At 46.9% G+C, this 56147-nt stretch carries 59 protein-coding genes and 3 tRNA genes (2 of these 62 cut by a window edge); 25 read left to right on the top strand and 37 right to left on the bottom strand.

From position 1 onward, the window contains the following. On the top strand, nucleotides 1-1516 hold the 3' portion of the coding sequence (locus A1s21148_RS06970) for an amino acid permease (protein WP_223298681.1). The gene continues 860 nt to the left of window position 1, outside the view; only the last 1516 of its 2376 coding nucleotides appear in the window; its start codon lies beyond the left edge, outside the window; the stop codon is at nucleotides 1514-1516. Here the strand turns inward: A1s21148_RS06970 and tadA are convergent. Next, nucleotides 1513-1947 carry a tRNA adenosine(34) deaminase TadA gene (tadA, locus tag A1s21148_RS06975; protein WP_257789611.1) on the bottom strand — a complete coding sequence of 145 codons (435 nt, stop codon included), beginning with the start codon at nucleotides 1945-1947 and terminating at the stop codon, nucleotides 1513-1515. The two genes, A1s21148_RS06970 and tadA, sit on opposite strands and share 4 nt — an antisense overlap. A 26-nt stretch (nucleotides 1948-1973) precedes the next feature. Then, entirely contained in the window at nucleotides 1974-2486 is a 513-nt protein-coding gene (locus tag A1s21148_RS06980; RefSeq protein WP_223298682.1) for a tRNA adenosine deaminase-associated protein, read from the bottom strand. 46 nt (nucleotides 2487-2532) lie between these two features. Between A1s21148_RS06980 and upp the strand changes: the two genes are divergently transcribed. From upp to A1s21148_RS06995, 3 genes are read left to right on the top strand one after another with little or no spacing between them, the layout of a single operon-like run. Further along, nucleotides 2533-3171, top strand: a complete 639-nt coding sequence (gene upp / locus A1s21148_RS06985; protein ID WP_095671687.1) for a uracil phosphoribosyltransferase — start codon at nucleotides 2533-2535, stop codon at nucleotides 3169-3171. Continuing rightward, on the top strand, nucleotides 3172-4491 hold the full coding sequence (locus A1s21148_RS06990; RefSeq protein ID WP_095671688.1) for an NAD-dependent malic enzyme: 1320 nt from the start codon (nucleotides 3172-3174) through the stop codon (nucleotides 4489-4491). It abuts the gene before it with no gap. Next, nucleotides 4492-5112, top strand: coding sequence for a DedA family protein (locus A1s21148_RS06995; protein WP_095671689.1), 621 nt, complete (start codon nucleotides 4492-4494; stop codon nucleotides 5110-5112). On the opposite strand, the gene A1s21148_RS07000 is transcribed toward A1s21148_RS06995, so the two are convergent. From A1s21148_RS07000 to A1s21148_RS07010, 3 genes are read right to left on the bottom strand one after another with little or no spacing between them, the layout of a single operon-like run. Next, on the bottom strand, nucleotides 5039-5959 hold the full coding sequence (locus A1s21148_RS07000) for a DMT family transporter (protein WP_420022012.1): 921 nt from the start codon (nucleotides 5957-5959) through the stop codon (nucleotides 5039-5041). The genes A1s21148_RS06995 and A1s21148_RS07000 overlap by 74 nt on opposite strands. 38 nt (nucleotides 5960-5997) lie before the next feature. Beyond that, nucleotides 5998-6528 carry a TIGR00645 family protein gene (locus A1s21148_RS07005; protein WP_095671691.1) on the bottom strand — a complete coding sequence of 177 codons (531 nt, stop codon included), beginning with the start codon at nucleotides 6526-6528 and terminating at the stop codon, nucleotides 5998-6000. Between the two features lie 14 nt (nucleotides 6529-6542). Then, nucleotides 6543-8312, bottom strand: a complete 1770-nt coding sequence (locus A1s21148_RS07010; protein ID WP_095671692.1) for an ABC-F family ATP-binding cassette domain-containing protein — start codon at nucleotides 8310-8312, stop codon at nucleotides 6543-6545. A 24-nt stretch (nucleotides 8313-8336) separates the two neighbouring features. On the opposite strand from A1s21148_RS07010, the gene A1s21148_RS07015 reads away from it, so the two are divergent. Further along, nucleotides 8337-9611, top strand: a complete 1275-nt coding sequence (locus A1s21148_RS07015; RefSeq protein ID WP_095671693.1) for a kynureninase — start codon at nucleotides 8337-8339, stop codon at nucleotides 9609-9611. Then, nucleotides 9608-10420: a tryptophan 2,3-dioxygenase gene (locus A1s21148_RS07020; RefSeq protein ID WP_095671694.1), complete on the top strand. Its 813-nt coding sequence runs from the start codon at nucleotides 9608-9610 to the stop codon at nucleotides 10418-10420. The genes A1s21148_RS07015 and A1s21148_RS07020 overlap by 4 nt, the downstream gene beginning before the upstream one ends. A gap of 7 nt (nucleotides 10421-10427) precedes the next feature. Here A1s21148_RS07020 and A1s21148_RS07025 read toward each other — a convergent pair whose 3' ends face one another. Next, a complete protein-coding gene (locus A1s21148_RS07025; protein WP_095671695.1) occupies nucleotides 10428-10757 on the bottom strand; it encodes a PGPGW domain-containing protein in 330 nt (109 codons plus the stop codon). Further along, entirely contained in the window at nucleotides 10754-12169 is a 1416-nt protein-coding gene (locus A1s21148_RS07030) for a glycosyltransferase (RefSeq protein WP_095671696.1), read from the bottom strand. Before A1s21148_RS07030 ends, A1s21148_RS07025 begins: the two co-directional genes overlap by 4 nt. Before the next feature lie 172 nt (nucleotides 12170-12341). On the opposite strand from A1s21148_RS07030, the gene A1s21148_RS07035 reads away from it, so the two are divergent. Continuing rightward, nucleotides 12342-13736 carry an aspartate aminotransferase family protein gene (locus tag A1s21148_RS07035; RefSeq protein ID WP_095671870.1) on the top strand — a complete coding sequence of 465 codons (1395 nt, stop codon included), beginning with the start codon at nucleotides 12342-12344 and terminating at the stop codon, nucleotides 13734-13736. 11 nt (nucleotides 13737-13747) lie between these two features. Here A1s21148_RS07035 and A1s21148_RS07040 read toward each other — a convergent pair whose 3' ends face one another. Further along, on the bottom strand, nucleotides 13748-14383 hold the full coding sequence (locus A1s21148_RS07040; protein ID WP_095671697.1) for a nucleoside/nucleotide kinase family protein: 636 nt from the start codon (nucleotides 14381-14383) through the stop codon (nucleotides 13748-13750). 51 nt (nucleotides 14384-14434) lie between these two features. On the opposite strand from A1s21148_RS07040, the gene A1s21148_RS07045 reads away from it, so the two are divergent. After that, a complete protein-coding gene (locus A1s21148_RS07045; RefSeq protein WP_095671698.1) occupies nucleotides 14435-14824 on the top strand; it encodes an RbsD/FucU domain-containing protein in 390 nt (129 codons plus the stop codon). Here the strand turns inward: A1s21148_RS07045 and rbsK are convergent. From rbsK to A1s21148_RS07060, 3 genes are read right to left on the bottom strand one after another with little or no spacing between them, the layout of a single operon-like run. Then, nucleotides 14805-15725 (bottom strand): ribokinase, encoded by a 921-nt coding sequence (rbsK, locus tag A1s21148_RS07050; protein ID WP_095671699.1) that lies wholly within the window; start codon nucleotides 15723-15725, stop codon nucleotides 14805-14807. The two genes, A1s21148_RS07045 and rbsK, sit on opposite strands and share 20 nt — an antisense overlap. 2 nt (nucleotides 15726-15727) lie before the next feature. Next, nucleotides 15728-16864, bottom strand: a complete 1137-nt coding sequence (locus A1s21148_RS07055) for a Gfo/Idh/MocA family protein (protein WP_095671700.1) — start codon at nucleotides 16862-16864, stop codon at nucleotides 15728-15730. Between the two features lies 1 nt (nucleotide 16865). Further along, nucleotides 16866-17696, bottom strand: coding sequence for a class I fructose-bisphosphate aldolase (locus A1s21148_RS07060; protein ID WP_095671701.1), 831 nt, complete (start codon nucleotides 17694-17696; stop codon nucleotides 16866-16868). Between the two features lie 55 nt (nucleotides 17697-17751). Between A1s21148_RS07060 and A1s21148_RS07065 the strand changes: the two genes are divergently transcribed. Together A1s21148_RS07065 and A1s21148_RS07070 are read left to right on the top strand one after the other, a co-directional pair. Beyond that, nucleotides 17752-18786: a phosphoheptose isomerase gene (locus tag A1s21148_RS07065; protein ID WP_095671702.1), complete on the top strand. Its 1035-nt coding sequence runs from the start codon at nucleotides 17752-17754 to the stop codon at nucleotides 18784-18786. A 14-nt stretch (nucleotides 18787-18800) separates the two neighbouring features. Continuing rightward, entirely contained in the window at nucleotides 18801-20114 is a 1314-nt protein-coding gene (locus A1s21148_RS07070; protein WP_095671703.1) for an FGGY-family carbohydrate kinase, read from the top strand. On the opposite strand, the gene A1s21148_RS07075 is transcribed toward A1s21148_RS07070, so the two are convergent. The 3 genes from A1s21148_RS07075 to araB are packed head-to-tail and all read right to left on the bottom strand — an operon-like array spanning nucleotide 20115 to nucleotide 23283. After that, entirely contained in the window at nucleotides 20115-20882 is a 768-nt protein-coding gene (locus tag A1s21148_RS07075) for an ROK family protein (protein ID WP_095671704.1), read from the bottom strand. Nucleotides 20883-20935: 53 nt separating this feature from the next. Beyond that, nucleotides 20936-21598 (bottom strand): L-ribulose-5-phosphate 4-epimerase, encoded by a 663-nt coding sequence (locus A1s21148_RS07080; RefSeq protein WP_095671705.1) that lies wholly within the window; start codon nucleotides 21596-21598, stop codon nucleotides 20936-20938. After that, entirely contained in the window at nucleotides 21598-23283 is a 1686-nt protein-coding gene (gene araB, locus A1s21148_RS07085) for a ribulokinase (protein ID WP_095671706.1), read from the bottom strand. Before araB ends, A1s21148_RS07080 begins: the two co-directional genes overlap by 1 nt. 78 nt (nucleotides 23284-23361) lie before the next feature. On the opposite strand from araB, the gene A1s21148_RS07090 reads away from it, so the two are divergent. From A1s21148_RS07090 to A1s21148_RS07125, 8 genes are all read left to right on the top strand, one after another. Further along, a complete protein-coding gene (locus tag A1s21148_RS07090; RefSeq protein WP_095671707.1) occupies nucleotides 23362-24207 on the top strand; it encodes a phosphogluconate dehydrogenase C-terminal domain-containing protein in 846 nt (281 codons plus the stop codon). A 4-nt stretch (nucleotides 24208-24211) separates the two neighbouring features. Continuing rightward, on the top strand, nucleotides 24212-25024 hold the full coding sequence (locus tag A1s21148_RS07095; protein WP_095671708.1) for a sugar phosphate isomerase/epimerase family protein: 813 nt from the start codon (nucleotides 24212-24214) through the stop codon (nucleotides 25022-25024). Nucleotides 25025-25026: 2 nt separating this feature from the next. Further along, nucleotides 25027-25743: an SDR family NAD(P)-dependent oxidoreductase gene (locus A1s21148_RS07100; RefSeq protein ID WP_095671709.1), complete on the top strand. Its 717-nt coding sequence runs from the start codon at nucleotides 25027-25029 to the stop codon at nucleotides 25741-25743. Next, on the top strand, nucleotides 25740-27521 hold the full coding sequence (locus A1s21148_RS07105; protein ID WP_095671710.1) for a D-apionate lactonase family protein: 1782 nt from the start codon (nucleotides 25740-25742) through the stop codon (nucleotides 27519-27521). The genes A1s21148_RS07100 and A1s21148_RS07105 overlap by 4 nt, the downstream gene beginning before the upstream one ends. Nucleotides 27522-27658: 137 nt before the next feature. After that, nucleotides 27659-28726 carry a substrate-binding domain-containing protein gene (locus tag A1s21148_RS07110; protein WP_095671711.1) on the top strand — a complete coding sequence of 356 codons (1068 nt, stop codon included), beginning with the start codon at nucleotides 27659-27661 and terminating at the stop codon, nucleotides 28724-28726. Nucleotides 28727-28937: 211 nt separating this feature from the next. Next, a complete protein-coding gene (locus A1s21148_RS07115; RefSeq protein ID WP_095671712.1) occupies nucleotides 28938-29909 on the top strand; it encodes an ABC transporter permease in 972 nt (323 codons plus the stop codon). Continuing rightward, complete coding sequence (locus A1s21148_RS07120) at nucleotides 29906-30700, top strand: ATP-binding cassette domain-containing protein (protein ID WP_095671713.1); 795 nt, start codon at nucleotides 29906-29908, stop codon at nucleotides 30698-30700. The genes A1s21148_RS07115 and A1s21148_RS07120 overlap by 4 nt, the downstream gene beginning before the upstream one ends. Before the next feature lie 32 nt (nucleotides 30701-30732). Beyond that, nucleotides 30733-32226, top strand: a complete 1494-nt coding sequence (locus A1s21148_RS07125) for an FAD-dependent oxidoreductase (protein ID WP_095671714.1) — start codon at nucleotides 30733-30735, stop codon at nucleotides 32224-32226. Here A1s21148_RS07125 and aroE read toward each other — a convergent pair. Continuing rightward, a complete protein-coding gene (gene aroE, locus A1s21148_RS07130; protein WP_223299389.1) occupies nucleotides 32223-33086 on the bottom strand; it encodes a shikimate dehydrogenase in 864 nt (287 codons plus the stop codon). The two genes, A1s21148_RS07125 and aroE, sit on opposite strands and share 4 nt — an antisense overlap. Nucleotides 33087-33120: 34 nt before the next feature. On the opposite strand from aroE, the gene A1s21148_RS07135 reads away from it, so the two are divergent. Together A1s21148_RS07135 and A1s21148_RS07140 are read left to right on the top strand one after the other, a co-directional pair. Continuing rightward, nucleotides 33121-34032: a TIM barrel protein gene (locus A1s21148_RS07135; protein ID WP_190276880.1), complete on the top strand. Its 912-nt coding sequence runs from the start codon at nucleotides 33121-33123 to the stop codon at nucleotides 34030-34032. A 4-nt stretch (nucleotides 34033-34036) separates the two neighbouring features. Then, nucleotides 34037-34828 (top strand): 6-phosphogluconolactonase, encoded by a 792-nt coding sequence (locus A1s21148_RS07140; RefSeq protein ID WP_095671715.1) that lies wholly within the window; start codon nucleotides 34037-34039, stop codon nucleotides 34826-34828. Here A1s21148_RS07140 and A1s21148_RS07145 read toward each other — a convergent pair. Then, nucleotides 34825-35706 (bottom strand): ROK family protein, encoded by an 882-nt coding sequence (locus A1s21148_RS07145; protein WP_095671716.1) that lies wholly within the window; start codon nucleotides 35704-35706, stop codon nucleotides 34825-34827. The genes A1s21148_RS07140 and A1s21148_RS07145 overlap by 4 nt on opposite strands. Nucleotides 35707-35795: 89 nt before the next feature. On the opposite strand from A1s21148_RS07145, the gene A1s21148_RS07150 reads away from it, so the two are divergent. Then, nucleotides 35796-36779, top strand: coding sequence for a Gfo/Idh/MocA family oxidoreductase (locus A1s21148_RS07150; protein WP_095671717.1), 984 nt, complete (start codon nucleotides 35796-35798; stop codon nucleotides 36777-36779). 20 nt (nucleotides 36780-36799) lie between these two features. Here A1s21148_RS07150 and A1s21148_RS07155 read toward each other — a convergent pair whose 3' ends face one another. From A1s21148_RS07155 to A1s21148_RS07170, 4 genes are all read right to left on the bottom strand, one after another. Beyond that, nucleotides 36800-37534, bottom strand: a complete 735-nt coding sequence (locus A1s21148_RS07155) for an SDR family NAD(P)-dependent oxidoreductase (RefSeq protein WP_095671718.1) — start codon at nucleotides 37532-37534, stop codon at nucleotides 36800-36802. Nucleotides 37535-37566: 32 nt separating this feature from the next. Further along, nucleotides 37567-37854 carry a putative quinol monooxygenase gene (locus tag A1s21148_RS07160; RefSeq protein WP_095671719.1) on the bottom strand — a complete coding sequence of 96 codons (288 nt, stop codon included), beginning with the start codon at nucleotides 37852-37854 and terminating at the stop codon, nucleotides 37567-37569. A gap of 77 nt (nucleotides 37855-37931) precedes the next feature. Beyond that, nucleotides 37932-38004, bottom strand: a tRNA-Arg gene (locus A1s21148_RS07165). 24 nt (nucleotides 38005-38028) lie between these two features. After that, entirely contained in the window at nucleotides 38029-39303 is a 1275-nt protein-coding gene (locus tag A1s21148_RS07170; RefSeq protein WP_095671720.1) for an FAD-dependent oxidoreductase, read from the bottom strand. Between the two features lie 67 nt (nucleotides 39304-39370). Here A1s21148_RS07170 and A1s21148_RS07175 point away from each other — a divergent pair, with 67 nt between their 5' ends. Next, nucleotides 39371-39619: a type II toxin-antitoxin system Phd/YefM family antitoxin gene (locus tag A1s21148_RS07175; protein ID WP_190276881.1), complete on the top strand. Its 249-nt coding sequence runs from the start codon at nucleotides 39371-39373 to the stop codon at nucleotides 39617-39619. Further along, nucleotides 39616-39876, top strand: a complete 261-nt coding sequence (locus tag A1s21148_RS07625; RefSeq protein WP_095671722.1) for a type II toxin-antitoxin system RelE family toxin — start codon at nucleotides 39616-39618, stop codon at nucleotides 39874-39876. Before A1s21148_RS07175 ends, A1s21148_RS07625 begins: the two co-directional genes overlap by 4 nt. A gap of 61 nt (nucleotides 39877-39937) precedes the next feature. Here the strand turns inward: A1s21148_RS07625 and A1s21148_RS07185 are convergent, their stop codons facing one another. From A1s21148_RS07185 to A1s21148_RS07215, 7 genes are all read right to left on the bottom strand, one after another. Next, nucleotides 39938-40615 (bottom strand): LmeA family phospholipid-binding protein, encoded by a 678-nt coding sequence (locus A1s21148_RS07185; protein ID WP_095671723.1) that lies wholly within the window; start codon nucleotides 40613-40615, stop codon nucleotides 39938-39940. A 41-nt stretch (nucleotides 40616-40656) separates the two neighbouring features. Next, nucleotides 40657-40745, bottom strand: a tRNA-Ser gene (locus A1s21148_RS07190). A gap of 30 nt (nucleotides 40746-40775) precedes the next feature. Continuing rightward, entirely contained in the window at nucleotides 40776-41876 is a 1101-nt protein-coding gene (locus A1s21148_RS07195) for a sugar phosphate isomerase/epimerase family protein (protein WP_095671724.1), read from the bottom strand. Further along, a complete protein-coding gene (locus A1s21148_RS07200; protein WP_095671725.1) occupies nucleotides 41834-43252 on the bottom strand; it encodes an FGGY family carbohydrate kinase in 1419 nt (472 codons plus the stop codon). Before A1s21148_RS07200 ends, A1s21148_RS07195 begins: the two co-directional genes overlap by 43 nt. Further along, complete coding sequence (locus A1s21148_RS07205; protein WP_095671726.1) at nucleotides 43242-44192, bottom strand: transketolase family protein; 951 nt, start codon at nucleotides 44190-44192, stop codon at nucleotides 43242-43244. Before A1s21148_RS07205 ends, A1s21148_RS07200 begins: the two co-directional genes overlap by 11 nt. After that, nucleotides 44189-44995 carry a transketolase gene (locus tag A1s21148_RS07210; RefSeq protein ID WP_095671873.1) on the bottom strand — a complete coding sequence of 269 codons (807 nt, stop codon included), beginning with the start codon at nucleotides 44993-44995 and terminating at the stop codon, nucleotides 44189-44191. Before A1s21148_RS07210 ends, A1s21148_RS07205 begins: the two co-directional genes overlap by 4 nt. A gap of 28 nt (nucleotides 44996-45023) precedes the next feature. Next, nucleotides 45024-46328 carry an endonuclease/exonuclease/phosphatase family protein gene (locus tag A1s21148_RS07215; protein WP_095671727.1) on the bottom strand — a complete coding sequence of 435 codons (1305 nt, stop codon included), beginning with the start codon at nucleotides 46326-46328 and terminating at the stop codon, nucleotides 45024-45026. Nucleotides 46329-46353: 25 nt separating this feature from the next. Between A1s21148_RS07215 and A1s21148_RS07220 the strand changes: the two genes are divergently transcribed. Beyond that, entirely contained in the window at nucleotides 46354-47805 is a 1452-nt protein-coding gene (locus tag A1s21148_RS07220; protein ID WP_095671728.1) for an aminopeptidase P family protein, read from the top strand. Here A1s21148_RS07220 and A1s21148_RS07225 read toward each other — a convergent pair whose 3' ends face one another. The 10 genes from A1s21148_RS07225 to A1s21148_RS07270 all read right to left on the bottom strand — a co-directional run bounded on the left by A1s21148_RS07225 (nucleotide 47806) and on the right by A1s21148_RS07270 (nucleotide 55903). After that, the gene (locus A1s21148_RS07225; protein WP_095671729.1) at nucleotides 47806-48144 is read right to left on the bottom strand and encodes a fluoride efflux transporter FluC; all 339 of its coding nucleotides are present in this window, start codon (nucleotides 48142-48144) and stop codon (nucleotides 47806-47808) included. It lies immediately after the preceding gene. Beyond that, entirely contained in the window at nucleotides 48141-48494 is a 354-nt protein-coding gene (locus A1s21148_RS07230; protein WP_095671730.1) for a fluoride efflux transporter FluC, read from the bottom strand. Before A1s21148_RS07230 ends, A1s21148_RS07225 begins: the two co-directional genes overlap by 4 nt. Nucleotides 48495-48496: 2 nt before the next feature. Beyond that, the gene (locus A1s21148_RS07235) at nucleotides 48497-49255 is read right to left on the bottom strand and encodes a succinate dehydrogenase/fumarate reductase iron-sulfur subunit (protein WP_095671731.1); all 759 of its coding nucleotides are present in this window, start codon (nucleotides 49253-49255) and stop codon (nucleotides 48497-48499) included. After that, nucleotides 49255-51141: a fumarate reductase/succinate dehydrogenase flavoprotein subunit gene (locus A1s21148_RS07240; RefSeq protein ID WP_095671874.1), complete on the bottom strand. Its 1887-nt coding sequence runs from the start codon at nucleotides 51139-51141 to the stop codon at nucleotides 49255-49257. The genes A1s21148_RS07235 and A1s21148_RS07240 overlap by 1 nt, the downstream gene beginning before the upstream one ends. A 15-nt stretch (nucleotides 51142-51156) precedes the next feature. Beyond that, the gene (locus A1s21148_RS07245) at nucleotides 51157-51957 is read right to left on the bottom strand and encodes a hypothetical protein (protein WP_095671732.1); all 801 of its coding nucleotides are present in this window, start codon (nucleotides 51955-51957) and stop codon (nucleotides 51157-51159) included. A gap of 143 nt (nucleotides 51958-52100) precedes the next feature. Next, nucleotides 52101-52186, bottom strand: a tRNA-Ser gene (locus tag A1s21148_RS07250). Between the two features lie 47 nt (nucleotides 52187-52233). Then, nucleotides 52234-53049, bottom strand: a complete 816-nt coding sequence (locus tag A1s21148_RS07255; RefSeq protein ID WP_095671733.1) for an HAD family hydrolase — start codon at nucleotides 53047-53049, stop codon at nucleotides 52234-52236. Beyond that, nucleotides 53046-54314: a serine--tRNA ligase gene (gene serS, locus A1s21148_RS07260; protein WP_095671734.1), complete on the bottom strand. Its 1269-nt coding sequence runs from the start codon at nucleotides 54312-54314 to the stop codon at nucleotides 53046-53048. The genes A1s21148_RS07255 and serS overlap by 4 nt, the downstream gene beginning before the upstream one ends. Before the next feature lie 3 nt (nucleotides 54315-54317). Beyond that, on the bottom strand, nucleotides 54318-55157 hold the full coding sequence (pheA, locus tag A1s21148_RS07265; RefSeq protein ID WP_095671735.1) for a prephenate dehydratase: 840 nt from the start codon (nucleotides 55155-55157) through the stop codon (nucleotides 54318-54320). Between the two features lie 41 nt (nucleotides 55158-55198). Further along, nucleotides 55199-55903: a glycerophosphodiester phosphodiesterase gene (locus A1s21148_RS07270; protein WP_095671736.1), complete on the bottom strand. Its 705-nt coding sequence runs from the start codon at nucleotides 55901-55903 to the stop codon at nucleotides 55199-55201. A 56-nt stretch (nucleotides 55904-55959) separates the two neighbouring features. Between A1s21148_RS07270 and A1s21148_RS07275 the strand changes: the two genes are divergently transcribed. Continuing rightward, nucleotides 55960-56147, top strand: partial view of a PP2C family protein-serine/threonine phosphatase gene (locus A1s21148_RS07275; RefSeq protein ID WP_095671737.1) — the beginning only. It continues 589 nt past the right edge of the window; 188 of the gene's 777 nt are visible here — the first part of the coding sequence; it begins with the start codon at nucleotides 55960-55962; the stop codon falls past the right edge of the window.

Raw genomic sequence — 56147 nt, forward strand, 5'->3', positions numbered from 1 at the left:
GACACCAGAACATGTAAACGCAAAACGCACACTCGTGATCATGAGCTGCATCCTTGGAACTCTCGTACTTGGAGTTTCTTACTTTGCTCATCACATTCAAGCAATGCCTTATGAATCAGGAACTCCTACAGTTATTTCGCAGATCGCCAAGGCTGCAATCGGTGGTGGTGCTTTCGGCAGCTTTATGTTCGTAATGGTTCAGCTTGCAACGATGCTTATTCTCTTTGCTGGCGCTAACACCACATACAGTGCTTTCCCACTGCTCTGTAACTTTGTTGCAACTGATGGCTACCTTCCACGCCAATTAACTAAGCGCGGCCACCGCCTGGCTTTCTCAAATGGCATCTTGCTACTTGCCGGTGGTGGAATTGTCTTGGTTTTGATTACCGCAGGTTCGGTTGAGCATCTAGTCGCTTTCTATGCACTCGGCGTATTTACTGGTTTTGCACTGGCCGGTTTCGGTATGACCAAGCATTCAATTCGAGTAAAACCCGACGGCTGGAGAGTACGAGTTGTAATTAATTTCCTTGCGGGATCTGTCTCACTCGTAATTGTGATCATCTTCTCTGTTGTGAAATTTACACAAGGCGCTTGGTTGGTTCTTGTGGTTGCTCCGATCATGGTTGTTTCATTCTTACGCTTACGTCGCCAATACACTCGCGAACAAGATGCTTTATTAGTCCGACGTGAACAAGAGCGTGCTACAACGATCGTTCGCCACAACGTGACAGTTCTTGTCGATAACGTGGATTTGGCAACAGTTGGAGCCATTCGGTATGCGCGTAGTTTGAAACCAAGAAATCTCAGCGCTGTTCACTTTGTAATCGATGATCGTCGAGCAGAAGCAATTAAAGAGGCCTGGGCCAAGTCAGATGCGCTAGATGATGTCACTCTCGAGTTAATCGACTGCCCTGATAGACGACTTGCAAATTCAGCGCTCGACTATGCAATCCGCATGACGGAAAAGAATGATGTCGAGTTGACGCTTCTGCTTCCTCGTCGTGCATATTCTGGTTTCCTTGGCCGCTTGTTGCATGATCAAACAGCGGAAGAAATTGCCGCACCTATTTCTCAATTGCAGCGCGTTGTTGCAACTATCGTTCCTTTCGACGTGGATCGCATTACATCTGCAACACAATTAACAGTTGCGCCTCAAGGTGAAGCAAAACCAGCGGCAACTCCAGTTGCAAAATTTAAGCCTGTTGAAGATGTAATAAAGAACGTCGAACCAATTAGCCATTACGCAGAAAATATGACGCCAATTGGTGAAATCCAGTGGCGCAAGCGGGCTCATGTTCAGGGTCGCGTAACTGCAATTAAAAGCGCGCCGCGAGGATCTGCGCCAATTCTTCAGGTAGAAGTTTGGGATCAGACCGGTGGGGTTACTCTGCAATTCTTGGGACGTCGCGAGATTGCTGGCTTAGAAGTCGGTTCGCAACTACGCGCCGAAGGAATGGTCGGAGAAGAAGAAGGCGCTTTGACTATCTTGAACCCTTCTTACGAACTTCTTGTTTAGCGCTGACCTTCAAAGAAATCTCGCAGTAAATCAGCGCATTCACTTTCGCAGATTCCTGCTGTTACATCTAGCTTGTAAAGCGAACGTGGATCACGAATAACATCCCAAACTGAGCCAACTGCGCCACCTTTGGCATCCCAAGCGCCAAATATCAAATGGGAAATTCTAGATTGGGCAATTGCCCCGGCACACATTGGACAAGGTTCCAAGGTCACAACAAGTGTGCAGCCATCTAAACGTGAATTTTGTAATCGTGCTGCAGCGTTTCGAATAGCAACAATTTCAGCGTGTGCAGTTGGATCATTATTTGCTTCTCTTTCATTAGATCCAGTGCCGATAACTACGCCATCTTTATTGATTACTAAAGCACCGACAGGAACATCTCCAGTAGCGGTTGCTTGACGTGCAATTGCGATCGCTTCTTGCATCAGCGATTCAGGCGTGTGGGTAGAAATTCTTATAGCTCCAATAACTCCGCAAATTGATCTGCGAATCCTAAGCGACTAGCAATTGCTTCGAGTTGTTCATCAGGGAAAAGTTCTGCATCATCACAGAGAGCAGAGATCTCCATTGAGTTAACGCCAAGGTCTGCCAAAATTTCTAGATGTCCAACCGGAAGTGGTTCATCATCTTCTTCTGGTGAATCTAAATCACAAAGCTCTAAGAATTCTGCAGCAACTTCATAATCAAGTGCACAGGTTACATCGCTTAAAAACATACTTATATGTGAACCTAAAACACGAATCAACATAAAAAATTCTTCATCAATTGCTAGAAGTGCTATCGCGCCGCCATTTGTTTGTTGTGATTTAAGTCGATCAATAATGTGCGGCAGATCATGTGCGTCAGGTAACAACGCTAGGTTCCAGCGCCCCTCCTCGTGCCAGGCAGCAACGGCGATATCAACCTCGTTAGCCGCGACAGCCCCGTCGGAACTTGCTTCGTAATTTGCATCACTCACATCAGACATATTGGCACTCATTGGGCTAGATGAAAACCCCTGTAAGGTAAGCGCTATGAAAGTTCACGTCGCCGACCACCCGCTTATCACTCATAAGTTGACCGTCCTGCGCGATGAAAGAACTGATTCACCAACTTTCCGTCACTTGGTAGAAGAACTTGTGACCCTGCTTGCCTACGAGGCTACGCGTGAAGTCAGAACTGAAAAAGTTTCTATAAAGACTCCAGTCACGCAGACGACTGGCTTAAAACTCTCTGATCCCCGTCCGGTTGTTGTTCCAATCTTGCGCGCTGGCCTTGGAATGCTTGAAGGCATGACGCGTTTGATTCCAACTGCAGAAGTCGGATTCTTAGGCATGGTTCGCGATGAAAAAACTTTAAAGGCAAGCACCTATGCAAATCGTCTCCCTGAAAATTTAGCTGGGCGTCAATGCTTTGTTTTAGATCCGATGTTGGCAACTGGTGGAACTTTAGTTGCTGCAATTAACTTCCTAATCGAGCGCGGTGCAGATGACATAACTGCAATCTGTATTCTCTCAGCGCCTGAAGGAATTAAAGTTTTGGAAGATGCCTTTGCAAAATCTGGCGTTCCAATTACTTTAGTTACTGGCGCACTTGATGAAAAGCTAAACGAACACGGGTACATCGTTCCCGGTCTTGGCGATGCCGGCGATCGTCTTTATGGTGTTGTTTAAGTGGCCTCAACTTCCCCAGGATACGGAATCACAATCCGCGTTGAAGGTTCACCTGATTTACAACCTGTTGCGCTAATTACCGCAACGATTACAGGTGCCGGCGCAACAATTACTGCACTTGACGTTGTTGAGTCACTTCTTGAAAGAGTTGTCATCGACGTAACTTGCGACACCATTGATGCTGATCATGCACAAGAAATCAATCTGGCTTTAACCGCACATAAAGGGCTAACGGTTCGCAAGGTTAGCGATCGAACATTTCTACTCCACCTTGGTGGGAAACTCGAAGTTCAATCAAAGGTCCCACTAAAGACTCGTGACGACCTTTCGCGCGCGTACACACCTGGTGTTGCGCGAATCTGTCAGGCGATTGTTGATGATCCAGCAGATGTGCGTCGCCTAACCATGAAGCGAAATACCGTCGCTGTTGTCACTGATGGTTCTGCAGTTCTCGGGCTTGGAAACATAGGACCAGCAGCTGCCTTGCCGGTTATGGAAGGAAAGGCTGCGCTCTTTAAACGCTTTGCAGATGTGGATGCTTGGCCAGTCTGCCTTGATACCCAAGATGTTGATGAGATTGTCCGTACGGTTCAATTGATTGCACCTGTATACGGTGGAATTAACTTGGAAGATATCTCCGCTCCACGTTGTTTTGAAATCGAAGAACGTTTGCGCGAATTGTTAGATATTCCAGTTTTTCATGATGATCAACATGGCACTGCGATTGTTGTTCTTGCGGCACTCACTAACTCACTCAAACTGGTCAATAAGAAGATGAATGAGATCACTATCGTCATGAGCGGCGCTGGCGCTGCCGGAACTGCAATTGCGCGGCTATTATCAAAGAGTGGCGCCTCAAAGATAATTGCTTTCGATAAAGATGGTTGCGTTACCGCTGGATTTTCGGGGAAAATTTCAGATGCCATGAAGGGCGCTGATGTCTTTATTGGCGTTAGCGCTCCAAATGTATTAACTGAAGAAGATGTCGCTGGAATGGCTAAGGGCTCTATTGTTTTTGCACTCGCTAACCCAGATCCAGAGATTGATCCCGTTATTGCTCGCAAGTATGCAACCGTTGTTGCAACCGGTCGCAGCGATCAACCAAATCAAATTAACAATGTTCTCGCCTTCCCCGGAATTTTCCGTGGTCTTTTAGATGCTCAGGCTCACAAGATCACAGATGAGTTACTGATTGCAGCAGCTGAGGCGATCGCATCTTGTGTCTCCGAATCTCAGTTAAATGCTTCTTTTATCGTTCCTAGCGTCTTCGATTCTCAGGTCGTCGCAAAGGTGGCGGCAGCAGTTAAAAAGAGCGTTTAAATGGAGTTTGCAGCCTCTTTTGATGCACAACTCTCTACGCTCGCACCATTTATCTTCTATGTAGTAGTTGCCGGGATTGTCTTTATTGAAACGGGCCTGCTATTCGGGTTCTTCTTGCCGGGTGATTCGATTCTCTTTAGCGCCGGACTTGTGGCGGCTATCCATGGAAATATAAATATCGTAATTCTGGTAACTGCGATCTTTCTCGCCGCATTCTTCGGTGATCAAGTTGGGTTCGTAATTGGTCGAGTTGTAGGTCGTCCTTATTTAGATAAGCGCGAATCTCTGCGCGTACAGAAAATGATTAAAAACGCCGAAGATTTCTATGAAAGAACTGGTTGGTGGGCTGTTGTCGCCGCTCGATTCTTCCCCTGGATTCGCACTTTCGTTCCACCAATCGCCGGTGCAGCGAAGATGAATTACTACCGTTTCTTATCCGCAAACGTTCTTGGCGCACTTTTATGGGGCGTGGGAATAACTCTCGCCGGGTACTACGCAGCATCCATTCCTTGGGTTAAGAGTTTTTCCTACGCAATCGCCGCTTTCTTTATTGGCGCTTCAGCAATCTCCGCTTTTGTGAATTACCGACGCCACCGACAACCACGCCCAGATAAGTCATAAGAATTCCAGTTACTAAGTAAGCGCTAATCTGCACACCTTGAGTTGGTGAGTAAAGGTCAATAAGTAAAGAACCAACGAGCTGCCCACCCACGCTAATTAAAGTAAATGTCAGAACACCTAAATGTTGAACAATTGTTGAAGTAAATGCGATGTAAATAACTCCGATAGTTCCGCCGGTATACATCCACCAAGGACCAGATGGAAGTGCGACTATTTCAACCTGAGTCAGTAGCGCCACAACGATTAGGAATACAAGTAGAAATGTTGTACCCATGATGAAGTTGAGCAAAGAAGTTGTGAAACTTTGTTGGGTGCTCTCGTTAATCTGACCATTTAACGCTCTTTGAACGCCAACAATCGCTCCTGCAAAAACACCGAAAAAGACTGCAAATAGCGAGAGATTTCGCGCATCAATTCGATCAATTACCGAAACCAAGACGGCAAATACAGTTACAAACGCTGCCAAAACTCGACGCTTGGTGATCGCTTTCTTGCCACCGCCAGTTAACCCGATCCGGTCAACAAATAGCGATGATGCAGTCTGCCCTGCAATAGATGCCACTGAATAGATGGCAACGCCAACTATTGGAACTACCTGCGTTTGAAAAGCGACAAAACTGCCACCGAGCATTCCTGCAAAGAGAGTCCAGACTGGAATCTCTTTCTTTGTTACAGCGCTCTTTAGATTGCGGATACCTTGCTTGATTGCAGGATTGAAGGCGGCGATTAACGAAATCACAATTAATCCAGAGCCAAATGAAACTAGCGCTGCTTCAATTGGGTTTCCCATGCGATGTGAAAGTTCGCCATTGGCGCGCGCTTGGAGCGCGATCATTACACCGGAGATGGCCGCTAAAAAATTTAGGCGGGGATTACTTTTATTCACTACTTATGAGTGCCAACAAATTCACGCTTATCTGCGATCCAATCCATCAAAGCGAAGAGAACGCCAGAAATAACAAATGTCAGGTGGATTGCGATTCGCCAGATGGTGCCTTCACCGACTTCAGCTTCACCAGCTAGTTCGATGAAATCTTTGAGAAGTTCGATTACCGAGATAGCAACTAGCGATCCAATTAACTTGATCTTAAGCCCACTAAAATCAATGGTTCCCATCCAATGTGGACGATCTTTCGATTCAGTTGCAATATCAATTCGAGAGACAAAGTTTTCATAACCGGCGAAGATAACCATCAAAATCAAGTTAGCTAGTAGCGTTAAATCGAGAAGTGCAAGAAGCGCCAAGGTGAATTCGCTGGCGTTCATTGAAGCTGTCTTCTCCGCCAAATGCCAAAATTCAATTACGAAGCGGTAGGCAAGTAGTCCGAGCGCCCCGACTAAACCTAAGTAAAGAGGCGCCAGTAAGAAACGGCTGCGAAAGAGAATGGCTTCAACGGCATGGGATATACGACTCATAACTTTATTTTAACTCAAAGGCCAAGTTGAAGGGTAATTTCTAACCATTCTTCTTCGCGAGAGTTGATTTCTGCGCGTTGTGTTTCTAGTTCTGCGCTGATCCGAATCAACTCTGTCGGGTCGAATGCGGCTTTCTCTTGCGCGCTTTCAAGCTCTACGATCTTTTCCTTAGCCTTCTGAATCTGTCTTTCGACGCGAACTAAATCTTTTTTCAATTGTCGCTGCTCCGCCGCAGAAGATTGAGATTTTCCTTTTACTGCTTCAGCTGGTTTTTGCAGAGACTGCGCTCGTTGTTCCAGGTATTGATCAACACCGCGTGGCAGATCGCGTAATTCTTTATCTCCTAGCAGCCCAACGAAACGATCACAGACGCGTTCCAAGAAATATCGATCGTGTGAGATGACTATTAGTGTTCCACCGTAGCTATCCAAAAGATCTTCAAGTTCAGTTAGCGTCTCAATATCAAAATCATTTGTTGGTTCATCAAGTAATAAAACATTTGGGGAATCCATTAACAAGCGCGTTAGTTGTAAGCGACGTTTCTCTCCCCCAGATAGATCTCCTACAGGAGTCCATTGCGAGTCTTTATCAAAGCCAAGACGTTCGCAGAGTTGTGATGCAGAAAGTGACTTACCATTTCCAAGTTCGATATGTGAAGCAACCTTTTCAACCGCCTCTAAAACTCGCCAAGTTGGATTTAACTCATCAAGATGCTGCGTTAGGAATGCCGCTTTAACAGTGACACCGGTTACGAGTTTTCCAGCATATGGTGGAATTTCCCCCGCCAGCGTGCGCATTAAGGTGGTTTTTCCAGCTCCGTTTACGCCGACAATTCCGATGCGGTCGCCAGGACCAACGTTCCAGTAGAGATCGTCGATCAACTCTTTCTCACCGGCGCGAATTTGCGCATGGTGAGCTTCATAAACAGTGTTACCTAATCGGTTACGTGCAAATTTCAAGAGCTCACCTTGATCGCGCGGCGCAGGTTCTTCAGCAATCAATACATTTGCGGCATCTACTCTAAATTTCGGTTTTGTTGTTCGCGCAGGAGCACCGCGGCGCAGCCACGCCAATTCTTTACGAATCAAGTTATTTCGGCGCGCATCCATCGCACTTGCTTGTCGGGAACGTTCAGCCTTAGCCAAGACGAATGCAGAATAGCCACCGTCATACTCTTCTACTTTGCCGCCAACAACTTCCCACGTTCTATCAGTGACCGCATCAAGAAACCAACGATCGTGAGTAATAACTAGGACCGCTAAATTCTTTCGTTGGTTTAAATGCTCTGCCAACCAAGCAACGCCTTCCACATCTAAATGGTTTGTCGGCTCGTCCAACAGAATTAGATCAAGGTCATCGATCAGAAGTTTGGCTAATCCAACACGACGTTTTTCACCGCCAGAGAGTGTGGCAAATTTTCTTTCAAATAAGTGGTCATCAAAGCCACCGAATAACCCGGTAAACACCTCGCGGATTCCAGAATCACTAGCCCATTCATGTTTTGCTCTATCGCCAATTACAACATCACCCACTGTTGAATTGGGATCTGCTTTATCAACTTGGGAAAGCAGCCCGATCTTCACGCTATTTGCTTTAGTTACGCGGCCTTGATCTGGTTGTTCAACAGCAGCAATAATCTTCATTAGCGTGCTTTTTCCAGAACCGTTACGGCCAACGATTCCGATGCGATCGCCTTCAGAAACGCCAAGTGAAACTCTTTCAAGCAGCGCTCTAATATCAAAGGCCTTTGAGACCTCTTCGATATTGACAAGATTGCGCGCCACGATGGGAGAGCGTACCTTTCAACTATGAAAGCCACTGACCGACAATTTGCCATCGATCTTGATGAACGCGATCCATTAGCGCGCTTCCGTTCGCAATTTGTGATCAGCGATCCAAATATCTGTTATCTGGATGGCAATTCGCTAGGTCGTTTGCCTCTTTCAACGATTGAGGCAGTCAACTCCTTTATGCGAGATGAATGGGGTCCCGAAGTAGTTACCGGTTGGGGACACTGGGTTGATGAAGCGCAACCAACTGGCGATCTAATCGGTCGTTCTACTCTTGGAGCTGCGGCCGGACAAGTCTTGGCTTGCGATACAACATCCGTAAATTTCTATCAGTTAGCACTGGCTGCAATTAACGCCCGCCCAGGACGCAAAACAATAATTACCGATGCTGCAAATTTTCCGACAGATCGCTACATACTTGAAGGAATTGCAAAACAGTTAGGGCTTGAATTAATAATTATTGATAACGAAACGCCAGGCAAAGCAGAGTATGAGCGAATAACTCCTGAAATCTTGGAACCTTACTTAAGTGACGATGTAGCACTAGTTACCCTCGAAGTTATTCAGTATCGCTCAGGTGCGCGCAATGACATCAAGCCCTTAACTGACTTAGTCCGCAAATACGGGGCGCTCATGCTCTGGGATGCCAGTCATGCAGTTGGTGCGATTGAGATGGACTTTGATAAGAATGGCGTTGATATCGCGGTCGGTTGTACATATAAATATGGAAATTCAGGACCTGGTTCCCCCGCTTGGTTATATGTAAATAAGAAGTTACAGGCCGAACTTCAGGTTCCAATTCAAGGTTGGTTCTCTCAAGGTGATCAATTTGCAATGGGTCCAGTATTTGAAAAGGCGGAAGGGATTCGTGGTTTCCAAATCGCTAGCCCTTCGCTAATTGGGCTTCGCTGTATAAAGAGCGCGTTTACGATGATCGAAGAAGCAGGTATCGGCGCTATCTCTGAAAAAGCAGCGATCGGAACCGAGATGATGATTCAGCTTTACGATGCGTGGCTGGCAGAACTTGGATTCACTTTACTTACTTCACGAAATCCCCAAGAACGTGGTGGGCACATTTCACTTGGCCATCCAGATGCTGCGCGTATTTGTGTTGCGCTACGCGAGTTCGCAGATGTAATCCCTGACTACCGCACTCCAGATTCAATACGTCTAGCGATAGCGCCACTGCCAACTTCTTATGTTGAAGTTTGGGATGGTTTTGCGCGCATTAGAGATCTAGTTTCATCACGGCAATACGAAAAGATTGAAAAAACAGATTCGCGTGTGACATGAGCGATCAAGATTTCGATTCTGCACTTACTTACACCTCGTATCTGGCAGTCGATGAACTTTTAAAGTTACAAAAGCCACTATCTAAAAGTACAGATTCAGAAGGTCCAGAGCACGATGAGATGTTATTCATCATCATCCATCAAAGTTACGAACTCTGGTTTAAACAGTTAATTCATGAATTTGAGGCGGCTGCAAAATCTCTTGAAGCCGGAGATACCCACCGCTCTCTCGCAATTCTGGGGCGTATTCGCACGATCTTAAAAGTCTGCGTAACGCAGGTAGATATTTTAGAAACTATGACTCCCCTTCAGTTCAACGCTTTCCGCGGTTATCTTTCATCATCAAGTGGTTTTCAATCTGCACAATTTAGAAAAGTTGAGGCGCTCTTAGGTCGCAGAGATTCCAAGATGGCTTCGCACCTTCCTATAGATGTTCAGGAAGAAATCCACGAAATCACTTCACGAAATTCGATCTGGGATTCAACTCTCGCTTACCTTTCAAATCGCGGACATAAGATTCCTAGCGATGTCTTGGAACGCGATAAAAGCACTCATTACCAATCCGATCCACGAGTACTCGAGGCGCTCCTTGAAGTACACCGTAGCGATCCTGAATCTGCAATGGTTTGTGAGCGATTAGTAGATATCGATGAGGGCTTACAAGAATGGCGCTATCGCCACGTGAAAATGGTGGAGCGAACTATTGGCCATAAAGTGGGCACGGGTGGTTCAGATGGCGTTAAATACTTAGCAAGTACTTTATTTAATCCGGTCTTTAGAGATCTCTGGGAAATCCGATCTCAATTTTAATAAGTAGTTAAATTCTTCCCGTTGAGACAAGGAAGATAATCACAATTATAGAAAGAACAGCACCTACGGCGATCAGCGCTAATTGAGCCCACTTTGGTATGCCGGCTTTATCTGCAGCTTTTTGGGCGTAAGTTCTTGTGTGAACCATTACTCGCGCCGCCCATGCAAATTCTGTCGCCAAGATTCCTAGTCCAGCTAAAACGATCAGAATTCCAGGTCCTGGTCCAACTAAAGCGATCGCACCAAAGACTGTAATTAAGCCGCCGATCAAGCCGATTATTACTCGCCAAACTAGACGACCAATTGGTGTTTTCTTAAACCAAGTTCTGATTCTCATTTTTTTCTTATTCCTTCAGTTAGTTCTCCGTAAGCGGCATCTGCAATCTCTTTACGTCGCATTTTATAACTTTCAGAGGCACCAGTTATCAAATGTTCAAAACGTCTATTGCCCTTAATTAGCGGGTGAAGACCTTTTGCGGTGTTCTCTTCTCCCCAAATTGGAGGTTCTTCACGAGTTGTTTCAACGTTAGCGTGTGGGCGCAGTTTGCGATAAACAAGTGCAAGTCTGCGCAAACCAAGATATGCAACATGGCGCAAGCCACGGTTTAAGTGTTCTTGGATATTTAAACGAATAAAGGTCGATCGCGATGGACGTACCGGTTCTTTTGCAGTTGCTAACTCATAAAGAATCCTTGCAATCTCTGTGCCCCCAGTTGTTTCAGGAAGTTCTGCACATTTAGCGCTTAACGCAGCCCTTACTTGTGGGTTCTGAAGTTGGCGCACCTTTGCAGAAATATCTGTTAAATCTGCTTGGTCTGCACGGAGTGCAAAGCCAAAGTCATGGCACCACTTGGCGCGGGCATCTTGATCATCTGTCCCACGAATATTTGAGACAAAGACCGTTGGCACCAACGCTGGCAACAATTCATGGACACCGTTGTAGCCAGTGGCGCAAACACTGGCATCGAATGCGTGTAGAACTTTGGCTAGCGGGAAGTAGCGAACCACCCGGATATCTAGCCCTTCTGGAGCCAGAGATTTTCCATCTTTATCTAAAGGTTGTTTGGTAAGGATTACTTGCAGATCTTTCCAACCTAAGAGACCTGAAAGCGCTGCGGTCATCTTCTCGTTGACATCGCTATCGCCAGTTCCGAGCTGAACCAATACAGCAGGGCGGTTTAAATCTAGCCCCAGAATCTGGCGGGCCTCATCGCGGCTAAATGCTGTGCTCTTTTCAAAGAGTGAAACCGGCGAAGTTAGCGTTGCATCTTTGCGAGTTGCAGTTGGCCCAAAATCATATGCGCGCGCAATATCTCCTGGTTCAACGATGTGATCCATCATCTTTGATTGCAAACCTAAGACAAATCTCTGCGGTTTCTTCTGCCAGAGACCGCGACGTACCCATACTAAAGAAAGTTTTGGATGGCTAAATTTTGCAGCAATAACACCTGGGTACGGAACTACTCCATCAAAAGATAGAACTCGTGCACCAGTTTCATCAACTAACGCTAGTAAACGATCGCGCAAGTAAATATCCCAGTTATCGCGCGTCATCCACATTCGATCTTTACCAGGAATGTATTCGCAACGTATTCCCATAAAGTCCGGAACTTCTGCTATTCCGCCAGCCATAGAAACAATAATTGGATTTGCAATCTCTTTTAGAGAATATGCAATTGCAGATGCACGAGCTAAATGGCCCATTCCTACGCCATTGCTTGTTGCAAGAATTATTGTTGGTTTTTCCATAACGCCCTAAAGTTTATGAGAAACGCCCGAACTTCTCGCATAAAATGGCCTAGGGGTTGCAACTTTTTTTGACTTCAGAGATACTTAACCCACATTCGAAAGAATGAAAGGATCGGGAGAGTACTTCTCAAACGAGTTTCTAAATCAGAAACCTTTGCCGTACAGCTTTAAAATGATTACACAATCGCATCATGCGGAAAGTTTTAGATTAGTACCAGCAACATCAACGCCTGTCTCGCCTGAAAAAGTAGCCTCTTTACTTGCCTCAGAGTGGGAGTTATTTACTAAGAACACTAAGGGATCGCTCGCTGAGAGCGCACGCTCCATGAAATCCCTTCCTTTAGGCGTTACCTCAAGTTTCCAACACTGGGATCCATATCCAATTTCAATTGTCTCTGCGCAAGGCGCATGGATGACCGATGTTGATGGTCGTCAGCTGCTCGATCTTTCAATGGGCTTCGGAGCAATGCTCGCTGGCCACTTAAACCCAGTCGTCGTTGAAGAAGTTAAGGCATCGCTCGATACCGGGATGCTCTTTGTCACCCCTTCACCTATCTCAACCGATGCTGCTGAACGTATCTGCCGTCGCTTCGGTATTGATCAGGTTCGCTTTACTAACTCTGGCACCGAATCAACTATGTATGCCGTTCGCGTGGCTCGGTCTGCAACTGGTAAACGCGATATCGTAAAAGTTGAGGGCGGTTATCACGGAAGTTACGACCCATTTGTAGTTTCAGCAAAACCAAAACTTGATACTGCTGGCGATTCTGATTTCCCAACCGCTGTGGTTGATGAGAATTTAGTTGCTGGAAATGTTCACGTTGTTCCTTATAACAATCCTGAATCGCTAGAACAAATTTTCGCTAAGCACGCATCTACCATCGCTTGCTTCATCGTTGAACCAGTTCTCGAAAATATCGGAATTGTTCTTCCAGATGCCGGTTACCTAGAACGTATTCGCGAACTCTGCGATCAATACGGAATTGTCTTAATCTTTGATGAGGTAAAGACTGGTTTAACTGCTGGCCATCAAGGTGCAGCGCAACGTCTTGGCGTTAAGCCAGATTTGATTACTCTTGCAAAATCAATTGGTGGCGGATTAACTCTCGCTGCATTTGGTGGCAAGCAGAAATATATGGATTTCGTTGTAAATGGAAAGATGGCTCACTTCGGAACATTTAACGGCAACCCGCTTGCCATGGCCGGAATTCGCGCTGTCGATAAAATTTGTACCGCCGAAACTTTGGCTGCTGCTGAAGCGCTTAATCAACAAGCACTTGAGCGCATCTCAGAGATTATCGAGGAGTATCAACTTCCTGCACACACCGTTGGATTCGGTGTTAAGGGCTGTATTACTTGGTCGACAACTCCAGTGCGCAACTACCGCGATTACAAAGCAACCGACTTTGGCGTAGCCGAACTCTCTTGGCTCTGGTCACTTAACCGCGGAATCATTACGCCTCCGGGACTTGATGAGCAATGGTTGATCAGTTTGGCTCACGGACAGAAAGAGATCGACATCTTGGTCGAAGATTTCCGTTCACTTGCCGCAGCGCTTCGTAGCTAATTACTTTTTAGCTAATCGATCCGAACTACGAAATCTGCTCGCGCACGCCCGCGTTCGATTAATTGGGCATTTGCTTCATCAGTTCCCTTTGCCCACGCTTTGGCAGCTTCTGGTTCTTTTCCGTAAGCGATATGGCGCGAGATTAAGCGAGCAATTCTCTTATCGTCATCTACATCAACCATCCAACTCTCATCCAATAAGTCTTTTACCGCTTCCCAACCGCCAGCATCGTGTAATAAGTAATTACCTTCAATAATTACAACCTTGGTATCTGATGTAACTACGCCCTGAGCCGCGATTGATTCTTCAATAGCACGATCAAATATTGGATAGTAAATATTCTGTGTTTGCTCAGATCTAATTCGCTTTACAAGGGATGCAAAACCTGCAACATCAAAGGTATCTGGAGCGCCTTTTCGATCAGCGCGCTTTAGATCCTTTAAAACCTTATTACTTAAGTGATAACCATCCATCGGGACAACAGTTACAAACTCTTTGGGAAGTTTGCTCATTAAGAACTTTGAGAGCGTGGATTTTCCGGCGCCAGGTTTGCCAATTATTCCGATAAGCACGCGCTCAGTTGAGTCAGAGAGAAAGCTTTGAATCCTTGCTAAAGCCGCCTGTTGGTTTGCTAATTGTTCGGGCACTTTTCAAGTTTAGCGCTTGAACTTAACGCAATACTAGGGAATCATAATTTCATGATAAAAAACGGAATCATCAACGGAGATCTCGCCTCACTTCTAGCCAGATTTCGCCATGTAAACACCATTGCGATTGTTGATGGCCCATTTCCGACTTATCCGAACGTTGAAACCATCGACCTCGCACTAGTCATGGGAACTCCAACGGTTTCACAGGTACTCGACGCGATTTTGCCGCACCTAGATTTAACTGGAATGTATTTGGCGGCAGAGTTTGAGGCGAAGGTTGATGCCGCAACAGTTGCTGAGTACAAAACTCATCATCGCGGATTAGCAACTACGGTAATTCCTCATGAAGAATTTAAAGTTAAAGTTGGCCAAGCGCTAGGAATTATTCATACCGGCGATGCTGTTCCGTACAGCAGCGTTATTTTGCGATCAGGCTGAAATCTATCTCTTCAATTTTTGGATAAGAAGATTGCGCTCCCTTTCGGGTAACGCTCTTGGTTGCACAATCGATTCCAAATTGAACTGCTGATTCTTCGCTTGCACCCGATGCTAACGCAGCGGCAAATGCGCCAATAAAGCAATCGCCTGCACCAGTTGTATCCGTCGCCGTTACTTTCTTAGCTGCGAATCGCTTAACAGAACCGTCTGCAGTTACTAGCGCTGCCCCATCGCTTCCCAAAGTTACGATCATGCGGCCAGTTTTGCGAAGCGATGCAATAACTGCATCTGAATCCGGTGCACGATGGGTCTTATCGAGTTCAGCAAATTCAATCTCGTTAGGTATTAACCAATCTGTTAACTCGAGCAGGTCATCTGTAAGTGGTTGATAAGGCGCAGGATTAAGGATTGTTGTGATCCCAAGTTCCTGAGCGGTACGAAAAGCAGCCAGTGTTACTTCTTGTGGAATTTCACATTGTGCAATTAATACGCTGACTGCTTTTAACTTGGAGACTTCATCAATTGCATTCTGTGGTGTCAGCGCAAAATTTGCGCCTGGAACAATTGAAATTCGATTCTGGCCTTGGCCATCCACCCAGATATGTGCCACGCCAGTGTGTGTTGGCAATTGCAGAACTGAAGTTGTATCCATTCCACAGTTCTTAAAGTTAACCAAGCTTTCGCTACCAAATCCATCGTTTCCGATGCCGGTGATCATTGTGACTTTAGCGCCAGTACGGGCTGCCATTACCGCTTGATTGGCGCCTTTTCCACCGAATCCAGTTGTAAAACTTTCTCCAAAGCGGGTTTCACCGGCGGCCGGAAGAATGTCTGCATAGACAGTTAAATCCATCATGGTGCTGCCAATTACTGCGATCTTGGTATTTGAAAAATTCTGCATTTCTACAACGCAACCTCTGTATGGGTTTCATGTGATTTCATCGCTGCTGCAAATGTGCGATGTGAATCAACAACTTCAGGAACGGAGGCGCAAGCAAATTTATCGCCAAGTTTCCCTTCGCGTTCTGCGAAGTATGCAGCCCACATCTGCAATAGCGCATCAGGAAAACCAAACTCAAAGATATGTCCGGTGATTACTGGCCAATTTGAAACGTGGCCTGGTTGGATCTCTGACCAGACTTGTTCTCCGTTACGCAGCGCAAAGGTGTGATAAACCGCAGGGTTCTTTGTACTAAAGCGAACTCCCCCAGTCATTCCTATTGCGCTAAAGAAGAAGGTGTTGCTTTCGCCGGGTGCGATTCGCTTCATCTCCCAGAACATTGGAAATTCGCGGCTATTGCCGGGGTTGGCAGCGCGCATCGCTAACACAGCGTTATCGAAGGTATCGCAGGCGACGTTTTCTCCCGCAGCGTTTTCGCGATTGGTAACGATGTCATCGAGAATTGCAAAGACTTTAGTTGGTTTATATCCCAAGCGAAGTGGGATATGCGCCGCGTGCATTCCGAGATCACCAAGTACGCCGATATCCCCGCAGAATTTACGTTGACGCTTCCAGTTTATTTTCTTCTTGCGATCGATATCCGATGAGTGAAGTAGCCCAGAACGAACTTCTACTATTTCTCCAAGATTGCCACTGCGCGCTTCGCGAATAGCAGCCTGTGCACCCGGAAAGAATGGCAGTTCGCTAGATACGCGTACGAAATTTTTCTTACCAACTAGCGCTGCCTCAATCTTTTCTGCAGCTGCTAGATCGATTCCGAAGGGCTTTTCACCTAGAAAATCTTTACCAGCGTTTATCGCGGCAATATAAATTTCTTCATGCAGGTTATGCGGAACGGCGATGTAAACCACATCAACGTTAGGGCTAGCCAATAACTCTTTGTAATCACTGTATGACTCAGAAATTCCGGCGTTGGTAAAGAATTCGCGCACTGCATCGGAAGTATCTGCGATTGCGGTTATTACTGGGCGAACTGGGTGATCTAAGAGCGCATCCCAGCGCCCAACTAGAGCAAGGAGTTCACGGCCCATAAGACCGCCGCCGATAATTCCGACCTTTACCTTCTTCTGTGCAGACATATCAAGCAGAGACAATCTTTAGCGCATCTTGTGCTGAAGTGCCTTTATGTAGCATCGCCATCAACGCTTGTGTCATCTTCGCTGGTTTTGGATGAGCGATGATATTTCGACCATAAACAATTCCGGCAGCACCCTGCTTTAGAACTTCGGCGGTGCGATTTAGCAGTTCCTCATCAGAGACACGTCCGCCACCGCGAACTAGAACTGGTACTGATCCAGCGGTTTGAATAACGTGGTGATAATCCGCTGCGATATCTGTTGGATCTGCCTTAATTACATCTGCACCTAATTCAATTGCCTGGCGCACAAGTGGGACAACTTTTTCAAGCTCACCATCTGATGTGTATCCGCCGGTTGTGGCATCCTTCATAACTAGAGGCTCAACCATTAGCGGCATTCCGTAATGCTCGCACTGCGCCTTAAGAGTCATGATGTTGCGAATACAAGAATCGCGAAGTTCGGGGCGGCCCGGCAGATCAAGTAGGTTCACAACCACAATCGCGGCATCAAGACGCACTGCCTGCAGCACCGCATCTTCAAGCAAAATACTAAAGAGATGATCCGGAATCACCTTGCCATAAACGTTTGCAACATCTGTGCGCAACACCAGCGCCGGTTTATTTGGTTTCGGATTGTTTTGTAGGTGCTTGGCTTGCCCTAGGGTCAATTGAATCGCATCAGGTGCAGCATCGATCAAGGTATTAACTGCAGCGCCCATATCTTCAATGCCTGCAAGGAATGTTCCTTCACCAAAGAAGCCATGGTCAACTGCGATATCGAAGCAGCGGCCATTGTTAAATAAGCGCTTTAGGCGAATTGATACATCAGACATTAAGTGGCTCCATTTTCGCTGGTAATTTCATTAACTCTGCAAGTAGTCTAGAACCATGTCACAGAGTTCAACCACCCCTTCCAAGCTACCTTCTAATCAATTTGATCACTTTTATCGCGGTGGCAATCGAATCGGCGCCTTACGTCACGGCCCCGGAGGACCAATGCGTCCTGAAGAGTGGATCGGTTCGATCACAACTCGTTTTGGTGAAGCAGAGCAAGGTCTTTCACGTTTAAGTGACGGCACTTTGCTACGCGATGCAATCAAGAACGATTCTGATGGTTGGTTGGGCGCAGATCACGTAAAGAACTTTGGCTTAAGTACAGAAATTTTAATTAAATTACTAGATCCAGATCAGCGCCTTCCAGTTCATTACCATCCAAATAAAGCCTTTGCGAAAACTCATCTCGGTTTAGATCATGGAAAAACTGAAGCGTGGATTATCTTGGAAGCGCCAACCGGTTCTGGAGTTGGACTCGGATTCGCACAGAAACAGAATAAAGAAGATCTACTTAAATTGGTTCGCGCGCAAGATTCTGCGGCTCTTCTTGCATCACTTCGTCGCACTGAAGTTCAAGTTGGCGATGCGGTATTGGTGCCAGCAGGTGTGGCTCATGCAATTGATGCCGGAATATTTGTTTTAGAACTACAAGAGCCAACTGATTTATCTGCGCTCCTTGAATGGGAAGGCTTTGCAGTAGATGGAATCAAAGATGGTCATCTCGGTTTAGGTTTTGAAATTGTTACTGATGCGTTGATGCTTGATCCGCTATCTGATTCTGAATTTGATTCACTAATTACTCATAACGTCTTTTCGGGTGGGGCGCTTCGTTCGGTTCTGCCTCTGAAATCAGATGGCTACTTCCGAGCGCATTTAGCGCCTGGTTCTGGTGATTTCCCAGCTGGCTTTGCTGTCGCACTTGTCTTAGATGGATCAGGATCAATTTCATTCGCTAGCGCACCAGAAATGGCTATAACTAAAGGCGATGCCATTGTGATTCCACATAGCGCTGGTGCTTTTGCTTTCAGTGGAGCGAACGCGGTTGTCTGTCGCCCACCACTTGCAGAACTGGCGCGAGTTGCGCCGTAAGCGTCACGATTAAAATGTCTCAACAAATTTTGATCGGTGTAGATATCGGCACTTCTCGAATCAAGGCAGTTGCAACAGATTTTGATTTAAAGGTAATCGCTGAATATGCCGAGCCAACTCCTTGGCGCCATGAGAAAAACGCTAGCGATATAGATATGTTGCTCTTGGCTAAGACGGTCACCGCAGTTGCAGCGAAAGCGGCAGAACTTGCTGGTGGGAAAGTCGCAGCAATTGGTTTCACCGGCTTTAGCGAAACCGGAGTTTTGATTGATGGTGCTGGTAAGCCACTGGCACCTGGTTTAGCGTGGCACGATCCGCGCGGCTTAACTGAACCAATCATTAAGGAACTTGGCGATTACGAATTTAGAGCGCGCGCTGGTGCGCTATTAAATGAAATTGCATCGATTTCAAAAACGCTCTGGCTAAATCAGGAATACCCCGAAACTCGCAAAGCCAAACACTTTCTCTCGGCGCCAGAATGGGTTGCTTACTGCCTTGGTGCAGATTTGGTAAATGAACTTTCACTAGTAAGCAGAACTGGTTTCTACGATGTCGAAGCGCGTGCGCCTTGGCGTGAAGCAATGGCGCTAGTTGGCGGTGGAGAAGATTTCTTAGCTCGTTTAGTTGTTGCAGGCGAACCAATTGGAATTGTTAGTAACGATGCCCCAGAGGTTTTGCGTGGCGCAGTCATTACTATTGCTGGACATGATCATTTCACTGCAGCGTATTACTGTGGTGCTATAAATGAAGGATCGCTCGTTGATTCGATGGGAACCGCTGAGGCTTTACTACGCACATTTAAGAAGCCGTTATCTCGAGATGCGATTGCTGAATTAGCGGCGGCTAATGTTGGATTAAGCGCTTCGGTTATTGCAGATCACTTCACCTTGCTTGGTGCACTGCCAACTGGCCTAACTCTAGAAAGAGTTTGTTCGCTGGTTGGCGTTTCAACGCGCGACGAGAAGATTGCACTTGGTGAAGCAGCACTGAAAATCGATCCAAAGGCTAGTGCGCTGAGTGTTAACAATGATTATCACGGTCTCTCTGTCACTAATCTCGATGATGCCGTCTCACCTGCCGCGCTCTTTCGAGCAACTGCTGAACATCTCGTTGATGAGTCAGCAAAGATGGTCTCTCTAATTGAAAAGTTCACCGGACCTGCTACAGAGGTAGTTATCGCCGGTGGTTGGGTAAAAAATCCAATGATTGCCAGCGCCAAGAAGAAACAATTTGGAAGTTATAAAGTCTCTGATGCCACAGAAGCTGGCGCAACAGGTGCCGCGCAGTTCGCGGGAATCGCTGCAGGAATACTTAAGTTAAGAAGTTAGCTACTTATATTGCTCAAGAGTCCAGGCGCGAACACCGCCGGCTACTCCTGCTGCATTTGGAACGATAACTACCTCATCGCCCATACGATCTAAATCTGCTTGGCGAATACAGCGCGCATTACCGCCACCGATATAAAGGCGATCCCACATAAACACTGGGCGAAGTTCATCGACCATAGCGCGAATGCGACGTGACCAGAATGCATTTCCGAGGCGACGACGTTCGTGTTCGCCGATCCATGTGTCATAAGTAGTTGCGCGACGAACTGGCGCATGTGAAAACTCAATGTGTGGTGAGAGTGATCCACCGTAGAAAATTGCAAAGCCAAGTCCAGTTCCAAGCGTGATCACAACTTCATAACCAGAGCCCGAGATAATTCCGGCGCCATGAACTTCAGCATCATTTAAAACGCGAGTTGGCATCTCTAACTTTTTAGTTAGTGCGTTTTGCATATCAAATCCGCTCCACTGTTCTTGGAGTTCTGGATCGATCTTTGTGCGTGGACCAGATTTAGTCATGTAATGCGGTGTCGAGATAACAACGCCATGACGGATCATTCCGGGCATACCAACGGTTGCACGGTATGCCGATGGAAGTGAATCGGCGATTCCCTTAATGGTTTCGATAAAGCGATCTGGTGAAAGCGGGTAAGGAGTTTCAATTCGACTTGGCTTTGAGTGCATTGTGCCTGACTCATCGAGTACGCAACTCTTTAGAAAGAGTCCACCGCAGTCGACGGATAGCGTTAAGCGCTCATCGTTGGCCATTGGAAAATTCTCCCACAACCCTTGCTACAACTGAAATTCTTATTTGGCTAGGCTTATTTACCGCGTTGGCCATAGATATTTTGATAGCGGTCAAACAACTTATCGACGCTCTCTTGATCAATTAACTGCAAGGTCCCAAGTGATTTCGCAATCCAGGTTGTCTTTGCAACATCTTCACACATCACCGCTGATTTAACAGCTGCAGTTGCATCTTTACCAATCGAAAATACGCCATGGTTCTTCATTATTACCGCGGAAGAACGGTGTCCTGTAAGGGTTTCAACAACGCCTTTGCCAATTGCATCGTTGCCGATAAGTGCAAATGGACCGAGAGGGATTTCGCCACCAAACTCGTCAGCCATTGCAGTTAGGGCACATGGAATTGCGCTGTGAACCGCGCTCCACGCAGCAGCGTAATTTGAGTGAGTGTGTACAACTCCGCCCACATCTTTCATATGACGATAAATATAAGCATGGGTGTGGGTATCACTCGATGGTGAAAGTTCACCTTCTAGAACATTTCCATCAAGATCACAAATTATCATCTGCGAAGGTTTCAAATCTTCGTAACTAACTCCACTTGGTTTAATCATAAAACGTTTGCCATCTGACATTCGCTCTGAGACATTGCCGGCGGTCCAAGCAACTAATCCGTAACGCTGTAGATCAATATTTAATTTGCAGACTTTTACACGCAACTCTTTCTTGGAACTCATTACTTTCCTTCCGTAGATGTGAGCGCACGATCTCGGATCGCACGAAGTGAATGCATCGCGCCGTTGTGGCCGAAGCTTTCATAAAGATCGTTGTAGTGCTTGTAAAGATCGTTATAGACCTTGGCGTTTGCAGGATTTGGCTGATAACGCTCATCGGCTACTCCGCCCATCGCAGCAGCGGCAGTTTGTACATCTTTATATGCACCTGCGGCAACAGCTGCGTGAATTGCCGAACCAAGCGCTGGACCTTGGGCAGATTTAATAATCGTTATTGGCATATTTAAAACATCAGCATAGATCTGCATAACGAAACTATTTTTAATGAGCCCGCCAGCGGCGATAAATTCTTTAACTGGCACGCCGGATTCATTAAAGGTCTGCACAATTTTGCGCGCACCATATGCCGTTGATTCAACGATTGCGCGATAGATCTCTTCTGGCTTGGTGGAAAGAGTTAAACCCATAATCAATCCAGATAGTTGGTGATCAACCAGAGTTGAGCGGTTGCCGCTCTGCCAATCCAAGGCAACTAGCCCGTGTGCGCCAACTGGTTGCGCGCTAGCTAGTTGAGATAGATAGGTATGTATATCAACGCCTTTTGCGGCTGCAGCTGCGGTGTATTCAGCCGGTGCATAGTTATTAGCAAACCATCCGAAGATATCTCCCACACCTGATTGGCCCGCTTCGTAACCAAGTGCGCCATCAATAATTCCACCATCGACTACGCCGCACATGCCCGGTACTTCGGCAAATTTTTCAGAGACCATTACGTGGCAAGTAGAAGTTCCCATGATCGCAACCATCTGTCCTGGGTTAACAGCGTTTGCCGCGGCAGAAGTTACATGTGCATCTACGTTGCCAACTGCAACTGCAATTCCTTCAGGAAGACCGGTCCACTTTGAAGCTTCAGCGGTTAGCGTTCCAGCCCATGCACCTAGAGCGCCGAGTTCATGCTCTAATTTTTCCGCGATAAAGTTTTCAAACTTTGGATTGAGCGCCGCTAAATATTCTTTGGTTGGATACTTTCCATCTTGATAAATACCTTTATATCCTGCGGTGCAGATATTGCGCACATACTTGCCGCAGAGTTGCCAGATGATCCAATCGGCTGCTTCTACCCATTTATCCATCGCTTGATAAATTTCAGGTGCTTCTTCTAAAACTTGTAGCGCTTTAGCAAATTCCCATTCCGAAGAAATTTTGCCGCCATAGCGAGAGATCCAAGGTTCTTTGCGCGCATGTGCAAGTTCATTTATGCGATCGGCATGTGGCTGCGCAGAATGGTGCTTCCACAATTTAACGAAGGCATGTGGGTTCTTAGAAAATTCTGGAAGTTCGCAGAGTGGGGTTCCATCGCTCTTTACTGGAAGAACTGTGCAAGCTGTGAAATCTGTGGTTATCCCGATAACAGATTTAGGATCGATTCCAGATTCCTTAAGAACTGCAGGAACGGTAACTTTTAAAACATCAACATAATCAGATGGAACTTGTAGCGCCCAATCAGGTGGCAACTTTGCACCGGATGTTGGGAGTTTCTCCTCTATTACAGCGTGTGGGTATTCATAAACCGCTGTTGCAATTTCGGCGCCATCAGAGACGCGCACCAATAAAGCGCGACCAGAAAGCGTTCCGTAATCAACGCCTATTACATATTTATTACTTAGATCGCTAGTTAAATCTGGCACTCGCAGAGCCTACCGCAGGGCTAATCTCTGCTGCTAGAGTTGAAAAAGTTAACTGTTACCAATTAATAAGGAGTTTTCATGACTGTCATTACGATTTTAGGCGCCGGCGGCAAAATGGGTAATCGTGTTACCCAGCCACTTCTTGATACAAAGAAGTACGAGCTTCGCTTCGTAGAAAAATCTGAGGCTGGCCAAGCGCGAATCCGCGAAGCCGGAAATACAGTTATGGAATTAGATGATGCCCTTAAAGGAACTGATGTAGTTATCTTTACAACTCCTGATGCTTTGGTACGCCAAATTTCTGATGAAGTTGTTCCAAAGTTAGATCCTGGTACAAAGATTCTCTTCCTTGACCCTGCAGCAATTGCTGCAGATCGCGTTAAGCATCGCGCAGATATCAGTTGCTTCGTCTGCCATCCGACTCATCCACCGGTATTTAGTTTGCTCGGCGAAACAGATCCTGCAGCGCGTCGTGACTACTGGGGTGGCGGACTTGCAACTCAAGCCTTGGTGTTTGCAATTGCCTGGGGAACTGAAGAAGAAGCAGATCTCGTCGAAACAATTGCAACTGAAATGTTTGCACCAATTAGCGCAAGCCACCGTATTACCGTTCAGCAGATGGCACTTCTTGAGCCGGCGCTTAGCGAAACTCTAATTAACGGCTGCGTCGAAGTAATTACTCAAGGTTTGCAAAAGGTTATTGATCTTGGCGTTCCTGAAGCTGCTGCCAAAGATTTCTGCATGGGCCATTTGCAGATCAGCATCGCGCTCTTGTTTGAAGAGTTAAATTGGAAGTTATCTGATGGCGCACTTATGGCGCTAAAGAACGCTCAAGGTTCGCTCTTTCGCGATGATTGGGATGCCATCTTTAAGCCCGAGAATGTTCTCGCTAGCGTTAAGCAGATAACTGGCGGAGATAAGTAAGTAGATGAAACTCGGTATATCCAGTTTCACCTTTCCCTGGGCGATCGGCGGGATCGAGCCTGACTATCCAGTTGCGATGAGCGCCTTTGAACTTTTGGAGCGCGCCCACAATTTAAAGGCTGATGTATTGCAGATCGCCGATAATTTGCCGATTGGCGGGCTTGCAGAGGCCGAACTTCTTAAGTTAAAGGCGCAAGCAGTTAGTTATGGAATATCAATAGAAATTGGAACTCGCGGAATCAAAAGCGAGAACATTGAGAATTTTCTACGTATCGCACAGTTACTGGGTTCGCCGATTCTGCGAGTTGTCATTGATAGCAAAGGCCACGAACCCACAATTCCGGAGATAGTTCAACTACTTAAACCTTTCGAAGCTAAATTTAAAGAAGCAAATATCAAGCTAGCGATTGAAAATCACGATCGCTTAACCTGCGCAGAATTTAACGAGATCATTGATCAAGTTGGCTCTGATTGGGTCGGAATTTGTCTAGATACTGTTAACTCACTTGGCGCAGTCGAAGCGCCCAATACCGTGATTCCGGCGCTGGCACCTCGTGCAATTAATGTGCATTTGAAAGATTTTGAAATTGTTCGCACCAACGGGCAGATGGGATTTACCGTTCGAGGAACAGCGCTCGGCGAAGGTCGATTAGATGTCGCTGAAGTCATCACCGCGGTAGGTGGAACCAAACGCGAGATCACCGCGGTTATCGAACTTTGGACTCCACGCCAAGATAGTTATGAAGCAACTGTTGCTTTAGAGAACGAATGGGCAGAGATCAGTGTTACTAATTTACGGAAATCGATAGGATCTTAACTATGGAGTTAACGGGCTATAACGTTGTCGTAACCGGCGGAAGCGGCGGTATCGGCTCAGCTTTAATTACTGGCCTTATCCAATCTGGCGCAACTGTTCATAACTTGGATCTACAAAGCCCGGCCCCTTCAGATGCAAAGTTTTATAAGACTGATTTAACTGATGAGAATTCTGTAAAGGCATCTCTCTCTTTTATCAAAACAATTGATGCGCTAATTGTTTGTGCAGGTGTGCAGTTGGTTGGCGCCGATTCCAAGATTGCAGAAGTTTCACTCGATACCTGGCAGAAAACTATTGATATAAATATGACTGGTGCTTTTTTATCGGTTAAGCATGCAATGCCCGGCCTTATCCAATCTGGCAGAGGTTCAGTTGTTTTGATCGGTTCTCCAACTGGTATGACGATGGAGGGCGCTGGCTACACCGCCTATGGCGCATCTAAAGCCGGAATGATGGGGCTTTCGCGCATCATCGCCGTTGATTACAAAGAGCAAGGCGTTCGTTCCAATGTGGTTGTTCCCGGAACTATGTCGACTCCTTTGATTCAGAAGATTTGGGATGACCCAGAGAAAGGCCCTGATCTAATTCGCCGAACTCCGCTTGGACGAATGGGTAAGCCAAGTGATTTGGTTGGTTTAGTTAATTGGTTGGTCTCTGATCAATCTTCATTTGCAACTGGTGCAATGTACGCAGTCGATGGCGGAATGACTGCCCGATGAGTAAGAATTTCTGGCCGGATACCCAACGGGTTGAGCACGCTGGATTTACAGTTGATATCGCACGCGCTGCTATCAGAAACGTTACTTATCAAGGCGCGCAAATAATTGATCTGCTCTACACCGCAATTCGTCCTTGGGATTGGTCAACTCTTGATCCCGATGAACATAGCGAAGTTGTTGAGATATCAGGAGAAAATTGTCTTATAACAATTACTGATTTATTTGCAGGATCGATGCAGGGGAAGACGGTCTTAACTCTGCAACCTAACGGGAAATTTACAATTGACTACCAGCTAACTGGTTTAGGGAAATTTGAAATCCAACGGTGGGGTGTTTGTTTCTGTCTACACACTGGCGACTGGATGGGTTCAACCGTTAACGCCAACGGAGATACCTATTCATTACTTAAAGAGATCTCGCCACAGCGCGTTATCGATGGCGTCACAAAAGGGCTATTTCCTGCCAGCAACGATATGTACTTCGTTGCCCCAGATAAGAGATCGCTAAAAGTTATATCAACTGGCAAGGTTTTAGAAGCGGAAGATCAACGCAACTGGACCGATAACACCTACAAAATTTATAGCGGTTCGTTAGCCGAACCCCGTCCTTTTGTAATTGAAAAAGGTATGAAATGGGAACAACGGGTCGAATTTGAAGTGACTCCGCCGGCAACTTCGATCCCTGATGGATCAAAGATCATTGCAAGAGATATTCCTTCACTACCGCGCATTGGCGTGCAATTTAATGGTGAGCCTTTACTGCCGAGCGATGACCTCGAAAAGGCGCTATTTATTCTCGAAATCGACCACATCCGCGTAAATGAAGAGTCGCTAACTGCCCAAAAGATCGCAACGATAAGTAAGAGCGGCCTTGCCCTTGAAGCCGCACTGCTCTCATCAAATGACGGTGGCGAACTAGCTAGAGAAGTTGAACATTTAAGCGCCCGAGTTCCGGCAGGTTCACGTTTATTGATTCATCGCCAAGGCCGTCAAATTGTTCAAGGCTCTGATCTACCAAAGAATACAACCTTAAATTCTTACATTCCTGGCAGCGATGCTTACTTAGTTGATCTACATCGCGAGAAATTTGAGTTCGGTGACGCGGTTTCATATTCAATGGTCCCGACAGTTCATTCATCTGATCCGGAAACTATCTTTAAAACTCTCTACACCCAGAAAGAGTCGATTGAGTTTGCTAAGAAGTTTGTTGCACCCCAAGTATCAGTCTCTCCAATTACCTTTTCTACTCGCGGAAATCCTGAGACCGGACACCTGCGGGATAACCGAATTAACTTTGCCCAGCCCGGGATGGCAGAACAGATCAAAGAGTTATCTGCTGCCGCTTGGACTTTAGGTTCTGTATTTGCACTTGCGAGCGCCGGTGCATATTCGGGAACATGGCACGAACTCTTCGGTGAACACGGTGTTATTTACAACGAAGGTTCTGCAATTAAGTTCTCACCAACTTTTCATGCATTGTCAGCGCTAGGTGCGCATCACGCACATGAAATTACAATCGCAACTTCACTCGATAGTTCGTGGGTGGCCTTCGAAGACCGTGAATCGCGAAAGATGGTTGTCGCCTCGCAGCGACCATGGGTTGTTGAAATTACCCCAAAGGTTTTGGCCGGCTACAAATCGATTCAAAGCCTGCACGCCAATGAGTGCGAAAAGGCGAGCCAGATTATGGATTGGTGGTCATATGCTGAGATAAATCCACTTATCGGCGATATCCCGCTATCGATCACCCCCTTTGAGATCCTCCTCCTGCGTGGCTAATCCGGCTTTATAACGCCCTTTTCTGCCGCTCGTAACGGTTCGGTAACGATCGAATTTTCGCCCAAAAACCCTTTTATTGCGGTGGGCGGCTATGTACTATCGGTATCGCTTGACCCCACCTATAGGAGGAAATACATATGGCAAAGCTTTTCTCACGCCGCACTGCAGCAGTTGTTGCTGTAGCCGCAGCGTCAATGCTTGTGCTTTCTGCATGTTCAAATAGCGACAGCGGAAGCGGAGACACTGTAAAGGTCTCACTAATTACTAAAGATCAGTCAAACCCATTCTTCGTTGCGATGATCAAGGGTGCAACTGAGAAGGCTGAAACTCTCGGCGTAGAACTAACTGTTACATCTGGTGTAGATGAGTCAGATTACGCAGGACAGATCACAGCGATTGAAAACGCAATCTCTGCAAAGCACGCTGGTATCTTGATCGTTCCAGTATCAACAGAAGTTAACGCAGCGATCACAAAGGCACGCGAAGCTGGCCTTTACATCATCGCTCTTGACACAGCACCAGATCCTGCTGACATCGTAGATATCACTTTCGCAACAGATAACCGCGAAGCTGGTCTTCTAATCGGTCAGTGGACAGCTGCAAAGCTTGCTGGCAAGAAGGCAACAATTGCACTTCTAGACATCTTCGATGACCGCATTGTGTCTGTTGACTACATGCGCGATAACGGATTCCTTGCAGGTATGGGAATTGATGTTAAGGATCCAAACAAGATGGGTGACGAAGCCAAGACTGGCAAGTACTCAGGCGGCGACTATGAGATCGTTGGAAACGTAGCAACAGGTGCTAACGAAGACGGCGGCCGTACAGGTATGGAACAACTTCTTGCTAAGAACAAGAAGATCAACGTTGTTTACACAATCAACGAGCCAACAGCAATCGGTGCATGTGCTGCAGCAGCTGCTGCTGGTATCAAGCTCGATGTAATGGTTTCTGTTGACGGTGGCGGCGCTGGTATCAACGCTGTTAAGTCAGGTTGCATCAACGCAACTTCACAGCAGTACCCATTGTTGATGGCTGACCTTGGCGTCCAAGCTATCTACGACATCGTGAAGAACGGTACAAAGCCAACTACTTCAGAAGGCCTTGACTTCTTCAACACCGGCGTTAAGTTGATTACTGATGACCCACAAGAGGGTGTTCCATCAGAGACAACTGAATACGGTCTAGCAAACGCTTGGGGTTAATCCCAGCTCTTTAGTGAATAACTAAAGAAGAGTGTTTAAAGAGGGCGGCTGCTTCGGCAGTCGCCCTCTTTAACACAATTTAAATGTTCAAGATTTGGCTAAAGTAAGTTACAGTTCAAATAAATATTCGAAAGGACCAAAAGTGAGTCAAGAGACGACAAACTACGATGCGGCGTCCGAGTTCCAGGACCGCGCAACGTTTAGTCAGAAGATGCAGGCGGTTCTTCACAAGTATCCGTGGCTTAGCTCCACAATGGTGCTTGTTGTAGCATCAATTACCTTTAGTTTTTTCAATGAAAACTTCTTAACACCATCTAACTTCTCACTCATCTTGCAGCAAGTAGCGATCGTTGGCGCTGTTGCAACTGGTCAGACTTTAATTATTCTTACCGCGGGTATCGACCTTTCATGTGGTGCGATCGCGATCTTCTCTTCAATGGCTATGGCAAAACTTGCACAAGGCACTCCGGCAGTTGAAGGCGATGGCCTATCAATCTGGATCGCATTCCCTGCGGGACTTTTGGTGGGAATGCTCGCCGGCGCAATTAACGGTGCGCTCGTAACCAAAGTTAAATTGCCACCATTTATCGTTACCTTGGGAACTTTCAATATCTTCCTTGCACTCACGCTTACCTTCACCAAGGGAACTGTTCCTGCAAACGAGATGCCTCCGTTCCTTCTTACTCTTGGACACTATGTAAATCTCGGACCATTCCGCGTGACAACTGGTGTTCTCTTTATGATCGCTATGTATATCGTCTTAGCTTTTGCTCTGCGTTACACAGCATGGGGACGCCACGTATACGCAGTCGGTGATGACATCGATGCAGCTCGCTTAGCTGGTATCTCAGTTAACCGCGTTCTCATGAGCGTTTACGTAGTTGCTGGTCTAACTTTCGCACTCGCAGCCTGGATCGTTATCGGCCGCGTAACCGTTGCTAGCCCGAATACCGGTGGTGATCTAAACCTAGATGCGATCACTGCGGTGGTTATCGGTGGTACATCTCTATTCGGTGGCCGCGGCACAATCTTCGGATCCCTTATCGGAGCGGTAATCGTGGGTGTTTTCCGTAACGGTCTAACACTTGCTGGTGTGGATCTTTACTTCCAGCTAATGGCTATCGGAATCCTGATTATCTTCGCTGTCTCTGTCGACCAATGGATCAGAAAGGCACGCAAATGAGTAAGGCTCCCGTTCTTCAAGCAGTTGGAGTTACCAAGGCTTATGGTCGCGTTATCGCACTTGATGGCGCAGACCTTGAGCTCTTTCCTGGTGAAGTTCTCGCAGTAGTAGGCGATAACGGTGCTGGTAAATCAACTCTGATTAAATGTCTTTCAGGCGCTGAAATTCCTGATCACGGTCAGATCATTCTTGATGGCCAAGAAATGTCATTTAAGCGACCACAAGATGGACGTCATGCCGGAATCGAAACTGTGTATCAGACACTTGCTGTTGCACCAGCTTTAGATATCGCATCAAACCTCTTCCTTGGCCGCGAAATGCGCAAGGCAGGTCCCTTGGGATCTGTTCTTCGTATGATCGATAGCTCTGGAATGCGCAAGGCAGCGAAAGAACATATCTCTGCTCTTGGTATCGGAACTATCCAGAATATTTCACAAGCCGTTGAAACACTTTCAGGTGGTCAGCGTCAGGCTGTTGCAGTTGCTCGCGCCGCTGCCTTCGGTCAGAAGTTGATCATCCTTGATGAGCCAACAGCTGCACTCGGAGTTCGTGAATCACGTCAGGTTCTTAAACTCATTGAGTCCCTACGCGAACGCGGTATGCCAGTTATCTTGATTTCACACAACATGCCTCAGGTATTTGAAGTTGCAGATCGCATCCAGGTTCAACGCCTCGGAAAGCGCGCTGCAGTTGTTACTCCAAAGACCCACACCATGAACGATGTTGTTGCGATCATGACTGGTGCGATGACAGTTGATAAGAAAGACCAAGCGCTTTCATCAATTCGTTAATCACAAGCAACTAGCTAAAAGAGATTAAAACAATGGCCACTCCGGTTCGTATTGAATCGGATGTGGTCATTGTTGGTTCTGGGATAGGTGGCGCCACAACTGCCTTTGCTTTGGCGCAAAAGGGTGTTAAAACGCTGGTTTTAGAGCGCGGCGAACGAATGCCACGTGAGCCTGAAAACTGGTCGCCATCTGAGATCTTTATGAAGACTCGCTACAAGCCAAATGAAAAATGGGTTGATGAAAAGGGAAATGAGTTTGTTCCCGGCGTTCATTACTTCGTTGGTGGAAATAGCAAGGTTTACGGTGCATCTCTGCCGCGCTTTAGCCGTTATGACTTTGGCGTAATCAAACATCAGGAAGGTATTTCGCCCGCCTGGCCATTTACCTACGATGACCTCGAGCCTTTCTACTACAAAGCCGAAGAGCTATACCGCGTCCATGGCGATGCGCAGAATATTTATGGCAACAACCGCATGACTCCATTTCCATACCCTGCGATGAAACATGAGCCATACGTTGAAGAGCTCGGAAAGCGGCTAGTTAAAGCTGGCGTGCACCCACATTCAAATTCAATGGGAATTGATCTTGGGCCTGGTGGAAAATGTATTCGCTGCAAAACTTGTGATGGCTTTGTTTGTAAGTTGGATGCCAAGAGCGATGCTGAAGTAAATGCACTTAATCCAGCAATTGCAACAGGCCATGTAACTCTCATGACTTCAGTACAGGTAAATCGCATTGTGCTTACTAGCGATGGAAAGTCAGTCAGCCATTTAGAGGCCACTAGAGGCGATGAAGCCCTCGAGATTTATGGAAAAAACTTTGTTATCGCAGCTGGCTCTGTAAATACCGCAGCGTTACTTCTTCGCTCCGGTGTTGCTAACTCATCAGATCAAGTTGGCCGTAACTTTATGATGCATAACAACAGCCATATCGCTGCCGTGGATATGCGTCGCAAGAACGATGTCACTTTCCAGAAGACACTTTCTTTCACCGATTGGTATCTAGATGGTGGTAAGGGTTACCCGCTTGGCGCTGTGCAATTAATCGGCAAGGTGCAAGGCATCATGATGAAATCTTTCGCTAAGCACGTGCCACTGCCGATACTTAACTTAGTCTCTGATCACAGCGTGGAATTTGTGGTTATGTCTGAGGACCTGCCACACCCAGATAACCGCGTAACTATTGATAAAAATGGCGCAATCAAGATTGCTCGCAAATCAGTCGGAATGAAGACCCACTTTGAACTTCTGCGCCGGGCTAAGAAAGTACTTCGCAAAACTGGCTACCAAGCAATCTTTAGACAACCTTTTGATATTTCGATGAACTCACATCAATGCGGAACAACCGTTGCCGGCAACGATCCGCGCACCAGCGTTGTCGATGGCTATTGCCGCAGCCACGATCACCACAATCTTTACTTAATCGATGGTGGATTCTTCCCATCATCTGCAGCAATGAACCCAGCGCTGACAATCGCCGCACAGGCGCTGCGCGTTGTTGAGCAATCAGATCTAGCTAAAGTTTAAGCAAGACCCAAGACGCGCAATAGTTCGTCATTTAAATCCTTGGCATCAACATCTACGCCAGTCCAATACTTAATTCCGATCACCGCTTGATTTACAACCATACCCAAGCCTTGCAGGGTCGTTGCTCCGCGCTTACCGGCTTCATCCAAGAAGTAAGTTTGTGGTGGATTAACAATTACATCGGCAGCCAACATTCCTGGGCGAATAGATTCGAAATCAATATCCTGCTTGCCCTCAGTATTAACCATGCCCATTGATGTTGAGTTAATGACAACTTCAGCATCTTGTGGGATTGAATAAGTCTTATTCCATTCCACAAATTCTGCAGTGGCAGACGTCTTATCGTTGAGCAGCGCTGTTAGCTCTTCACCGCGAGTGCGTGAACGGTTTACAACATAGAACTTAGTCGCACCAGCAAGCGCGAGTTCAACCGCAATTGCACGCGCAGCACCACCTGCACCGAGCAGAACAATTGTTTTACCTGTTGCCGGTGTAATTTCTAGAAATGATTTTAAAAATCCTTTGCCATCGGTATTTTCACCGATTAACTTGCCGTCGCGATTGACCGCACAGTTAACGGCACCGATTAGAGCAGCTGACTCCCCTAAGCCATCTAGGTACTTAATAACTTCGACCTTGTGAGGGATAGAGCAGTTAAAACCCTTCCAATTCATCGCTCTGGCGCCTTTTACAGCCGCTTCCAATTGGTCTGGGTTAACTTCGCAGTTAACGTAGCGATAGTGCAGGTTATTGGCCTTGTAAGAGGCCTCCACCATGGCAACTGTTGGGTTGGAGTCAGAACCCTGTGAAAAGCTTCCAGTTAATTCATGTCGAAAAGATCCGCCGATATCCATGGTCATGTTCAGACCTTACCTTGCAAGTTATGATCAGCCAATGACCACTTCATTCTTAAAGCGCATCGCATCTGCACCAATTTCATGGGGAATCTGTGAAGTACCGGGTTGGGGCGCAATGTTGCCAACTAAGCGCGTGCTCTCAGAGATGACCAGTCTTGGGTTACCTGCTACCGAACTCGGTGCACCTGGATTCTTCTCTGATGATTCTGCAGAACTCAAGGATCAGCTAGCAGAATTTAATATGTCGATGATTGGTGGCTTCACACCCGTTGTGCTGCATGACAAGTCACAAGAAAAAGCAACAATTGAAATGGCTCTGACCACTAGCAAAAAGTTTCAAGAGATAGGCGCAACTCACTTCGTTTCCTGTCCAGTACAGACTTGGGATTGGGCCAACCCTGAAGAGTTAAGCAAAGATGAAGTTACGCAATTCTTTAAGATGCTCGCTGAGGTAGATCAGATCTGTAAAGATCACGGCCTTGTACAAGTGGTTCACCCACATTTACAAACTGTTGTTGAGACTAAAAAAGATATTGATATGGTGGTCGACAACTCTGAAGTTATGTGGTGCCTAGATACCGGTCACATGACCATCGGCGGACAAGACACCGTTGAATTTGCGAAGAAGTACGCCAGCCGCGTTGGTCACGTTCACCTTAAAGATGTAAATATGAAATCTGTTCCGCCAGTTCTATCGCGTCAGCAGAGCATCATGGAAGGTGTACAGAAAGGTTTGTTTACACCTCTTGGGCAAGGCGATGTTCCGATTCTCGACACAATTCTCGCGCTGGAAGCGGCCGGATATCAGGGTTGGTATGTCATCGAACAAGATGTCGCAATTACTGGTGAAATGCCAGGAATTGGCGAGGGCCCAATTAGCGGAATGAAGCAATCAGTTGATTATCTTCATAACGTTGTAGCACCAGCGCTAGCTAAAATCGGCAAATAAAAAATTGCAACAGATAAATCCCATTGTTTTGCCCGATGATTTCTCGGTTGGCCACTACGCCGCTGAAATTATCTTCACCGAATTAGTTCGCGCTAAATCTGAAGGACGCCCATTTGTTCTGGGTTGTCCAGGCGGACGCACTCCACGCAGTACATATAACGCACTTGCTGGAATGATCAAGGCCGGTAAGCAAGATATTTCACATGTAGTAATTGCAATGATGGATGAATATCTGCAAGATAACGCTGACGGCTCACATTCAAATCATGGCGAAGATAAACACTTTAGTTGTGTGCGCTTTGCCAAGTTAGAAATCTTTGATGTTCTCAATTCGGGAGCTCCTGAAGGCGGAAAAATTCCTGCAGAAAACGTGCGCTTTCCCGATGCCTCAGATCCACAAGGCTATGAAGATTACCTACGCAAAGTTGGTGTGAACGTCTTTCTTATGGCTAGCGGTGGATCTGATGGCCACGTCGCATTTAATCCACCAGGGACTGAAAAAAGCGCACGTACCCGCATTGTGAGAATTGCAGATGAAACTCGCCAGGATAACCTAGGAACTTTTCCAGATTTTAAGGATGTAAGTGAAGTGCCAATGTACGGAGTTAGCGTTGGTCCAACCACAATGATTGATGTATCTGACATTGTGATTATGGAGATCATCGGGTCCCATAAAAATAAAGCCTTTAAACGTATCTCGGCGGCAACCGGATATGAAAGTGATTGGCCTTCTACAGTTGTGCGCGAATGTAAGGATTACTACATCCTTGCTGACAATGCTGCAGCTAACTCTTAATTAGCTGCGATCGCTGCGCCAATTACGGCAGCGCTGTTTCCGGCAACTGAGTTAATAACTTCGGGCGCTTTTCTACGCTTGGTCACGCTCTTTTCATAACTGGCCAGAACTAAGTTGCGATATAAATCGCTGCCGAGCCATAACCCGCCGCCAATAACTATATTTGCTGGATCTAGAAAATCAACCATTGCTGCCAGTGATTTACCTAGAACAGCCGCTGCGGAACCAATAATCTCTTTAGCAATTGGATCCTTTTCGTATTGCGCAAAGACTATTTCAGCACTTGTTACATCTGTCCCCGTCGCCTTTTGATAGCGACGAGCAATTCCTAGTCCAGATGAGAATTGTTCAAGGATCGGGCTCTCTTGCGAGTTATCAATCTGTGTAATTCCAAAACCAATCGCCTCACCAGTTGCCCCAGCCCAAGGTTTTCCGCCGATTACCAGCGCATGCGATATTCCTGAACTAACAGTTATAAATAAGAAATCTTTGACATTTGCTGCGCGTGCTTCAGCCAGCGCCATAGCGCGCACATCAGATTCGATAACCCAGGCAAACCCGGTTAGCGCAGCAAAATCTTCTTTCGGCTGCACAGACCAAGCGATCTGATCTTTGCTATTTAACAGATGATCTGGGGTTACATATTCGGCAAAGCATGCGCCACCTTTAGTTACTTCCAAATTCTTATCTTTGGCTACCTGTAGCAGCGCATTGATTAAACCTTTTGTTAAAGCCAAATCTGGATCTGCGTCTCCATACAGCGCCGTTCGTGCAGGCACCGTCTCGTGATGCAAGATTTCAAAAGTATCGCCGACTAGGGCGCCAGCAATCTTGGAAGCCCCGACATCTATCGCCAGGGTTGCCCTAGTCGAATTCATAATTAATAAGAATAGTCCCTATCGGTTAGAAAGGCTTTTGAGTAGACTGGCGATCATTAAATATTCTTTCAATAACTAGGGAGTCTTTCGTGTCTGATATTCGTGTTGGCGTTATTGGTGTTGGAATCATGGGCGCAGGTCACGCGCGTTACATCACTGATTCAGTAGATGGCGCAGTTGTTACAGCCTTCTTCGATCTTGATGCCGCACGTATGGATGCACTTGCTAAAGAGCTCTCTGCCAAATCTGGCGCAACGATCAACTTGCACTCATCAGTTGATGCGCTCGTAAATGATCCAACTGTTGATGCAGTAATCATCTGTTCTCCCGATGGTCTGCACCCAGAACACCTAGAACTCTGCGTTAAAGCAAAGAAGCCAACGCTCTGCGAAAAGCCTCTTGCTCCACGCCTAGAAGATGCGAAGAAGATCGCTGAAATCGTTAAGGCATCAGGTGTTCCTGTTGCGCTCGGTTTTATGCGCCGCTTTGATCCAGGTTACGTTCAAATGAAGAAGGAAATCCAGTCAGGCAAGTACGGCGAAGTTATTCAGATCCGCGCCGTAAGCCGCAACGTTTCATCACCTGGCGCAACCACAGCAGGCATGATCTCTAACTCTGCTGTACACGAATTTGATATCGCACGTTGGTTGCTTGAAGAGGAGTTCACAACCGTTTCTGTGGCATATGCAAAGAAGACTTCACACGCTAACCCAGATATTCAAGATGCGATCAGCATTTTGGCCCACACCGAATCCGGCGTGCTTATGACGGTAGATAACTGCGCAAATAGCACCTATGGCTACGACGTGCGCGTTGAAGTTCTTATGCAGAACGGTTCACTCGCGCTAAATAACCTAGGCGATTTAACAATCAGCTTTGACTTCGACCTACCTGCACGCAAATCAGGACGCTTGCACGATAACTGGATCGGTCGCTTTACCGATGCCTACATCGGCGAATTACGCGCTTGGGTAGCCTCAATTAAAGATGGCGTTGTAAATCCAAACCTCGCAACTGTCGATGATGGCATCGCCGCAAGCATCGCTTGCGAAAAAGGAATCGCCTCTCTCTAGCCGATCTGTAAAACCAAGTTTTATGACTGCTGCTGCATAGACCAAAGCGTCCAAATATGTGTGCGCACCGTTAGTGGTTGACGCATGATTTGTACGATCTGGAAAGCAACATCATCTGGGCGCAAATAGCTAGCAAGCTTTGGCTCACCCGCTGTACGTCCAGCTTCAATTGCAAACTGAGTATCTGTTCCGGCAGGACATACCAACGCTACGCGCACACCTTTTTCGCGGAGTTCGCGATCGAGTCCGCCTGCAAAACCAACTTGTGCATGCTTAGTTCCAGCATAAATAGATTCATCTCCACCGCCACGGAAGCCCGCAACTGATGAAACCATGATTATATCGCCGGCCTTTTTAGCAAGCATCGTTGGAAGAGTTGCACGAACAATATGCACGCTGCCTTCGTAGTTAGTGCGCATCATTCGATTTACTTCATCATCGCTGTAATCAAGGACTGACCCATACATACCAATGCCAGCATTTGGTACTACGCAATCAATGGTTCCGAAAGCATCTAACGCCTTCTTTGCAACAGCTCGAGCAACGTCTGGAATCGATGAATCTCCAGCCAGGTACGCAGCATTATCTGCACCAAGTGAGGCAACCATCTCTTGCAACTTAGCTTCGTTGCGCGCATTTAGAACTACTTTGCAACCTAACTCAACGAGTTGCTTGGCAGCTGCAGCACCGATTCCGGTTGTTGCGCCAGTGATTACTACTACTGATCCTTTGATATCTCTTAGTTGATAAGTCATGCAGGAATACTAAGACAGGTCACAGCTAATTTCTAGAGGGCATCCATTACGGTAATAGTCTCGCCAAAGACATAGTTCGGGCCGATCGCCTGCCACGCCTTGCTGTTTTCGTTGACCATGTGGGCATCCCAAGATGGGCGATCGCTCCAGATCTCCCAGACATTTACAACATCTGGCTTCTGGGTATCGCGGTAGATATCAATGAATTCGCAACCGGCTTCAGTGCGGATAACAGCGATATGGCTTTTGAGTTTAGAAACAAACTCATCAAATTGGCCAGGCTTAACGTTTACTTCAACGAATAGAAAGACTTTGCTCATGGCGCAACGGTATCTCTTATCGAATTAAATAAAAAGAAAAGCCTTCCGGTGTGAAAGGCACCGAAAGGCTCATCTCGTGCGCGCGAAGGGATTCGAACCCCTAACCTTCTGATCCGTAGTCAGATGCTCTATCCGTTGAGCTACGCACGCCAGACTGTGAATACTACAACCTTTTCAAATACCACCCAAACTAAGTAGTTCCTCGCGTGTGACTGCCTTTACCCGAGGTTTACCTAACGGCTCTCCCGCTGCCACTTCTGCCGCATTAATTGCTTCCCAATGGGACTGAGAAATCACTTTGCTTGCGGGCAAAATATCTGCAATATCTCCACCGTTTTTTACACCCTTTAAATCTTCTACCAATAACTTCATAACATCTGCAGCATCTGATTTATTTGTGCCGATCACACCTGATGGTCCGCGCTTTGCCCATCCAACTACGTAAAGGTTTTCGCTGACGCGGCCCTCGTTATTTACTACTTTTCCACGCTCGTAAGGAATGCCAGGAATGCTTGCTGCTTCATAGCCAATTGCAGTGATAACTAGTCCGCATTTAATACTAAAAGTCTCATCGCTACCGGTTTTTTGAAATATAACTTCTTCTACTTTGCCGGCGCCTTTGAATTCAACTGGGGTGGCAAGGAATTGAAACTTCATTGTGCGATCGTGGTTTGTCGCCTCTTTTTCAGAGATCAACAACATCGCATCGAGATTGCTCTTTGTGTCTTTTTCGATCTCATCCCCTACGCGCGAAATAGCCGCTTCAATATCTGATTTAGCCATCAAAACGTTGGTGTGCTCTAACTTCGGAAGTTCACGAAGTTCTGGAGAAGTAAAGGCGGCATGTTCTGGTCCGCGGCGTGCACTAATCACAACTTCGCGGATCGAGGACTCTTTAAGCGCTGCAATAGCGTGATCTGCAGTATCTGTCGGATCTAGTTCACTTGGTTCAAGTGCCAACATTCGCGCCACATCCATGGCCACGTTTCCGGCACCGATAACAACGGCGGTTGTGCAATTTAAATCAATTTTGAAATCTGCAAAGTCTGGGTGTGCGTTATACCAGGGGACAAAGTGAGCCGCAGATATCGATCCTGGTAGATCTTCGCCAGGAATACCCAGCTTTTTGCCCACTGCTGAACCTGTTGCGATAACTACCGCGTCATACATCTCATTTAGCTGCTCGATTGAAACATCAGTGCCGAGCTCAACGTTGCCGAACAAACGGAAGTTTCCTGCAGTCGCGATCTTTTCAAACACCTTTGCAACAGTCTTAATCTTTGGGTGATCGGGTGCCACACCACTGCGAACTAAGCCCCATGGGGTTGGCAGGCGTTCAATCATGTCGATAGAAAATTGCAGATCATCGGTCTGCAGATTCTGAAGTGCTTGCGCTGCAAAGTAGCCGGCTGGACCTGCACCGACGATCGCTACTTTGTAATTTTGCATGTGCCTATTCTATTCATGGCTACTGGCATCTCTGTACATTTTTTAGGTTTTTATGTACACTTTATTTATGAAGTCATTTCCTTTAACCGATGCTCGTCGTGAGCTGCCCACGCTCGTGGATAAATCAGCGAAAGAGCCAATTCTTATCACTCGCCATGGTGAGGAAGCTGCAGTGCTGCTCTCTCCTTCACTTTACGAAAAAATGCTTGATGCCATGGAAGAACTTGAAGATATCGCCGCCTATGATGCCGCTAAAGCCAGACGTGAAGATTCAACGCTTTGGCAAGATGCACGTAAGGAACTTGGCTTGGTTTGAGCGAGTTCACTTTAAGAATCGAAAAAACCCCACGCAAGTTTCTGAAAACGCTAAATCTCAGCGATAAACGACGGATCGACGCCGCACTTTCTTTGCTTTCGGAAAACCCAATCCCTCCTAAGGCTAAGAAACTTTCAGGGAGAAATGGCTACAGAATAAGGGTCGGAGACTTTCGAATAATCTATGAGATCCAGAAAAGCATCCTTGTAGTTCTTGTAATCGATATTGGCCACCGGCGCGAAATTTATAGAAAGTGAAAGTTTCCACAAAGTGAATTTACATCGTTTACACATTAGCGCTAATTAGCAAGGCGCCCCCCTATAGAGACAAAGCAAGACTATCTAAATCAAGGTTTTTTCCTTGAAAACTTACCGAAAGTCCTTTTGGCCCGATGGATACAGATTTAACTTTTAAGCCCGCTGGAACCTTTAAGTCCTTTACGGTTCGGCTCTTGATTTGCTCCTGAATATCTGCAGGAAGCGATGAGGCTGGAATTGGACTTCCCATTATCGAAACACTCTTAATTTGGAAGTAAATCTGGTTATTCGAATACTTTGGAACAATTAAGGCTTTACCAAGTCCTCCGGCGCCGACTGATATTTGCAAAGCATTATCAACTATTTCCGCATCGTTGAAACCAGATTCAGCTAGTAGCTGAGAAATGTCGACTGTTGATTTGATATCCAAAGATCCGATCCGCGTGGATGCGGATTTACTAATTTCTTTAGCAGAAATTTCTAGTGAGGATTTTCTGCCGCTGCTCTTCAACGTGTAGTCAGCGATATCGATTTTTACTGCTTTGATTGAATCTGAATTTAAAATACTTAGTAAATCTGTTAGAGGTATGGAGGCGCTTATTCCTGAGGCGCTTGGAAGCCGTTGTTGTACGCGGGATTCAATCTTTGATGAGACCGCACTTTCGGCAACTAGCGCTGCGGTGCCTAAAAGAACAAAGGCAGTTGTTGTAACGATCGCGGCAGATTTTTTACGCTTCATTCGCGGGAGAGTACACAAGTTAGATGAAGAATCCCTGAGAGCGGAGACGAGGAGATTTGAACTCCTGAAGGGTTTAACCCCTTACCTCGTTAGCAGTGAGGCGCACTCGACCGGGCTATGCGACGTCTCCAAGTACAGGTGTGAGTTTACAGGTAGATGACTACCGCGTGAAACGCTTCTCTTGCATCAAGGCATCCCAGATAACCGCCTGTGCGGCCAGCGCATCTTGCGAGTTCTGAGCCTGATTGAGGGCTGCGATATCTACGCGATCGCAGACTTCTTCAAGGTAGGTAATGATTTCGATGCTGCGAGTTAGTGCGCGCACTGGATCTTCGCGGAATGGGAATTGATCAAGTAATACTGGATCAGTCCAATTGATGCTGCGAAGCGCCAACATATATTCGATGGTTTCAAATAAATGCACAGATGCAACAGGTAGATCATCATCCCAGCCGCGCCAGTTATCGTTTAGCTCAGCGCTAACTAACTTGCCATGGCGGTGGATAAGAAGAAGTGATTCAGCTGGAGTCTCTTGCGCCATAAGCGAGTGGCCGAAGTCCATCACGATTCCGACGTTATCAACTTTCATCTCGCTGATTGCAAGAAGAGTTTTTGCCGCGGTTGCAAGTGTCATTCGTACGCGCGGTTCTTTGCATTTATATTCAATCGCAAACTGCACCTTAGGGTTTTCATTTGCCAGATCGCGAATACCGTTGATGGTGTAATCCCAGATCTGTAAGTAATTTGCTTGAAGTGGGAAATCAAAACCATCTTGGCCCGGCCAGAATTTTACGTAAGTCGCTCCAAGGATTTCGGCAGCAGCAATTGCCTCTCGAACGCGATCTTTAGTTTGTGAACGAAGCTTGGTATCTGGGTTGGTAAATGAACCCTTTACATATTCGCGCATGTAAATATGTGGAGTTGTCGCACGGCAGATAAGTCCGTTGTCATCAAGCATCTTCTTGATCTCAACTGCGGTGCGCTCTGGAATATCAAATGGCACATTTATATCTAGGTGCTTAAGGCCAGGGACCTTGGCGGCATCCTCAATCATCTGCTGGCTGGTGCGCGTTGGTCCGTAACCGTCTCCGGCATAGCGATCAACAAATTGGCCAAAGGCCCAGATGCCTGCTCCGTAAGTTAGTTTTCCCATTTTCGCGCCTTCTCTCTTCTTTGTTGTTGAAATCTTACGAGTTAAAACAGTTGGTGAATAGGGCTTTAGCGATCTTTCATGCGGGATGCGGCCAAGGCTTTTCGCCATGTTTTAAGGGCTTTTTCGCGCTCTTCATCAGAAAGGCGCGGTGAATATTCATCGTATTTAAGTTCGATCTTTTCGATATCTGAAATGGTGGAAAGGCCGGCACCTAATGCGGCAACCATCGCTGCACCGAATGCGGAGAGTTCAAGAAGTTGTGAAGATTTAATTCTCTTGCCACTTAGATCAGCGAGCATCTGCATTAGATATTGATTGCGTGCTCCACCACCGTCGGCATAGAGCGAATCTATTTTGATTCCAGATTTAGCAAAATCTTCGAGGACATCGTTTATTTGTGCTGCGGTTGATCTAAGCGCAGCTGATGCAAGATCCGCGCGGCTACTACCTCGGGTAAGCCCTGCGATGATTCCAGTTGCTTCACGATCCCACCAAGGCGCACCAAGACCGTTAAAGGCAGGAACTATTTCAACCTGCTGTGTTGATTCTGGTGCAAGTTTAGCTAGTTCATCGGGGGTTGTATCGAGTAGTTGTGCCAACCAAACAAGGGTCGAGCCAGTTGAAAGAATATTTGCCTCTGCAGCTCGAGTTATTTCACTGCCGAGTGACCAGGCAATTGTTTGTGGATTTGTATCGGTAAGCCCCATGAGCGAGGTACCGGTCCCGAAAGTTGCTTTGAAGTTACCGGAAATCCAACCTTTGTGCGCAAAGAGCGCCGCGTGCGAATCCCCCATGATGCCCGAAAGCGGTACATCGTTAGTAAGGCCGAGCTCTTGCATATTCGTGCAGAGGTGTTTCTCATCCGAAGAACAGACCCTTGGCAATGTTTTGAGATCTACCTTGAAGAGATCGAGAAGTTCTTGGCTCCACTGACCAGTTTTGATATCCAGCAACTGGGTGCGGCTAGCGCTGCCTGATTCGATGATGTGGCCGGCGCCTAATTTGAATGCGATCCATGAATCAATAGTTCCGATGCAGATATCCCCGGTGAAGTTTTGGTTCTCTAACAACCATTGCGCTTTAAGCGCTGAGAACATGGGATCTAGTTCAAGACCAGTTATCTCCTTCACGCGGGCAGCGTTTTTCGCTGATTTTTCAGCTAATTCAGAGGCTCTACGGTCTTGCCAGGTGATTACGTTGGTTAACGCCTTGCCAGTTGTGCGATCCCAGAAGAGAACTGATTCGCGTTGGATACTTAAACCAACTGCTGAAATTTTATGAGCTTTAGTTATTTGAAGTGATGCTGCAACTACCGAGCGCCAAATTTCTTCGGGATCTTGTTCTACCCAACCTGGTTGCGGAAAAGTTGTCTCTATCTTTACCTCTGCTTGGGCAAGAACTTCGCCCTTTAAATTAATGGCTAGGGCTTTGGTGGAACCACTGCCTTGATCGATAGCCAGAATTATTGGCGAACTATTTTCCATGCTTTAAGAGTTCTCGGGCAGAGGCAACGATTGAATCTGCAGTGAGTCCGTAATGCTCAAGAAGATAGGAAACTGATCCGGTTGGTGCAAAGGTATCTGTGCCAAGTAACTTCATGGCAACTGGGTGGTTCTGGACAACAAACTCGGCAATTGCGCCACCGACTCCGCCGCGAGTTACAGATTCTTCTGCAGTGATAATCGCTTTAGTTTCTTTCGCAGCAAGAAGGATTTCAGCGGTATCAAGTGGTGAAACTGTTGAAAGATTTATCACGCGAGCAGAAATGCCTTCGCTCTTTAATTGGTGTGCTGCAGCAACTGCGCGTGAAACCAAGGTGCCGGTTGCAATAATTGTGATGTCGTTACCATCGATGATGCGCATCGCTTTATTGGGGACGAATGCTGGGCTCTGTCCTTGCGAGACTGATGGAACTTTAAATCTTCCGATGCGCATAAATACTGGGCCAGTTGTATTTGCAGCCCACGTCACAGCTTCTTTAGTCTGTGCTTCATCGGCAGGTAGAACAATTGGAAGTGAATCAAGGGCGCGCATCCAAGCAATATCTTCAATTGAATGGTGAGTTGGTCCGAGTTCTCCGTAAGAAACTCCGGGGCTCATGCCGCAGAGCTTTACATTTGTGCGAGTATAAACAACATCGGCTTTGATTTGCTCGAGCGCGCGACCAGTCAAAAACGGGGCTGCGGCGCATACAAATGGGGTAAATCCGGCGTTTGCTAGGCCTGCGGCAACACCGACCATGTTCTGTTCTGCGATGCCGACATCGATTAAACGATCAGGAAAGAGATCGCGGAATTCGCCTAAATTGCTTGAACCAACTGAGTCATTGCAGACAACAACAATCTTTGGATTTTCGGTTGCCAGCGCGATTAAAGTCTTGGCAAAGATAATTCTGTTATCGAACTCTTCGAGTTTTTCGCTCATTGCTTACCTACCTGCTCGAGCGCTTGTTCATATTGTTCATCGGATGGAACTTTATGGTGCCATTCGGCTTTACCTTCCATAAAGTTCACGCCCTTACCTTTAGTGGTCTGCGCGATTATGACTCTTGGTTTGGTCTGCGGGTCGGTGAAAGCTTTAAGCAGCGCATCGTAGTTATGTCCATCGACTACACAGACTTCCCAGCCAAATGCTTCAAATTTCTTATCTAGCGGGTCAAGTTCGTTGGTCTTTGAAGTTGGACTTCCCTGCTGGAAACCATTGCGATCGACCACTGCAATAAGGTTTGTAAGTTTGCGATGGCCAGCGAACATCGCTGCTTCCCAATTGCTTCCCTCTTGAAGTTCGCCATCTCCCATAATTACAAAGGAGCGCGAACCGCTTTTTGCAAGCTGTGCGCCAATTGCAGTACCAACCGCGATGGGAAAGCCGTGGCCTAGTGGGCCAGTATTTGATTCAACGCCCGGAACTTTATTGCGGTTTGGGTGTCCATTTAAGTTGCTTAAAGGTTTTGCAAAAGTTTTTAGATCTTCAACCGGGAAGAAGCCGCGGAGTGCCAGAGTTGAGTAAAGCGCAACTGCGGCATGGCCTTTACTAAGGATTAAACGATCGCGGTCGGCTTTATTTGGTTCTTTAGGATCAACTTTAAGAACTGCACCAAAGAGAGTTGCCAAGATATCGGTGACTGAAAAATCTCCGCCGATATGGCCCATGCCTGCACCTTTAATTGTGTGCAGAATCTGTATGCGGATTTCACGGGCTAAATTAGCAATTTCCCGCGTATTCATCTCCATAGTGTCTTAACCCTATGCGTAATTAGGCTCGCGTCAAGCGCCGTTTAATTCTCCAGATTATCAACGTTAATAACGCGATCCCCACCCATTGCCAGAATGAAATTGGAAATGGTTTATGTTCTGGCAAGGGTTCACTTTCTCCTGCAAGAGTATTAAGAATCGTAAATTCAGCAAATACACCAGCGTGATCAGTTGCATATGGAGCTTTATAACCAATGATTTGCGATGTGGTTACAGCAACTCCATTTTTTGTGAAGATGTAATCCAAGCGATCTGTAAATCCGTACTCATTTCCCATGCCTTGTGCAGATTTCAATCGATCTGGATCTGGGCCAGTTAAAAGTGCGTTCATTCCCCAGGTGTAAGTAGTTGGTTCACTTGAATCTGGGCCGGCATCGGTAAATCCGGCTTCAACCATTAGGCTAAATGCATTGCAATTGCTATCGCCTGCAGGACATTCTTCGCTGGCAGTTGGTTGTAAACCTGGATTAGCCGCATTTGCGGGACGCGGATCACGCGGATCAGCGTTGAAATCGCCTATTACGACTAGTGGCATATTGGTTTCTTTAAGATCTGAAATCAACTGCGTTGCTTGTTTAGCCGCGTTAGGTACTTTATTTTCATCCCAAATTGATTCTAGGTGAGTTGTAACAAAGCGCACTGCAATATCTTCAATATTAACATCGGCCCAGGTATATCCGCGATAGATAGTCATTAGCGTTGGAACGATGCTGTAACTATCTTCATATTCGGTATTACCAACCCGAATAACCTGATCGGCCAGGCTCTTTTTGATCGCTAAAGCATCGCCAATCTGGAAACCACAGGCAGCTTTATCTTGGCCAAATAACTTCTGGAAACGCGTTGGATCTTTTACCATCGTTAAAAATGGAATTGGGTTGATGGAATATCCGGGATTAAATGCAGTTGTTCCATCTTTACTGGCCAAGACATAATCTCCACCGAGGGCTTCAAGTAGCTGATCGGTGAAGTTAAAGACTTCAGTTTTCTTGCTCCAGGCGTTCTTCTTGCAGTACCAAATAGTGGCTTCCTGCAGACCTATTACATCTGGCTTATATTCCTTGATTTCGGCGGCAAGTGCGATCGAGCGCTTTGAAAAATCATTTTTATTTACTTGATCCCACATAAATTGTGCGGCCGCCGGCATATTGGGAATTAACTCGAGGGCAACCCCAACATCTGCACCAAGATAGATATTTCGTGACATCACGGTAATTGTTGTTTCTGCCGCTTGCACTGCATAAGGGGTGAGCAAAGCTGCTGATATTGCGCCAATAAGGGCTGCTGTAACCCCTCGTAATTTCATAGGTTCATTATGTACTCTAAGTCTTATGAATGAGAAGGTTGAAGCCCCAGAAGTAAAGAATGCACGTCCTTATGATGTTGCACCGCCTGAGCAATTTACTGAATTCATGCGAACTGGTTGGGCACCTTCTGACCTTGAAGGTCTGCAACCACTTGAAGTTGTGACATATGCCTTCACTCGTCGCCAGGTATTGTCAGAGGCTTTTCCAAATATTCGCTTGGTAATTCCTTCTGGTAATCACAAGACTCGTTCCAATGACACCGAATATGTCTATCGCCCACATAGCGCTTTTGCTTATTACAGCGGTGTGCAAGGCGCTGATGCAGTTGCTGATTCAGTTTTAATCTTGGAACCAAAGGCTGAGGGCGGACATGATGCTTATCTTTACTTGCATCCACGTTCGACTCGCGAAACAGATGCTTTCTACACAGATCGTAAATATGGAGAACTCTGGGTTGGTCGCCATTTCACACTTGAAGAAGCCGCGACTGTTTATCAGATTGAAACTCGCAATGTAGATAACATCGAAGGCCTGCTGCGCTTTAGCAAAGAAACACTTTTGATTCGTGGTGAAGATGCCTTGATGGATAAGTTGATCTCAGTTCATGCCCGCGAAGCTGAGTTCCAGACATTTACATCTGAACAGCGCCTTATAAAAGATGAGTACGAAGTAGGCCAACTGCAGGCTGCCGTTGATTCAACCGGTCGCGGTTTTTCAGATGTAATCGCGGCAATGCCTGCTGCTGCCGATCATCATCGCGGTGAACGCATTGTGGAAGGCGCATTCTTTGGTCGCGCCCGCCTTGAAGGTAATGACATTGGTTATACAACTATTGCTGCGGCCGGTTCGCATGCCTGCGTGCTGCACTGGATCCGCAACGATGGCGCGGTTCGCAATGGTGAACTTTTGCTACTCGATGCCGGTGTTGAAATGGATTCCTATTACACCGCCGATATCACGCGTACCTTGCCGGTGAATGGAAAGTTCACACCTGCGCAACGCGCTTTATACATGTTGGTTTACGAGGCACAGCTTGCGGGTTTTGCTGCAGTTAAGCCGGGAGTTAAATTCTTAGAGATCAACCGCGCAGCGCAACGAGTACTTGCTCAAGGTTTAGCAGATATGGGCGTGCTTACCGTTAGCGCAGAAGAATCAATGAAGCCAGAAGTTGGTCTGCACCGACGTTGGACCTTGCACGGAGTAAGTCATCATTTAGGTTTGGATGTTCACGATTGCGAACATGCTCGTCAAGATATGTACCGCGATGGCGTGCTGCAGGAAGGAATGGTTCTAACCGTTGAACCAGGTCTATATATCCAGCCTGATGACGAACTCTTTGCTCCTGAATATCGCGGAATCGGTATCCGCATCGAAGACGATGTCATTGTTACTGCAGATGGATGCCGTAACTTAAGTGAAGATATTCCGCGCCATCCTGATGCAATCGAAGCTTGGATGGCTTCAATTCTCGGTTAATTAACCAGCTATCTGTAAACCGAGGTAAGCAGCGGCTAAACCAAAGCCGAGTGACATAACTAAGTTTATGGTTATCTCGCGATAGCGCTTTAGCTCAAACCCTAGGTAGATATCGAGCATAAACGTTGACCAAGTTGTAAATGCGCCGGCAAAGCCAACGGCCAATAAATCGTAAATGGTTTCAGATTTTGTAAAAGTTAATCCGATGATAAATGAGCCAATTACATTTACGAGAAAGATTCCGTAGGGCTTGCTGGTGTAGCGGCGAATGTATTGATCAATCGCAAAGCGCGCGGGTGCGCCAACTGCGGCGCCAAGAATCACATATAAAGTATTCATCCACGTACCGGAATCAACTTGCGGCTAACTGGCAGAACTAAAAGGACGATTAGCAGGCTTAAAACGATATTTTCAATTAAGAATAGAAATCCACCAGAAATTGGTTCTACAACTTGTACGGTAACTGCAGAGAATGTTGTCATGCCTGCGCAGAATCCCGGCAACAATAAATGACGAAGTTCGGTAACCCCGCGACGCTCCATTAAAACCAAGAGCGCGCTAGCGAGTGCTACACCTAGCAAATTTGCAGCAAGGGTTCCGTTGCGATCATCGGGAATAACATTCGAAAGGCCAAAGCGAACTAGGGTTCCTGCTACGCCGCCAATCGCGACAAGCAGCAGGGATTTCATATTTAGTTGCGCTTTTCTCTCTTTAGCAATCCTGCGAACATGCGAGCTGGATCGTATTTAATATCTACAACGCGTTCCTTCATAGGAATGATTGCGTTATCGGTGATCTTGATGTGCTCTGGGCAAACTTCAGTACAGCACTTAGTGATGTTACACATCCCAAGGCCGTGCTCTTCTTGCGCAGTGCGCTTGCGATTCTTCAACATATCAAGTGGGTGCATATCAAGCTCTGCGATGCGGATAAAGAATCGTGGGCCAGCAAATGATTTCTTATTTTCTTCATGATCGCGGATTACGTGACATGTGTCTTGGCACAAGAAACATTCGATGCACTTGCGGAACTCTTGTGAGCGCTCAACATCTACTTGCTCCATACGTGCTTCACCAGGCTTTAGATCCTTAGGCGGTTCATATGCCGGAATCTCCATCGCCTTTTGGTAGTTAAAGGAGACATCGGTTACGAGGTCTTTAATAACTGGGAATGCACGAAGTGGGGTAACGGTAATAGTTTCGTCTTCGCCGTATGCAGCAACTTGTGTCATACATGCCAGACGAGGCTTGCCGTTGATCTCCATAGAACAAGATCCACATTTGCCGGCTTTACAGTTCCAGCGCACAGCGAGATCGCCCATTTGGGTTGCTTGTACGCGGTGAATTACATCGAGGACTACTTCGCCTTCGTTGGCTTCAACCTGAACATCTTGAAGTCCACCGTTAGTTGAGTCTCCTCGCCAGATGCGAAGATTTATTTTGCGCGCCATTAGTTGGAACCGCCTTTCGCAATTTCTTCCGGTGTCATGTACTTCTTAAGTTCATCAACCTCAAAGAGGTCGAAGAGTTCCTTAGGCATAAATGGCAGCGTTTGCTTGCGCACATTTACTTGGTTGCCATCGAATGATGAGATGTGGTTGTGTTGACGCCACGCTGAATCCATACCTGGGAAGTCATCTCGTGTGTGACCACCACGAGATTCTTCGCGACTGATCGCAGACTTTGCGGTGCTCTCGGCAACTAACAACATATTGTCGAGATCGAAGGCCAAGTGGAATCCTGGGTTGAACTTACGTCCGCCAGTTACCGCAACGTTTGCGCTGCGCTTTCTAATTTCAGCAATCTTTTCGATCGCATCCTTTAGTTCCGTGCCGGTACGGATAATTCCGACCAAGTTATGTGTAACTTCCTGAAGCTCTGCGTGGAGTGAATATGAATTCTCTCCGCCGCTACGAGCAAATGGCGCTTCGATACGCGCAGCCGCTGCTGCAATAGTTGCATCCGATACAGGTGCGGCAGTTGTCTGCTTAACGTAGGCAGCTGCTCCCATTCCGGCGCGACGACCAAAGACCAAAAGATCTGAAAGTGAGTTACCGCCAAGACGGTTTGAGCCGTGCATTCCGCCAGCAACTTCGCCTGCAGCAAAGAGCCCTGGAACGCCGACTGCTGCTGCAGTATCTGGCTCAACTTCCACGCCACCCATTACGTAGTGACAGGTTGGGCCGACTTCCATTGCTTCTTTTGTAATGTCCACGCCAGCTAGTTCGTAGAACTGGTGCCACATAGAAGGCAGGCGCTTCTTAATTACTTCAGCAGATAAACGCTTTGAAACATCTAGGAATACGCCACCGTGTTCGGTGCCGCGCCCCGCTTTAACTTCAGAGTTAATTGCGCGCGCAACTTCATCGCGAGGCAATAGCTCTGGTGGGCGGCGGTTATTGTCTTGATCGACATACCAACGATCGGCTTCTTCTTCATTGTCGGCGTACTTATCTTTAAATACATCTGGGATGTACTTAAACATAAAGCGCTCACCCTTGTTGTTGGTAAGGATTCCGCCTTCACCGCGAACAGATTCAGTTACAAGAATTCCGCGAACAGATGGAGGCCAAACCATTCCGGTTGGGTGGAATTGCAAGAACTCCATATCAACCAAGTTTGCGCCGGCCTTTAGGGCAAGTGCATGGCCATCGCCAGTGCCTTCCCAAGAGTTAGAGGTAATCTTGAAAGTCTTTCCGACGCCACCAGTGGCAATGATTACTGCAGGTGCTTCGAATAGAACTTCAGATCCTGATTCACGCCAGTAACCATATGCGCCAGCGATCTTGCCGTTCTCTTTGAGAATTTCTGTGATCGTAAGTTCTGAGAAAACTTTAATATGTGATTCGTAATCACCGTGTTCGCGCTTATCTGCTTGCTGCAGTGCAACGATCTTCTGTTGCATGGTGCGAATAAGTTCTAGACCAGTGCGGTCACCAACGTGTGCAAGGCGTGGATATTCGTGTCCGCCGAAGTTACGTTGGCTGATCTTTCCTTCTTTGGTGCGATCAAAGAGCGCGCCCCACATTTCAAGTTCCCAGATGCGATCTGGAGATTCTTTGGCATGAAGTTCTGCCATGCGGAAATGGTTAAGGAACTTTCCACCGCGCATAGTGTCGCGGAAGTGAACCTTCCAGTTATCGTTTGAATTCGCGTTACCCATTGAGGCAGCAGCGCCACCTTCAGCCATAACGGTGTGGGCCTTGCCGAATAGTGATTTACAGATGATTGCTACGCGCAGACCTGATTCGCGAGCTTCAACTGCTGCACGCAGACCGGCACCGCCTGCACCAATTACCAAGACATCGTATTTGTGACGTTCTAGAGCGTTTGTCATATCAGTCGGCATCCCTTAGAAGAAGTAGAAGTTGGTCCAGGCGCCAGTTGCAACTTGGCGGACATAGATATCGGCAAAGGCAACTGCGGCAAGTGAATACCAGGCATATTGCTGATGTGAATGATTTAGTACTGAGACCCAACTCCAAAGCTTGTAACGAACTGGATGTTTAGAGAAGTGCTTTAAACGGCCGCCAATTGTGTGGCGACAGGTGTGGCAAGACAATGAATACATCCAGAGCATTGTTGCGCTCAAGGTAAGAACGATTGAGCCGACGCTCATGTGGCCCCATTCACCTGCTGGGTTCTTAAATGAAATAACTGCGTCGTAAGTAAGGATTACGTTAAATACCAAACCTGCGTAGAAGAACCAACGGTGGGCGTTCTGCAAGATAAGTGGTGCACGAGTTTCGCCTGTGTATTTGCTGTGTGGTTCCGCAACGGCGCATGCAGGTGGTGACAACCAGAAGGCACGGTAGTAAGCCTTGCGGTAGTAGTAGCAAGTCATACGGAAACCAAGTGGGAATATCAAAATAATCAACGCTGGTGAAAGTGCGAAGTTAAAAATTTCTGCGCTAACTGGAGTCCAACCAAAAAGCGTTGCTTCAGGTACGCATGCTTCGGAAAGACATGGAGAATAGAAAGGAGAGATCAGGTGATCTTTGTAGTAGTTCGCACCTTCGAATGCGCGGAATGTTGCATAGACAATGAAGCTAAATAAAACTCCAAAGGTAATTGCCGGTTGCAACCACCATTTATCTGTGCGCAGCGTGCGCTCTTTAATCTTGGCGCGTGTTGGAGAAAAGACTCCGGACATTTCTACCCCTTTTTTTAACCTTTAAGCCCTTTAACCCTTGGCAGGATTGTTCTTGCTTAAGGAGAAGTGTCCGCTTCTGAGGCAAAACTCGCCAGATGGTTGCCCGCATCGTGGCTATGAAGTCAGCCACAGCGAGAGAAAAATGGCGGAGGGCGTGGGATTTGAACCCACGAAACTTTCGTTTGCCGGTTTTCAAGACCGGTGCACTCGGCCGCTATGCGAGCCCTCCGTGGGAGAGATTACCCGAAGTTGGAAGGCATTAAAAATCGGCGCTAATTACTGGGGTAGTTCGAGCAGTCGTTCAATAACGATGGCTACGCCATCTTGATTATGAGGCGGTGCCACATCTTTGGCATTTGCAGGTCCTGCATGATGTCCATCGATCATTGCATAAGAGCGTCCAGCCCATTGCAACATAGAAAAGTCATTTGGATTATCACCAAAGGCGACGCAATCTTCAGCAGTAATTCCGATACGCGCTGCCATCATTGCAAGCGTTTCACCTTTGGAAACGCCAAGGGCAGAAATTTCAAGCAGTGAATCGTTATTTGCCGAATGCGTAACATTTACAACGCCTTGTAGCGCAGGCGTTGCTAAAGCCAGCATTTCATCTGCCGAAATTTCTTGTTGTGAAAGGCGAGCTAATAACTTTAGCGCCGGACGATTTGTAACTGTGTCTATTGTGTCAACGCCAATATCGTCCATGCCAACATCCCAGCGCGGGATATATGCCTTCTCACGGTGGAAGTGATCATTTGATTCAACAGCAAATGAAACATTGGGAATAGTTACGCGCAAGATATCAACTGCTTTTTGAAGTTCAGTTGGCGCAATCATCCACTGCTCTAAAACTTTATCGTTATGCAAATCGTAGAGAAGTCCACCGTTGCAGCAAATTGCAGAACCGAAATCAAATGCTTCTCGCACATCGCCCATCCAACGTGGCGGACGGCCGGTGACAAAGAATATTTCTACGCCGAGATCGCGCGCCTTGGTAAATGCGGCGATTGTGCGGTGTGAAATTGCTTCATCGTGCGGAACGATCGTTCCATCTAAATCTGTTGCAATTAACTTTGGGCGACGATCGCTCACACAAGCTCAAATCGCTTGGTGCCAAGGAATGGTTGCAGTGCAGCAGGCACGTTTACTGTGCCATCTGCATTTTGGTGGTTCTCAAGTATCGCCACGATCATCCGAGGAATCGCAACCAAGGTGCCATTTAGCGTTGCGACAGCCTTTGTGCCGTCAGCATCTTTATAGCGAATATTTAAGCGGCGGGCTTGGAATTCGGTGCAGTTAGAAGTACTTGTAACTTCGCGATATGCCTTCTGTGTTGGGATCCAAGCTTCGATATCAAATTTACGCGTTGCACTTGATCCAAGATCACCAGATGCCACATCGATTACGCGGAAAGGGATCTCCATCGCATTTAAGAAATCTTTCTCCCATTGCAGTAAACGCTTATGTTCTTCCTTGGCTTCTTCTGGCTTACAGAAGGAGAACATTTCAACCTTATCGAATTGATGTACTCGGATAATTCCGCGGGTATCTTTTCCGTAACTTCCGGCCTCGCGGCGGAAACAAGTTGAATATCCGGCATAACGCATCGGCAATTTATCCGCTGGTAGTACTTCATCCATGTGGAATGCGGCCAGTGGAACTTCGCTTGTGCCGACTAAGTACGCGTCATCTTTTTCAAGGTGATAGACATTTTCTGCTGCTTGTCCAAGAAAACCGGTGCCTTCCATCGCCGCAGGCTTTACAAGTACTGGTGGAATAACTGGTGTAAATCCAGCCTTTAGCGCGCTTTGAATCGCATAGTTAACAAGTGCGAATTCCAGCATCGCTCCAACGCCGGTTAAATAATATGAACGAGAACCAGAAACTTTTGCACCACGTTCAGTGTCGATTGCGCCAAGTAGCTTTCCAAGTTCAACGTGATCTTTTGCTTCGAAACCATCTTTGGTGAAATCACGTGGCGTGCCAACGTGTTCAATGGTTACAAAATCTGCTTCGCCACCGATTGGCGCTTCTGGGTCCAATAGGTTTGAAAGTTGCATGACAAGTGCGTTGGCTTTCGCTTCGATTTCCGCGCGCTTAGCATCGGCAGCTTTTACTTTATCTGCCAGTGCTTTTGCATTCTCTAATAAAGCAGCCTTTTCATCGCCTTTTGCGGCTCCGACAGACTTGGAAAGCGTGTTCTGTTCAGCGCGCAAAGTTTCGAATTCGGTAATCGCAGCGCGGCGCACATCATCGATCGCAAGTACTTGATCCACGATCGTGACATCTTCGCCACGACCTTTTTGTGATGCGCGAACTAGATCTGGATTCTCGCGAAGGAGTTTGATATCGATCATGCTTTAACGCACCTCTCGTGGGTAAGAACCTAAGAATCTGATGTCATCACAAATCTCGCGAAGCTCGGCAACGCTGCCACCGACTGCTTCATCGTTTATATGTCCTTCGACATCAATAATGAAATGGTAGTGACCAAGTTCGCGTCCAGTAGGGCGACTTTGAATAAAAGTTAAGTTGACGTTGCGCTTGGCAAATACCTGCAGGATCTCAAGGAGCGCTCCAGCGTGATCGATATCGATAAAGATCGCCATTGAGGTGCGGTCATCGCCAGTTGGTTCGGGAATCCATCCTGGTTTCTGGGCTGCGATAAAGCGAGTGACTGCTCCATTGGTATCGCCAATATTTTCGGCGCGGATTTCTAGACCAAAATGTTCTGCTGCAACGCTTGATGCGATCGCGGCATCGAGCTCACCTTTACTTACTAGCTCGGCGGCTGCAGATGTTGAATTCGTTGGGACAACTTCTGCGTGCGGATAATTTTTCGCAATGTAGCTGCGGCACTGTGACTCAGCATGTGGGTGGGTGCCAATTCTTTTAATCTCAGTGGCTCCTGGCTTAGTCATAAGCGCAAAGGTGACTGGCAGGGTAACTTCGCCAGAGATAGTTAGAGGGTCCCCCGTTGCGAGTTCATCGAGAGTGCGCGCGACAACGCCTTCCACGGAATTTTCAATTGGGACAAGGGCGTAATCAACTTCGCCGGTGCGAACCGCGTTAAGTGCAGCAGTGACATTTGCATAAGGAATCTTTACATCGGTATCGCAAGTGATCTTATTTAGCGCAGCCTCAGTGAAGGTACCTACCGGACCTAAATAGGCGAATCTATGGCTATCTGCGGCGCTCACTTGCTAAGGATACCTGCTCCATAGCCAATGATTTCCAGTAATTAATTAGCGGCAAGCACCTCACGCGCAAAGGCGGGGCGGTTGGTAATCAAATTATCGACGCCGAGATGGCGACACAAGATGATGTCGGATGGTTCATCAACGGTCCAGACATTTAACTTCTTGCCGGCAGATTTAATCTGCTGCGCTAGCGCTGGCTTTTTGCGCAATTGCGCAATACCGGGGCCGATTGAATGCGCTGATGAATATCTAACGGATAGGCGTGGAGTAGTTTCGCGAATCAAATAAGTCAGCGCAATCGATTTATCAAGTTGTTTAACGCGCTCAACTGCAAACCAAGAGAAAGACATAACCGTTATATCAATACCTGCTTTTTCAATTCGCTTTGCCTCTTTATGTAATTTCTGAACCACATGGTTTTCGATTTCCGTACGTGAAGGAACTGGATGTTTAGTTTCCAGCAATAGAGATTTCTTCTCGGTAATTCCGAAATCAATGAATTGATCAAGTGTGACAATCTGCGGATAGATTGCCACTAACTGCGCATACGTTGATTCGTGAACTACGGCGGCGTTATTTGCGCGGCGCTTTAAATCTGCGTCATGCCAAAGAACCGCGACGCCATCTTTAGTTAGGCGCAGATCGCATTCGAAACCATCGGCGCCCTGCTTGACTGCGTTTTCATAGGCGACCATAGTCATCTCAGGAAAGTCATGAGATGCCCCGCGGTGAGCGTAGATCTTCATAGTTCGAGATTAACACCAATACCCCAGTACCAATCGGCTTGGGTAGGCTAAGCGCCATGAAGGCCTTGTACTTCCAATGCGCTGCACGTTCAGCGCTAGGTTTGGTGCGCAACGGAAACGAGGACTCTGCACTTATAGGCGCGCAAGTTATCGCCGTCGCTGATGGAATGGGTGGCCACGCAGGTGGTGAAGTTGCATCGAGCGTTGCGATAAATACGCTTGCAGAAATCGCTCCAACTTTTAC

The sequence above is a fragment of the Candidatus Planktophila lacus genome, assembly GCF_002287925.1.
Lineage (GTDB): Bacteria > Actinomycetota > Actinomycetes > Nanopelagicales > Nanopelagicaceae > Planktophila > Planktophila lacus.

What these genes read in the sequence shown, in the direction of transcription:
- A1s21148_RS07055 (WP_095671700.1), bottom strand. Translation starts at nt 16,864, where the DNA reads ATGTCTGCACAGAAGAAGGTAAAGGTCGGAATTATCGGCGGCGGTCTT.
- A1s21148_RS07080 (WP_095671705.1), bottom strand. Translation starts at nt 21,598, where the DNA reads ATGAGTTCCAAGAAAGAGTTGCGTGTAAAAGTCTGCAAATTAAATATT.
- A1s21148_RS07100 (WP_095671709.1), top strand. Translation starts at nt 25,027, where the DNA reads ATGGAGTTAACGGGCTATAACGTTGTCGTAACCGGCGGAAGCGGCGGT.
- A1s21148_RS07120 (WP_095671713.1), top strand. Translation starts at nt 29,906, where the DNA reads ATGAGTAAGGCTCCCGTTCTTCAAGCAGTTGGAGTTACCAAGGCTTAT.
- A1s21148_RS07160 (WP_095671719.1), bottom strand. Translation starts at nt 37,854, where the DNA reads ATGAGCAAAGTCTTTCTATTCGTTGAAGTAAACGTTAAGCCTGGCCAA.
- A1s21148_RS07220 (WP_095671728.1), top strand. Translation starts at nt 46,354, where the DNA reads ATGAATGAGAAGGTTGAAGCCCCAGAAGTAAAGAATGCACGTCCTTAT.
- A1s21148_RS07045 (WP_095671698.1), top strand. Translation starts at nt 14,435, where the DNA reads ATGATAAAAAACGGAATCATCAACGGAGATCTCGCCTCACTTCTAGCC.
- A1s21148_RS07235 (WP_095671731.1), bottom strand. Translation starts at nt 49,255, where the DNA reads ATGGCGCGCAAAATAAATCTTCGCATCTGGCGAGGAGACTCAACTAAC.
- A1s21148_RS07245 (WP_095671732.1), bottom strand. Translation starts at nt 51,957, where the DNA reads ATGTCCGGAGTCTTTTCTCCAACACGCGCCAAGATTAAAGAGCGCACG.
- A1s21148_RS07025 (WP_095671695.1), bottom strand. Translation starts at nt 10,757, where the DNA reads ATGAGAATCAGAACTTGGTTTAAGAAAACACCAATTGGTCGTCTAGTT.
- A1s21148_RS07020 (WP_095671694.1), top strand. Translation starts at nt 9,608, where the DNA reads ATGAGCGATCAAGATTTCGATTCTGCACTTACTTACACCTCGTATCTG.
- A1s21148_RS07155 (WP_095671718.1), bottom strand. Translation starts at nt 37,534, where the DNA reads ATGACTTATCAACTAAGAGATATCAAAGGATCAGTAGTAGTAATCACT.
- A1s21148_RS07225 (WP_095671729.1), bottom strand. Translation starts at nt 48,144, where the DNA reads ATGAATACTTTATATGTGATTCTTGGCGCCGCAGTTGGCGCACCCGCG.
- A1s21148_RS07005 (WP_095671691.1), bottom strand. Translation starts at nt 6,528, where the DNA reads ATGAGTCGTATATCCCATGCCGTTGAAGCCATTCTCTTTCGCAGCCGT.
- A1s21148_RS07035 (WP_095671870.1), top strand. Translation starts at nt 12,342, where the DNA reads ATGATTACACAATCGCATCATGCGGAAAGTTTTAGATTAGTACCAGCA.
- A1s21148_RS07110 (WP_095671711.1), top strand. Translation starts at nt 27,659, where the DNA reads ATGGCAAAGCTTTTCTCACGCCGCACTGCAGCAGTTGTTGCTGTAGCC.
- A1s21148_RS07030 (WP_095671696.1), bottom strand. Translation starts at nt 12,169, where the DNA reads ATGGAAAAACCAACAATAATTCTTGCAACAAGCAATGGCGTAGGAATG.
- A1s21148_RS07060 (WP_095671701.1), bottom strand. Translation starts at nt 17,696, where the DNA reads ATGTCTGATGTATCAATTCGCCTAAAGCGCTTATTTAACAATGGCCGC.
- A1s21148_RS07200 (WP_095671725.1), bottom strand. Translation starts at nt 43,252, where the DNA reads ATGGAAAATAGTTCGCCAATAATTCTGGCTATCGATCAAGGCAGTGGT.
- A1s21148_RS06980 (WP_223298682.1), bottom strand. Translation starts at nt 2,486, where the DNA reads ATGTCTGATGTGAGTGATGCAAATTACGAAGCAAGTTCCGACGGGGCT.
- A1s21148_RS07135 (WP_190276880.1), top strand. Translation starts at nt 33,121, where the DNA reads ATGACCACTTCATTCTTAAAGCGCATCGCATCTGCACCAATTTCATGG.
- serS (WP_095671734.1), bottom strand. Translation starts at nt 54,314, where the DNA reads ATGATCGATATCAAACTCCTTCGCGAGAATCCAGATCTAGTTCGCGCA.
- A1s21148_RS07105 (WP_095671710.1), top strand. Translation starts at nt 25,740, where the DNA reads ATGAGTAAGAATTTCTGGCCGGATACCCAACGGGTTGAGCACGCTGGA.
- A1s21148_RS07170 (WP_095671720.1), bottom strand. Translation starts at nt 39,303, where the DNA reads ATGCAAAATTACAAAGTAGCGATCGTCGGTGCAGGTCCAGCCGGCTAC.
- A1s21148_RS07065 (WP_095671702.1), top strand. Translation starts at nt 17,752, where the DNA reads ATGTCACAGAGTTCAACCACCCCTTCCAAGCTACCTTCTAATCAATTT.
- rbsK (WP_095671699.1), bottom strand. Translation starts at nt 15,725, where the DNA reads ATGCAGAATTTTTCAAATACCAAGATCGCAGTAATTGGCAGCACCATG.
- A1s21148_RS07240 (WP_095671874.1), bottom strand. Translation starts at nt 51,141, where the DNA reads ATGACAAACGCTCTAGAACGTCACAAATACGATGTCTTGGTAATTGGT.
- A1s21148_RS06995 (WP_095671689.1), top strand. Translation starts at nt 4,492, where the DNA reads ATGGAGTTTGCAGCCTCTTTTGATGCACAACTCTCTACGCTCGCACCA.
- A1s21148_RS07175 (WP_190276881.1), top strand. Translation starts at nt 39,371, where the DNA reads ATGAAGTCATTTCCTTTAACCGATGCTCGTCGTGAGCTGCCCACGCTC.
- A1s21148_RS07075 (WP_095671704.1), bottom strand. Translation starts at nt 20,882, where the DNA reads ATGGCCAACGATGAGCGCTTAACGCTATCCGTCGACTGCGGTGGACTC.
- A1s21148_RS07015 (WP_095671693.1), top strand. Translation starts at nt 8,337, where the DNA reads ATGAAAGCCACTGACCGACAATTTGCCATCGATCTTGATGAACGCGAT.
- A1s21148_RS07215 (WP_095671727.1), bottom strand. Translation starts at nt 46,328, where the DNA reads ATGAAATTACGAGGGGTTACAGCAGCCCTTATTGGCGCAATATCAGCA.
- A1s21148_RS07070 (WP_095671703.1), top strand. Translation starts at nt 18,801, where the DNA reads ATGTCTCAACAAATTTTGATCGGTGTAGATATCGGCACTTCTCGAATC.
- A1s21148_RS07205 (WP_095671726.1), bottom strand. Translation starts at nt 44,192, where the DNA reads ATGAGCGAAAAACTCGAAGAGTTCGATAACAGAATTATCTTTGCCAAG.
- A1s21148_RS07195 (WP_095671724.1), bottom strand. Translation starts at nt 41,876, where the DNA reads ATGGCGAAAAGCCTTGGCCGCATCCCGCATGAAAGATCGCTAAAGCCC.
- A1s21148_RS07270 (WP_095671736.1), bottom strand. Translation starts at nt 55,903, where the DNA reads ATGAAGATCTACGCTCACCGCGGGGCATCTCATGACTTTCCTGAGATG.
- A1s21148_RS07090 (WP_095671707.1), top strand. Translation starts at nt 23,362, where the DNA reads ATGACTGTCATTACGATTTTAGGCGCCGGCGGCAAAATGGGTAATCGT.
- upp (WP_095671687.1), top strand. Translation starts at nt 2,533, where the DNA reads ATGAAAGTTCACGTCGCCGACCACCCGCTTATCACTCATAAGTTGACC.
- A1s21148_RS07115 (WP_095671712.1), top strand. Translation starts at nt 28,938, where the DNA reads ATGCAGGCGGTTCTTCACAAGTATCCGTGGCTTAGCTCCACAATGGTG.
- A1s21148_RS07095 (WP_095671708.1), top strand. Translation starts at nt 24,212, where the DNA reads ATGAAACTCGGTATATCCAGTTTCACCTTTCCCTGGGCGATCGGCGGG.
- A1s21148_RS07145 (WP_095671716.1), bottom strand. Translation starts at nt 35,706, where the DNA reads ATGAATTCGACTAGGGCAACCCTGGCGATAGATGTCGGGGCTTCCAAG.
- A1s21148_RS07210 (WP_095671873.1), bottom strand. Translation starts at nt 44,995, where the DNA reads ATGAATACGCGGGAAATTGCTAATTTAGCCCGTGAAATCCGCATACAG.
- A1s21148_RS07125 (WP_095671714.1), top strand. Translation starts at nt 30,733, where the DNA reads ATGGCCACTCCGGTTCGTATTGAATCGGATGTGGTCATTGTTGGTTCT.
- aroE (WP_223299389.1), bottom strand. Translation starts at nt 33,086, where the DNA reads ATGACCATGGATATCGGCGGATCTTTTCGACATGAATTAACTGGAAGC.
- A1s21148_RS07185 (WP_095671723.1), bottom strand. Translation starts at nt 40,615, where the DNA reads ATGAAGCGTAAAAAATCTGCCGCGATCGTTACAACAACTGCCTTTGTT.
- A1s21148_RS07230 (WP_095671730.1), bottom strand. Translation starts at nt 48,494, where the DNA reads ATGAAATCCCTGCTGCTTGTCGCGATTGGCGGCGTAGCAGGAACCCTA.